Below are 55,859 nucleotides of genomic sequence, written 5' to 3' on the forward strand. Positions count from 1 at the left end.
TTCACCAGCGCGTGCTCGGGGTTCACCTCCAGCACCGGCTTGGTTTCGGGGGCCTGCTGGCCGGCCTGCTTGAGCATGCGGACGAGCTGGGTGCTCATGCCGTCGTCCTGCACCACCAGGCAGGCGGGCGAATCCACCAGGCGCGAGGTCACGCGCACGTCCTCGGCCTTGTCCTTGAGCGCCTCTTTCAGCTTGGCCAGCACGGGCTTGAAGGCTTCGGCGGCTTCTTCTGCGGCCTTTTTCTCGGCTTCGTCCTGCAGCTTGCCCAGGTCCACCGCGCCCTTGGCCACGCTTTGCAGCGGCGTGCCGTCAAAGTCGTGCAGGTAGTTCAGCGCCCACTCGTCCACGCGGTCGGTCATCAAGAGCACCTCGATGCCCTTCTTCTTGAAGACTTCGAGCTGCGGACTGTTCTTGGCGGCCGCCAGGGTGTCGGCGGTGATGTAGTAGATGGCCTCCTGGCCTTCCTTCATGCGCGCCTTGTAGTCGGCAAAGCCCACAGTGAGGGTGTCGCTGCTGGTGCTGGCAAAGCGCAGCAGCTTGGCCAGGCGCTCGCGGTTGCCGAAGTCTTCGCCCAGGCCTTCCTTCAGCACGGCGCCAAACTCGCTGTAGAACGCGGTGTACTTGCCTTCCTTGGCCTTGTCGTCGGCATCGACCACATCGGTCACGCCATCGGCATTCTGCGTGGTGTCATGCCGGTCGTGCTTGGCCAGGTCTTCCAGCATGCTCAGCACACGCTTGGTGCTGCCCTCGCGGATGGCGCGCACGTCGCGGCTTTCCTGCAGCAGCTCGCGGCTCACGTTGAGCGGCAGGTCGGCCGAGTCGATCACGCCCTTGACGAAGCGCAGGTAGCTGGGCATCAGCGCCTCGGCGTCGTCCATGATGAACACGCGCTTCACATACAGCTTCACGCCGGCCTTCTTGTCGCGGTTCCACAAATCGAACGAGGCCTTGGCGGGGATGTAGAGCAACTGCGTGTATTCGGTGTTGCCCTCGACGCGGTTGTGCGCCCAGGTCAGCGGGGCCTCGTGGTCGTGGCTGATGGTCTTGTAGAACTCGGCGTACTGCTCGTCGGTGATGTCCTTCTTGGGGCGCGTCCACAGGGCGCTGGCCTTGTTGATGGTTTCCCACTCGCCGGTCTTGACCATGCCGCCGGGCTGGCGGCCGCCGTTTTCGTCATTGGGGTTGATGAGCTCGCCGTCTTTCCACTCTTCCTTTTCCATCAGGATGGGCAGGCTGATGTGGTCGGAGTATTTGGCGATGACCTGCTTGAGCTTCCAGGCGTTGAGGTATTCCTCGGCATCGTCGCGCAGGTGCAGGATGACGCTGGTGCCGCGCGCGGGGCGGGTGATGGTCTCGACCTCGAAATCGCCGCTGCCGCCGCTCACCCAGCGCACGCCTTCGTCGGCCTTCAGGCCCGCGCGGCGCGATTCCACGGTGATCTTGTCGGCCACGATGAAGCCCGAATAGAAGCCCACGCCGAACTGGCCGATGAGCTGGGCATCCTGCTTCTGGTCACCCGAGAGCTTGCCCATGAAGTCCTTGGTGCCGCTCTTGGCAATGGTGCCCAGGTGGTCGATGGCCTCCTGCGCGCTCATGCCGATGCCGTTGTCGGTGATGGTCAGCGTCCTGGCTGCCTTGTCGAAGGTGACCCGCACTTCGACGTTGGGGGCGTCTTCGTACAAGGCGTTGTTGTTCAGCGCTTCAAAGCGCAGCTTGTCGCAGGCATCGGAGGCGTTGGAGACCAGCTCGCGCAGGAAGATTTCCTGGTTGGAATACAGAGAATGGGTGACAAGGTGCAGCAACTGGGCCACTTCGGCCTGGAAAGACAGGGTTTGTTTGCTCATGGTGTCGGTTTCTGGTGCCATCAATGAAAAAGGGGAACGGCCCGTAGCTGGGGGCGCGGGGCAAATTATCCATAGCGCGCAAGGGCCGGCGTGCCAAGCAAGCCCACCCCCACCGGGCCGCACGGGCTCAGGATGGATGCAACGTTTGACAATTCATTGCCAAATGAGGCCATCGCTCGTCTTTTTCAACATTTAGGGTTATTGTGGTGCGGTTCTGCGCAAGCAGAGCTGGCTGCCGCCAATACCGCCACCACACTTTTCTTCCAGGGAGTATCACCATGGACAGCAACGTCAAGAAATGGTCCGCCGAATTCATCGGCACGTTCTGGCTCACCTTTGGCGGCTGCGGCAGCGCGGTGTTGGCGGCTGCGGCAGCGCGGTGTTGGCCGCTGCCTTTCCGCAACTTGGCATCGGCTTTCATGGCGTGGCGCTGGCCTTTGGCCTGACGGTGCTTACCGGGGCCTACGCGCTCGGCCCGATCTCGGGCGGGCATTTCAACCCGGCCGTTTCGCTGGGTCTGGTGGTGGGCGGGCGCTTCAAGGCGTCGGAACTGCCCGGCTATGTCATTGCCCAGGTGCTGGGCGCCATCGCGGCAGGGGCGGTGCTGTACGCGGTTGCCACCGGCAAGCCCGGCGCCGAGCTGGGCGGCTTTGCCACCAACGGCTATGGCGCACATTCGCCCGGCGGGTACGGGCTGGTGTCGGCGCTGGTGATCGAGGTGGTGCTGACGGCCATCTTCCTCATCGTAATCCTGGGCGCCACGGCGCGGCGGGCCGCGAGCGGCTTCGCCGGCCTGGCCATCGGCCTGTGCCTGACCTTGATTCACCTGATTTCCATTCCCGTGACCAACACCTCCGTCAACCCCGCACGCTCCACCGGCGTGGCCGTGTTCGGCCCCGAGATCGCCATGGGCCAGCTCTGGGTTTTCTGGGTGGCCCCCCTCCTGGGTGCGGCCATTGGCGCCCTGATCTACCGGAGCCTGCTGTCGAACGGGCAGGAAGACTGAGCCCCGCACCGACCTCCGACCACCACGCGGCCCGCGCATGGCATGGTCGACCCGCTGACCGACGCCGAAGCCCGCTTTGGCGCACTGCAGAGCTACCAGGTCACGCTGCGCTCCACCCATGGCGCGGGCGTGCAGGAGGTGATCCGCTACTTCTACCGCAAGCCGGGGTGGGTGCGCATGGAATTCGAGCAGCCGCACCGGGGTGCCATGCTGGTCTATGCCCCGGACACCCGGCGCGTGCGGCTGTGGCCCTTCGGCCTGGGCCATTGGCCGGCGCTGGACCTGGCGCCGGACCATCCGCTGCTGCACAACCCGCACGGCCACCGCGTCGATCGCTCGGATGTGGGCGTGCTGCTGGGCAACATGCTGGCGCTGCGCCAGCGCGGCAGCATGTCGCCACCGGACGCGGCGGCGTGGGCCGGCCAGCCGGCGACCGCCCTGGACATCACCGGGCCGCCCGGCGGCGGCGCGGACACGGTGCAGCGCTATCGGGTATGGCTGGCCAGCGACACCCTGTTCCCGCTGCGGATGGACAGCTTCGCGGCCAACGCGGGCCTGCTGGAGAGCGTGGACATGGGCGATGCGCAAATCGACGTGCGATTTCCCGAGCATTTCTTCACCCCCTGAGCATTCGCCCCGCATGCGCGCACCTTCCGCCACCGTTTACCGCCTGACCACGCGCTGGGGCTTTGACGCACCGCTGGACGCCGTATGGAACGCCATCGTCGATGCGGAGCACTGGTCGACCTGGTGGCCGGGCATGGACTGCGTGACCCTGGAGCCCGGCGATGCCCAGGGCCTGGGCGCGCTGCGGCGCTACACCTGCCGCGGCGCCCTGCCCCTGCACCTGCGCTTCAACGCCCGGGTCACGGATATCAGCCCGCAACAGCGGATCGAGGGGCGGGCCTGTGGCGACCTCGTGGGCATGGGCCGCTGCCGCCTGGGCCATGCCCAGGGGCAGACCACCGTCTGCTTCGACTGGCAGGTGCACACCACCGGCGTCTGGCTGAACCGCCTCGCACCGCTGACCCGGCCGCTGCTGCGCTGGAACCACGACCAGCTCATGCGGGCCGGGGGCCGGGGACTGGAACGCCTCCTGGCACGCAGCGCGGCCGGCAGCACTGTCAAAAAAGAGAGCGTGTGACGCTTTTACCTGAAGGAGAAATTTCCCTCTGGAACCGCCCAACGGCACGCGCCATCAGCTCACTTTTTTGCAGCATTCAACGCATCAGAACCGCTCGCCCGGCGCCAGGTAGCGCCATTGCCCAACAGGCAGGTTGCCCAGCACCACGCGGCCCATGCGGATGCGCTTGAGTCCCACCACCTTGAGGCCGACCTGCTCGCACATGCGGCGGATCTGGCGCTTCTTGCCCTCGGTGAGCACGAAGCGCAGTTGCTCGGGGTTCTGCCACTCCACCTTGGCCGGCTTGAGCGGCTGGCCGTCCAGGCTCAGGCCGTGGCGCAGGCGCGCCAGCAGTTCGGGCGGAAACACCGCCTGCACGTTGGTGCTGACGGGGTCGCGTTCGTTGATTTCCTGCAGTGGTGCGCTGCGCTCGCCGGGGTGCCGTGGCGCGGCCTGGCCGGGCCCTTCGTAAACCACGCGCACCAGATATTCCTTGTCGATCGTGGAGTCCTCGCCAATCAGCTGGCGGGCCACGCGGCCGTCCTGTGTCAGCACCAGCAGGCCCACCGAGTCGATATCGAGCCGCCCGGCGGGCGCCAGTCCGCGCAGCTGCGGCGGCGAAAACCGGATGCGGCTGGGATCATCGCGCCAGTGCGTGCGCGGGTTGATCAGTGCCACGGCGGGCGTATGGCCGTCCTCGGCCTGGCCGCTGACATAACCCATGGGCTTGTGCAGCAGGATGGTGACGCGCTGTTCCTGAAAACCCTGGGCGACCTTGTCCACCTCGATGCGGTCGGCGGCCGTGACCTGCAGGCCCATCTCCGCCACCTCGCCGTTGACCTTGACCCAGCCCTGGGCAATCCAGTCGTCGGCCTCGCGGCGCGAGCACAGGCCCAGCTCGGCCATGCGTTTGTTCAGGCGGGACGTGACCAGCCCGTTGGCAGCGACTGCAGGGGCCGCCCGCACGGGCGCCTGGCGAACCGGTGCCACAAACGGGCCCGACGCCGTGCGGTAGTTGGGGGGCGCGGGGCCCCTGGAGGGCCGGGGCGGCGGGGCAGGCCGGACAGGCGCTGCCTTGGCCGCCACGGTGGGGCGGCGCAGCACGGCGCGCGCGGGGGCGGCTGCGGGCGCTGCAGGCACAGAAGCGGGTGGGCCGCCCGCGTCGGAGGCGGGGGCGGCAGCGGGGCCGGCAGGCGGGCGGGGGCGGGAAGAAGACATGTGCGTATTTTCGCCTGCCAAGCCAGGCTGCCCCATGGCGCTGAGCCTGGCGCGCCTGCCAGGCCAAAAAATCACCGGCCGGCAAAGGCCGCGCAATGCGACAGCTACCCGGCTTCTTTCCGCTGAAAGATGCTGGACCGCAAGGCGCACAGATCCAGTACCCGCAGCCCGCCATATTCGATGCGAATGGCCCCTTGCCGCTCCAGCGCCGCCAGGGCCTCGTTGACCCGCTGGCGCGACAGCCCCACCAGATAGGCCAGCTCCTGCTGCGTGATGCGCAACACCTCGCCCACGCCGGGATACAGCACGGGGTTGAACAGCGAGGCCAGGCTGCGCGCCACCCGCACATCGGGGTTGTTCAGCCGGTCGATCTCGCGCGCGGCAATGAACTGGGCCAGGCGCTCGTTGAGCTGGTTCATCACGAAGCGGTTGAAACCGATGGAGTGGTCCAGCAGCCAGTGGAAGGTGTCGATCGGCAGCCCCGCCACCACGCTCTTGCGCAGGGCCTGGATGTTGTAGCGGTAGGGCTCGCGCTTGAGCGCGGTGCCCTCGCCAAACCAGCCGCCGGGCGGCACGCCGGTGAAGGTCATGGTCTGGCCCTGGGCGTTGTCGCTGCTCATCTTGAGCAGGCCCTCTACCACGCCAAACCAGTAGGTCACCGGCCGTCCGAGACGGCAGACAAAGTCGCCCGCTTTCGCGTCCCCCACCCGCAGCGAGTCCACGGCGCGCTCGCGTTCTGCGGGCAGCAGCGGGGCCAGCCACGGGATATCGTCCAGTTCCGCCTCGGTGGGCGGACGGCGGCGCTGGTGCAGGGACAGATCGTGGGTCATGTGCGTGTCTTCGGGGCGGTGCAGAGTCGGTTGCTTTCGTTGGACCGGGCATCAAGGGTTCAACCCCATGAGGACTTTCCCGCAAATTGTCGTCCGAAAGACATGCCAGCGTCAAAGCCCGTCCTAGCATGGAACCCAATGCACTGCCCCAGCCTGCAGCGCGCCCGGCAGCCACCGGGCTGACACCACCCTTATTAGGAACCGGAATGAAGACCACGTTCCCGCAACTGCTGCTCCAGCATGCCGCCGAGCGCCCCACGGCCCCGGCGCTGCGCGAAAAAGAATACGGCATCTGGCAAACCTGGAGCTGGCAGGAGGCCGCCGAAACCGTGCGCCACATGGCCTGCGGCCTGGCAGCCCTCGGACTGGAGCGGGGCCAGAACCTCGCGCTGGTGGGCGACAACCGCCCCCACCTCTACATGGGCTTCATTGCCGTACAAAGCCTGGGCGGTATTCCCATTCCCCTGTACCAGGATGCCGTGGCATCCGAGATGGCCTTCGTCATGGAAGACGCCGAGGTCCGGTTTGTCTTCACCGAAAACCAGGAGCAGGTGGACAAGCTGCTGGAAGTGCGCGAGACCCTGCCCGGCATCGCGCACATCATTTACGACGATCCGCGCGGCCTGCGCGACTACGACCAGCCCGGCCTGATCAGCACCGAAAAGCTCCTGGCCCTGGGCGCCGAATGGGACCGCGCGCACCCCGGCGCCTGGGATGCCATGGTGGCCAGGAACCAGCCCGACGATGTGTCGGTGATCCTCTACACCTCGGGCACCACCGGCAAGCCCAAGGGCGTGTGCCAGACCCACGCCAGCTTCATCGCATCGGCGCAAGGCGGGGTAGAAGTCGATGGACTGAACCCCAACGACAACGTCATCTCCTACCTGCCCCCGGCCTGGGTGGGCGACCACCTGTTCTCGCTCGCGCAATGGCTGGTGGCGGGCTTCACCATCAATTGCCCCGAGTCGGCCAGCACCGTCAACATCGACCTGCGCGAAATCGGCCCCACCTACTATTTCGCGCCGCCGCGCGTGTTCGAGGGCATGCTGACCTCGGTCTCCATCCGCATGGAAGACGCCGCGCCCGCGAAACGCTGGCTCTATGCCCGGTGCATGAACCTGGCCCGCCGCGTGGGTTCCGACATCCTGGACGGCAAGCCCGTGGCGCTGTCGGACCGCATCCTCTACCGCCTGGGCGACATCGCCATCTATGGGCCGCTGCGCAATGTGCTGGGCCTGTCGCGCCTGCGCGTGGCGTACACCGCCGGCGCTGCCATCGGCCCCGACCTGTTCCGTTTCTTCCGCTCGATCGGCATCAACCTCAAGCAGCTTTACGGCCAGACCGAAACCTGCGCCTACGTGTGCATCCAGAAGAACCGCCAGGTCAAGCTCAACACCGTGGGCCAGGCCGCACCGGGCATCGAGCTCAAGATCGCCGACAACGGCGAGGTGCTGGTCAGGGGCGTGTCGGTGCTCAAGGAGTACTACAAGCGCCCGGACGCCACCGCCGAGGTGATCGACGCCGACGGCTACTTCCACACCGGCGATGCCGGCGTGCTCGATGAAGACGGACACCTGCGCATCATCGACCGCGCCAAGGACGTGGGCAAGCTCCATGGCGGCGCCATGTTCGCGCCCAACTACATCGAGAACAAGCTCAAGTTCTTCCCGCAGATCAAGGAGGTGGTGTGCTTCGGCCACCACCGCGACCAGGTCTGCGCCTTCATCAACATCGACTATGAAGCCGTGGGCAACTGGGCCGAGCGCCAGGGCCTGCCCTACGGCGGCTACGTGGACCTGGCCTCCAAGCCGCAGGTGCTGCAGCTGATTGCGGACTGCATTGCCCAGGTCAACGCCGATCTGGCCGCCGAGGCCGGCATGGCCGACACCCAGGTGGCGCGCTTTCTGGTGCTGCACAAGGAACTGGACCCCGACGACGACGAGCTCACCCGCACCCGCAAGGTGCGCCGCAATTTCATTGCCGAGAAATACGCCGTGCTGGTGGACGCGCTCTACACGGGCAAGGCCGAGCAGTTCATCGAAACCCAGGTCAAGTTCGAGGATGGCCGCACCGGCAGCGTGAGCGCCACGCTCAAGATCCTCGACGCCAAGACCCATGCGCCTGCCAAGGCCGCCGCCTGAGACACCGGAAAGCAGCCCATGAACCAGAAAAAGATTGGCGACGTCATCCTGGACGTCAAGAACATCAGCCTGCGGTTCGGCGGCGTGAAGGCGCTGACCGACATCTCGTTCAACGTGCGCGAGCACGAGATCCGCGCCATCATCGGCCCCAACGGTGCCGGCAAGAGCTCCATGCTCAACTGCATCAACGGCGTGTACACGCCGTCCGAAGGCTCCATCACCTTCCGGGGCAAGACCTTTGCCCACATGAACTCGCGCCAGGTGGCCGAGATGGGCGTGGCGCGCACGTTCCAGAACCTGGCGCTGTTCAAGGGCATGAGCGTGATCGACAACATCATGACCGGCCGCAACCTCAAGATCAAAAGCAATCTGCTGCTGCAGGCGCTGCGCATCGGCCCGGCCGAGCGCGAGGAAATCCGCCACCGCGAGTTCGTCGAGCACATCATCGACTTTCTCGAAATCCAGGCGCACCGCAAGACCCCCGTGGGCCAGCTGCCCTACGGCCTGCAAAAGCGCGTGGACCTGGGCCGGGCGCTGGCCATGGAGCCGCAGGTGCTGCTGCTCGATGAGCCCATGGCGGGCATGAACGTCGAGGAAAAGCAGGACATGTGCCGCTTCATCCTGGACGTGAGCGCCGAGTTTGGCACCACCATCGTTTTGATCGAACACGACATGGGCGTGGTGATGGACATCTCGGACCGCGTGGTCGTGCTCGACTACGGCAAGAAGATCGGGGACGGCACCCCCGATGAAGTGCGCAACAACGAAGACGTGATCAGTGCCTACCTGGGCACCAGCCACTGAAGGCCGGAGAACACACATGGCATTCTTTCTTGAAACCCTCATTGGCGGCCTCATGGCCGGCATGCTGTATTCCCTGGTGGCGCTGGGCTTCGTGCTGATCTACAAGGCCTCGGGCGTGTTCAACTTTGCACAGGGCGCGATGGTGCTGTTCGCGGCGCTGGCCATGGCGCGCTTTGCCGAATGGATTCCGAAGTGGACCGGCATCGACAATCCCATCGTGGCGAATCTCGCGGCCTTCGTGATCGCGGGCGCCATCATGTTCGTGGTGGCCTGGGTGATCGAGCGGCTGGTGCTGCGCCACCTGGTGAACCAGGAGGGCGCCACGCTGCTCATGGCCACGCTGGGCATTACCTACTTCATGGAAGGCCTGGGCCAGACGCTGTTCGGCAGCGACATCTACAAGATCGACGTGGGCATGCCCAAGGACCCGATCTTCATGCTGGAAAGCATGTTCCAGGGCGGCATCCTGGTGAACAAGGAAGACGTGATCGCCGCCGCCATCGCCGCGGCGCTGGTGGCCCTGCTGTCGGTTTTCTTCCAGAAGACCTCCACCGGCCGCGCCCTGCGCGCCGTGGCCGACGACCACCAGGCCGCCCAGTCCATCGGCATCCCGCTCAACCGCATCTGGGTGATCGTGTGGTGCGTGGCCGGTGTCGTGGCCCTGGTGGCCGGGATGATCTGGGGCAGCAAGCTCGGTGTGCAGTTCTCGCTGACCACCGTGGCGCTGCGCGCGCTGCCGGTGGTGATCCTGGGTGGCCTCACCTCGGTGCCCGGCGCCATCATCGGCGGGCTGATCATCGGCGTGGGCGAGAAGCTCTCCGAGGTGTACCTGGGCCCCTATGTGGGCGGTGGCATCGAGATCTGGTTTGCGTATGTGCTGGCGCTGGTGTTTCTTCTCTTCAGGCCTCAAGGGCTCTTTGGAGAAAAAATTATTGATCGCGTGTAAGTCATCACAAGAACAACAGGAGACACACCATGCTCTACCGCGAAAACGGCCAGTTCAAGACCAGCTACCGCGCCGACCAGCAGATCTTCCCGATCGCGCAGGACCGCCTTGCCATCGGCATCCTTCTGGCCATTGCCTTCATCGCCGTGCCCATGCTGGCCAGCGACTACATCTTCCGCGCCATCCTGATCCCCTTCGTGATCATGTCGCTGGCGGCCCTGGGGGTGAACATCCTGGTCGGCTACTGCGGCCAGATCTCGCTGGGCTCGGGTGCCTTCATGGCCGTTGGCGCCTATGGCGCCTACAACTTCTTCGTGCGCTTCCCGGGCATGCCGCTGATTCCGGCGCTGATCCTGGGCGGGCTGTGCGCCACGTTCTTCGGCATCCTGTTCGGCCTGCCCAGCCTGCGCGTGAAGGGGCTGTACCTGGCCGTGGCCACGCTGGCCGCGCAGTTCTTCAGCGACTGGATGTTCCTGCGCATCAAGTGGTTCACCAACAACTCCGACTCGGGCTCGGTGTCGGTGAGCAGCCTGCAGGTGCTGGGCCTGCCCATCGAGAGCGCCACCAGCAAATACCTGTTCTGCCTGGCCCTGCTGGTGATCGTGGCCCTGCTGGCCAAGAACCTCGTGCGCGGCGCGATCGGACGCGAATGGATGGCCATCCGCGACATGGACGTGGCCGCTGCCGTGATCGGCATCCGCCCCATGTACGCCAAGCTCAGCGCGTTTGCCGTGAGCTCCTTCATCATCGGCATGGCGGGCGCGCTGTGGGCCTTTGTGCACCTGGGTGCCTGGGAGCCGGCCGCGTTCTCGGTGGAAATTTCGTTCCGGCTGCTGTTCATGGTGATCATTGGTGGCCTGGGTTCCATCATGGGTGGCTTTTTCGGCGCGGCCTTCATCGTGGTGTTGCCCATCGTGCTCAACCAGTTCCTGCCCGCACTCCTCGGCGTTTTTGGCATCGAAATCTCCACCGCCGGTGTCTCGCACGCTGAACTGATGATTTTTGGCGCCCTCATCGTCTGGTTCCTCATCGTGGAGCCGCACGGCCTGGCCAAGCTGTGGTCCACCGCCAAGCAGAAGCTGCGCCTGTGGCCGTTCCCCCACTGAGCGTGCAGCCCTTGAGGAAACCCCTTACACGCAATTCCCGATACGGACTGCCTGCATTGCCGCGTTAACTGTCTGTCCATCTGGTTTTCCCCCGTGCTTCAACACATTCATCCAAAGGAGACATCCATGAAGCTTTCGAAACTCGTGATCGCTGCCGCAGTGGTCGCCGCAGGCGCGTCGTCCGTCACGACCAGTGCCTTCGCGCAAGCCAAGGAGCAGTTCTTCCCGCTGCTGTCCTACCGTACCGGCCCCTATGCACCCAACGGCGTGCCATGGGCCAACGGCAAGCAGGACTACATCAAGATGATCAACGCGCGCGACGGCGGCATCAACGGCGTCAAGCTCACCTTTGAAGAGTGTGAAACCGGCTATGCCACCGACCGCGGCGTGGAATGCTACGAACGCCTCAAAAGCAAGCCCGGCGTCTCGCTGTTCGACCCCCAGGCCACCGGCATCACGTTTGCACTGACCGAAAAAGCCCCCGTGGACAAGATCCCGCTGATGACGCTGGGCTACGGCCTGTCGGTGGCGCAGGACGGCCAGGCGTTCAAATGGAATTTCCCCTACATGGGCAGTTACTGGACGGGTGCCGACATCCTGATCCAGCACCTGGGCAAGGCCAACGGCGGGCTGGACAAGCTCAAGGGCAAGAAGATCGCCCTCGTGTACCACGACAGCCCGTTCGGCAAAGAACCGATCCCGCTGCTGCAGGAACGCGCCAAGATGCATGGCTTCGAGCTGCAGATGCTGCCCGTGACCGCACCCGGCGTGGAACAGAAAGCCACCTGGCTGCAGGTGCGCCAGAGCCGTCCCGACTACGTGCTGCTGTGGGGCTGGGGCGTCATGAACTCCACCGCACTGAAGGAAGCCCAGGCCACGGGCTACCCGCGCGACAAGATGTACGGCGTGTGGTGGGCCGGTGCCGAACCCGACGTGCGCGATGTGGGCGAAGGCGCCAAGGGCTACAACGCGCTGGCGCTCAACGGCTATGGCACGCAGTCCAAGGTCATCCAGGACATCCTCAAGAACGTGCACGACAAGGGCCAGGGCACGGGACCCAAGGATGAAGTGGGCTCGGTGCTGTACACCCGCGGCGTGATCATCCAGATGCTGGCCGTCGAGGCCGTGCGCCGCGCGCAGGAGCGCTTCGGCAAGGGCAAGGTCATGACCGGCGAACAAGTGCGCTGGGGCATGGAGAACCTGTCCCTCGACCAGAAGAAGCTGGATGCGCTGGGCTTCAAGGACCTGATGCGTCCGCTGTCCACCAGCTGCGCCGACCACATGGGTTCCACCTGGGCACGGGTGCACACCTGGGATGGCAAGAAGTTCAACTTCTCGTCCGACTGGTACCAGGCCGACGAGCAGATCCTGAAGCCCATGGTCAAGGCGGGTGCCGACAAGTACCTGGCGGACAAGAAGATGACGCGCCGGGATGCGGGGGATTGCCAATCTTGAGGACATCCCCCTGAGGCGCTGACGCGCCTTCCCCCTTCTCTCTTAGCGCTTCGCGCTGCGGGAAGGGGGACAACGCCAGCGCGGCGGGGCGGCCCTTGCGCGGCGTTCCTGGCCTGGGCAGCGACAGTTTTTACGGCCAGTGATCAGCGGTTGCTCCTGCGGGCAGCCGCCAATCGAAAGGGTTGCAAGCACAGCCCTCCCGATTGGCACAGCGAAGGCAACACCATGGACTCTCAAAAAATCGTTCTCAACGTCAACGGCATCGAGGTCATCTACAACCACGTGATCCTGGTACTCAAGGGCGTCTCGCTGCAGGTGCCCGAGGGCGCCATTGTGGCGATTCTGGGGGGCAACGGCGCCGGCAAGACCACCACGCTGCGCGCCATCTCCAACCTGCTCAAGGGCGAGCGCGGCGAGGTCACCAAGGGCACGATCGAGCTGCGCGGTGAGCGCATTGAAAACCTCTCGCCCGCGGATCTGGTCAAACGCGGTGTGGTGCAGGTCATGGAAGGCCGCCACTGTTTCGCCCACCTGACCATCGAAGAGAACCTGATGACGGGCTCGTACACCCGCACCAGCAAGGCCGAGGTCGCGGCCAACCTGGAGAAGGTCTACAACTACTTTCCGCGCCTGAAGACGCGCCGCACCTCGCAGGCCGCCTACACCTCGGGCGGCGAGCAGCAGATGTGCGCCATCGGCCGCGCGCTCATGGCCAACCCCAGCGTGGTGCTGCTCGACGAACCCTCGATGGGGCTGGCGCCGCAGATCGTGGAGGAGGTGTTCAACATCGTGAAAGACCTCAATGCCAAGGAGAAGGTGACCTTCCTGCTGGCCGAGCAGAACACCAACATGGCACTCCAATATGCCGACTACGGCTACATCATGGAAAGCGGCCGCGTGGTGATGGACGGCGCTGCCACCGATCTGGCCAACAACGAGGACGTCAAGGAGTTCTACCTGGGCGTGGGCGGCGGCGAGCGCAAGAGCTTCAAGGACGTCAAGAGCTACAAGCGCCGCAAGCGCTGGCTGGCTTGAGAAGCCCCCTGTGGCGCTGCGCGCCTTCCCCCTCAGGGGGACGCCACCCCTGGACTGGCAAAGCCAGATCCACGGTGGCGCTGGTATCAGGCAGCGCCAGTTTCGATCGCACCGCATTGAATCATCACAAAAAATGCTCTTAATTTCATAGTTAACAGCTATTTATTGATAAGCACTAGATGCCAGTTTCACCCCTAATCACCGCACTGGAACCATTCGCATGAGCACGTTCTACGACGCCCTGGAAACCCGCGACCCGGCACAACGCGAAGCCCAACTGATGGCGGCCCTGCCTGCGCAGATCGCCCATGCGCAGCGCCATTCGGCCGCCTTGGGGCAGATCCTGCAAGGCGTGGATGCGGCCAGCGTCACCAGCCGCGAGGCCCTTGCGCGCCTGCCGGTCACGCGCAAGCACGAGCTTCAGGAGCGCCAGCAGGCCGGGCGCGCCGACAACGTTTTTGGCGGATTTGCCACCATTGGTTTCGGCGCTGCCATGCCGCGCGTTTTCTCCAGCCCCGGCCCGCTCTACGAGCCCGAGAGCACTCGCCGCGACTACTGGCGCATGGCGCGCGCGCTGTACGCCGCCGGTTTTCGCGCCGGCGAGCTGGCCCACAACTGCTTCAGCTACCACTTCGTGCCAGCCGGCTCGATGATGGAAAACGGCGCCCATGCACTGGGCTGCACGGTGTTTCCGGGCGGTACCGGCCAGACCGAGCAGCAGGTGCAGGCCATGGCCGAGCTGCGCCCGGCGGGCTACATCGGCACACCGAGCTTTCTCAAGCTGATCCTTGAAAAAGCCGCCGAACTCCAGCAGCCCCTGCCCAGCGTGACCAAGGCCCTGCTGTCGGCAGAAGCCTTTCCGCCGTCGCTGCGCGACTGGTTCGCCGAACGCGGCATCGCTGGTTACCAGTGCTACGGCACGGCCGACCTGGGCCTGATTGCCTACGAAACCGCGGCGCGCGAAGGCCTGGTGCTGGACGAAGGCGTGATCGTCGAGATCGTGCGCCCCGGCACGGGAGACCCGGTGCCCGAGGGCGAGGTGGGCGAAATCGTGGTGACCACCCTGAACCCCGACTATCCGCTGGTCCGTTTTGGCACCGGCGATCTCTCCGCCGTGTTGCCCGGCTTTTGCCCCACCGGCCGCACCAGCACCCGCATCAAGGGCTGGATGGGGCGCGCCGATCAGACCACCAAGGTGCGCGGCATGTTCGTGCACCCAGCGCAGGTCGCCGCCATCGCGCGCCGGTTTCCGCAGGTGCTGCGGGCCCGGCTGGTGGTGAGCGGCGAGATGGCCAGCGACCAGATGGTGCTGCAGGTCGAAACGCACGAAACCGCCGAGGGCTTTGCACGCCAGCTCGCCGACGTTGTACGCGAGGTGACCAAGCTGCGCAGCGAGGTGCAGATGGTGGCCCCGGGCTCCCTGCCCAACGATGGCCGCGTCATTGAAGACGCGCGCAGCTATCGCTGAAAAACATGCCCGCGCCCCCCCCCCCCGAATGCGGGTTGCGCAGGCGAGCGCAGGACACAGAACGCATCAGCGTTTACCCTTATAAAGCTATCAATTACATAGCTATAAAACTCCATACATATTAGTTTTCGAGGTTTATTAATTTAATTCATATCCGACAAGCTTTAAGTGATTTCCTCAATACCCCTTTGAGGCGGCCTCGTTATCATGGCGCGTCAAATTACCGGAGCGTTCCATGAAAACGATGCTGAAACTCGCACTGCTCGCCACCGCAGCAGCCGCCACACTGGGCGCACAAGCCCAGGATTATCCCGCCAAGGACAAGACCGTCACCCTGGTGGTGCCCTTTACCGCGGGCGGCCCCACAGACCGCGTAGCCCGTGACCTCGCAGAAGCCCTGCGCAAGCCGCTGGGCGCCAACGTGGTCGTGGACAACACGGCAGGCGCCGGCAGCTCGATCGGCGCAGCCCGCGTGGCCCGCGCAACCCCCGATGGCTACACGCTGCTGCTCAACCACATTGGCATGTCCACCATGCCTGCGCTGTACCGCAAGCTGTCGTTCAGCGTGCCCAACGATTTCGAGTACCTGGGCATGGTCAATGATGTGCCCATGACGCTGATCGCCCGGCCCAACATCCCGGCGAACAACATGAAGGAACTCACTGCCTGGATTGACCAGAACAAGGGCAAGATCAATCTGGGCAACGCGGGTCTGGGCGCGGCCTCTCACCTGTGCGGCCTGATGTTCCAGAACGCCATGCATGTCGAAATGACCACGGTGCCCTACAAGGGCACGGCGCCGGCCATCACCGACCTGATCGGTGGCCAGATCGACCTGCTGTGCGACCAGACCACCAACACCACGTCGCAGATCGAAGGCAAGAAGGTCAAGGCCTTTGCCGTGACAACCGCCAAACGCCTGAAGACACCGGCACTCAAGGACCTGCCCACGCTGGCTGAGTCGGGGCTGAAGAATTTTGAAGTGACCATCTGGCACGGCCTGTACGCGCCCAAGGGCACGCCAGCCGCCGTTGTGACCAAAATCAACGACGCCCTGAAGGTGGCCTTGAAGGACCCCGACTTCATCAAGAAGCAGGAAGGCCTGGGCGCCGTGGTGGTGACCGACAAGCGCGTCGAACCCGCTGAGCACAAGAAATTCGTGCAGGCCGAGATCGACAAGTGGGGCGCCGTCATCAAGGCCGCCGGTACCTACGCCGACTGAGCCCGTCCCGCTTTCAGCTTGGACACAGCCAGCCGCCTGCCCCTTGGGGCCAGGCGGCTTTTTTCTGGCGCGGACCCACGCGTACACGGCTGCACGCGCCGCATGGTTGGGGTTATCCACCTGCACGGCTGCGCCCGGGACGCGTAGAACCCAGGGGTCTCCCACTGAAAGGAAGTTCATGGCCTTGTTCATCCACCCGCCCCGCCGTCAAAGCCTTGCAGCCATGGTGGCGCTCTCCCTGGGTTGCGCCCTCGCTGCGCTGCCGGCCGCCCATGCCCAGGGCACCTGGCCCACCAAGCCGGTGCGCATCGTCGTACCCTTCGCACCGGGCGGCACCACGGACATCCTGGCGCGCGCGCTGGTACCGGACCTGAGCCGTGCGTTCGGCCAGCAGTTCATCGTGGACAACCGGGCAGGCGCGGGCGGCAACGTCGGCGCGGAAATCGTGGCCAAGTCCCCGGCAGACGGCTACACGCTGCTGATGGGCACCGTCGGTACGCACGGCATCAACCGCGCGCTCTACGCCAAGCTGCCTTACGATCCCATCAAGGATTTTGTGCCGGTGACGCTGGTGGCCGCCGTGCCCAACGTGATGGTGATGAACACCGACAAGGCCAAGGCCCTGGGGGTGAACAATGTGCAGGATTTCATCCGGGCGGCCAAGGCCAGCCCGGGAAAGATGAACATGGCATCGAGCGGCAACGGCACCTCCATCCATCTGGCTGGCGAGCTCTTCAAGAGCATGACGGGCACCTACATGCTGCATCTGCCGTACCGCGGCTCGGGGCCGGCACTGATGGACATGGTGGCCGGCAATGCCGATGTCATGTTTGACAACCTGCCCTCGTCGATGGCGCAGATCAAGGCCGGCAAGCTGGTTGCGCTGGCGGTGACCAGCAGCCAGCGCTCTGCGGCCCTTCCCGATGTGCCCACGGTGGAGCAGGCCGGCGGCCCGGCGCTCAAGGGCTATGAAGCCAGTTCGTGGTTTGGGCTGCTGGCGCCGGCAGGCACGCCGCCCGACATCGTCAACCGTGTCCAGCAGGAAGTCGCCAAGGCCCTGGCATCACCGGGCATGAAAGAGCGCTTGATGGCACAGGGGGCCATTCCCGGCGGCAACACGCCCACCGAGTTTGCCCGGCATATCGACAATGAGCACCGCAAATGGGCGGGCGTGGTGAAAGCCTCTGGCGCAAAGGTCGACTGACTTGCACGCGGCAGGGGTCCCTGCGTGCACCGCGTCAGGCGCCCCACACCACGTCGCGCTCCTCGGCGACCGAGCGGCGCAGCATTTCGAGAAACGGCGCCGCACGCTGGCGAAGGCGCACGGTGTCCGGGCGCTCCGCGCCATCCTCGTCGGCCTGTTCCTGGGCAACGGCGGCAAGGGCCTCGTCGGCTGCAACGGCAGCTTCCAGCGCAGCCATGGCACCAGGGATCTGTGCGGCCGTGATGATGCCGCTGGTGCCTGGGGTCTTGCCAATGATCTGAAGGATCTGGCGCCCTTGGGGTTCGAGCATGATCAGATCGGGGGCTGATCGGGACTTGAATTTATAGAGCATACAGCGGAGTCCTTGGTGTACATGTAATCGCGCGTGAACGGATACGCCGATTGTGCGCCGGTCATGGTGCCAGAGCGCATGTCGCCATCGGGGCGCACTGCCAGTATCTGGTGCAATGCCATCCAGCCGCGCTCAAACCCCAGCGCACTACCCGCCAGATACAGGCGATAGGCGCGCAGCGTCTTGTCCGCTTGCTCGGCTGTGGCCTGCTGCTGCAACACCTCGCGGGCGGGCTCCAGCACGGCTTCCAGCGCATCGGACCAGGCCCACAGCGTGCGGGCGTAATGGGGCCGCAGATTCTCGGTGTCCACCATCTCCAGCCCGGCCTGCGCCAGGTCGTGCAGCACGGCGCTGGCATGGAGCAGCTCGCCGCCCGGGAAAATGTACTGCTCGATGAAATCGCCCATGCCGGCGCCCAGCTGGACGTTGTCCACGCCACCGGCGGTGATGCCGTGGTTGAGCAGCAAGCCGCCCGGGCGCAGGAGCTTGCGCACGGCGACAAAGTAGGCGTGCATCTTCGCCCGCCCCACATGCTCAAACATGCCGACAGAGGCCACCTTGTCAAAGGGCTGCCCGGCCTGCAGTTCACGGTAGTCGCACAACTGCACGCGCACGCGCCCCTGGAGCCCGCGCGCCGTGATGAGTTGCTGCACATGCACATGCTGGTTGCGCGACAGGGTGATGCCGGTCGCGTCCACGCCATAGTGCTCTGCCGCCCACAGCAGCAGCGCCCCCCAGCCAGCGCCAATGTCCAGAAAGCGCTCACCCGGCTGCAGGCGCAGCTTGCGGCAGATCAGGTCCAGCTTGGCCTCCTGCGCGCGCGCCAGCGTCATGCCGGGGTGGCAAAAATAGGCACACGAATACACCCTGCGTGGATCCAGCCACAGGGCATAGAAATCATCCGACAGGTCATAGTGGAACCGCACATGGCGGGCATCGTGCTGGAGCGTGTGCACCGCCATCGATCTGGCGCGCGCCAGCACACGGTGCCACCAATGCTGGTGCGGGTCCTGCACCGGGCTGGTTGCCAGCAACCCGGCGGCAGCTGCCATCAATTCGCGCATGCTGCCTTCCAGCGCCACCTTGCCCTCGACAATCGCTGCGCCGACGTTCCCGATCTCACCCGTGGCCAGCGCCACCAGCGCCATGCGGTCCCGAAACCAGAGCGTGACGGCCGCGTTGCGCGCCCCCAGCCGCTGCCCTGCCGGCAACTGAACCGCCATGCGGACCGGCAGCGCCTCCAGCCGCCCCTCCAGGATGCGCAGCAAGTGTTTCATGGTTGTGCATTCTTGAAGCTGGCGGCCGGCACGTCAACACCTTGCCTGGCCGGCGGCGCTCGCCGGCCGCCGACACGGGCCGATCACGCGCCAGGGCAGCAGCATGGGTTCGATGCTTTTACCTTGGCTTGCTTCCACGCCAGGCCCCTCCAAGATGCCGATGCGCGCGTCGGGCCTTCGCCGTTGGGATACGGCAGGCCCCGATGCATGGCCCATGGTGGGCCGACGCCATCGGCCCACGCCGCGCGAAGCTCGCTGCCGCCCGGAGCAGCGGGTTCGTCAGGCAGATACGGCGCCAGGCACCTGACTGGCCAGCGCATGCCGCGCGGTGACCGTTGCCATCACACCCATGAAATGCCCGAACGCGGGCGTCGCGCGGCCGGGCACCTTGGCGGCATCGTCGTAGCGGCGCAGCCGGATGGCTTCGCTGGCGAATGGCTGGGAGGCAAATTGCACCGCCTCCTCTACCGAGTACGCACCCCCTTGCAACTCCAGGCTTTGCCGGGAAGCAGGCGACAGTGCTTCCCAGTACCCTTGTTCCATGGTGCAGAGGTAGCGCTTGGCATCGACATGCAGCCGCACGGGCTCCAGCACGGCACGTGGCAGCAGGGCCCGCAGGAAAGGCAGCGCCACATACTGGTGCAGATCATCGTGGCCCGCACGGTCTGCCGCCCCACCGTCTGGCGCCAACAGGTGTCCAATGTCATGCAGCAGCGCCGCGGCCACGGTTTCCGGCGTTTCACCGGCCAGTTCGGCCAGGTGGGCGCACTGCAACGCGTGCTCGAGCTGGCTGACGGCTTCGCGGCCATACTGCTCCTTGCCGCGGGTCACCAGCACATGCGAAATATCGATCAGGGTCAACGCCATGGGGGCTCCAGTGGCGGCGTTACACCAGGGCCTTTCGAACGCGTGCAGACACCAGGTCGATGGCACTCACGGTCACCACGATGATGAGCATCACCGCACAGGTTTCGGCATATTGAAAGCCACGGATGATTTCCCACAGCACCACGCCGATCCCCCCGGCACCCACCATGCCCACCACCGACGCGGAACGCACGTTGGCCTCGAAACGGTAGAGCGTGAATGAAATCCACAGCGGCATCACCTGCGGAATCACGCCATAGATGATTTCATGCAAGGCACTCGCCCCGGTCGAGCGGATGCCTTCCACGGGCTGGGGATCGATGGCCTCCACCGCCTCGGAAAACAGCTTGGCCAGCGTGCCCGAGGTATGGATCCACAGCGCCAGCACGCCCGCGAAAGGCCCCAGGCCCACGGCCACCACGAACAGCATGGCAAAGACCATTTCGTTGATGGCACGGAAGGTATCGAGCACGCGGCGCATCGGCTGGTACACCCACCACGGCACGATGTTGGACGAGGCCAGCAACGCCAGAGGCACGGCGGTCAGCACTGCCAGGGCCGTGCCCCACAGCGCGATCTGCAAGGTGACGAGCATCTCCTGCACATACAGCTGCCACTGCGCAAAATTGGGAGGAAAGAACTCTGCCGCATACCGTGCCATGTTGCCCGAGTCCTGCAGCAGGTCCAGAGGGCGCATGTCGGCACCCTTCCATGAAGCGGCCAGCAGCACCAGCAGAATGCCCCAGGACAGGTACCAGCCCAGGCTGCGCTTGGGTGCGGTGGCCTGGGCCAGGTGGGTGAGCGAAGGGGTCAGGGCAGAAGACATGGATATACCTGCAATCACCGGGGCGGCGGGCAGCAACTGCTGTTGTCAGCCCACCGCCGGCACAAGAGTGGAACGCTTTACTTCAGGGACGCCAGCTGCTGATCGATCTCGGCCAGGCGGGTCTTCTTCTCGGTCTCGGCCAGTGTGCTGTCGGCTTCGATCTTGTTGCGCTTGCCGAACAGGTCGAGCTGGCGGATCGGGGTGAGCTGCGCATTGCTCGACGGCTTGAAGCCCGACAGCTTGGAGATCTTCATCACGATCTCCTTCTCGCGGGGATCGGTCTTGGCGTAGTTGTAGAAGAAATTCTTGATCTTCGTCTTGGTGGCCTCGGGCAGCTCCTTGTGCATCACCAGCGGGTCGAGCGCGATGAGGGGCGAGGTCCAGACGATCTTGATGTCCTTGAACTTCTCGGGCTGCCGTTCCTGGATCTTGCCGAGGTTTTCGCTGTTGTTGGTGGCCACATCGACCTGCTTGTTGGCCACTGCCAGGGCATTGGTCTCATGGTTGGCGCTGCGCACGATCTTGAAATGCGTCTTCACGTCGACCTTGTTCTGTGCAAAGGCGTAGTAGCCAGGCACCAGGAAACCCGAGGTGGAGTTGGGGTCACCGTTGCCGAAGCTCAGCGACTTGCTGTTCTTGAGCACGTCATCCAGCGTGGCCAGGGGGCTGTCCTTGTGCACGATGAGGTGCGAGTAATAGCCCTGCGTGCCATCGGCGTTGACCATTTGGGCAAACACTTCGCCGTTGGCGCGGTCCACGGCTTCCATGGCCGATTTGTTGCCCAGCCAGGCCACCTGCACCTTGTTGAAACGCATGCCTTCGATGATGCCGGCGTAGTCGGGCGCAAAGAACGCCTTGATCTTGAAGCCGGTCTGCTGGGCCATGTCGTCGAGCAGAGGCTGCCAGTCGGCCTTGAGGTTCTGCGTGGCCTCGGTGGAGATGATGCCGAAGTTGATGTCCTGGGCAAAGGCCCCCGTCATGCCCAGGCCCAGGGCCATGGCTGCGCACAGTTTCTTGATCATGAAAACTCCCGTGAATGGAAAGAGCGAAAGAAAGGAATCAGGCCGCCTGGGCCAGGGGCGGCATCCAGCCGGCCACCGGCGAAACCGCAGGCGCGGCAGCCGAAGGCAAAGGATTCGCACCCGTCAGGATCTCGTCGGCCTGCACGCCATAGAGCTCACGCAGCAGCCCGGGGGTGAGTGCAGCGGATGGGCCGTCGTACACCACGCGGCCCTGGTGCAGTGCCACCACGCGGGGGCAGTATTTGATGGCCACATCCACCTGGTGCAGCGACACGATGACCGTGCTGCCGTCTTCGCGGTTGATGCGCGCCAGGATGTCCATGACCTTGCGCGAAGACTCGGGGTCGAGCGAGGCGATGGGCTCGTCGGCCAGCACCACCTTGGCGCCCTGCACCAGGGTGCGGGCAATGGCGGCCCGCTGCTGCTGCCCGCCCGACAGGGTGGAGGCGCGCTGGGCGTGGCAGTCGGCAATGCCGACACGGGCCAGCGCCTCCAGCGCCAACGCGCGTTCGTGCGGCCTGAACAGCCGCAGCCAGCCGCGCCAGCGCGGCGTGCGGTGCAACAGGCCCACCAGCACATTCATCAGTACCGGCAAACGGTCCACCAGGTTGAACTGCTGGAACACGAAACCCACCTGCGCCCGCACCTGGCGAATGTCACGGTGGATGCGACCACCCTGCTGCACGCAGCGGCCGTCCACCTCGATCAGCGAATCGCTGGCGCCGTCGGCCACCACCAGCCCGGCCACGTGGCGCAGCAGGGTCGATTTGCCAGAACCGGATGCACCGATCAAGGCCACCATCTCGCCACGCTGCACGGTCAGGTTGATGTCGCGCAAGGCGTGCTTGCCATTGGCAAAATGCTTGTTCAGTTGCTGTATGCGAAGTGCTGTAGACATCACATGGCCCTCAAGTCGTCTAGACAACCCAGTGTGCGGCTGCCTCATGACATGGTTTTGACAGTTGCAAGAAATTTGGGTGTCAGAAAAGGGCCTCAGAGCACCCGCATGCCCTCGCGCCACACCCCGCGCACCACGGCCTGCAGCGATCCATCCGACAGTTCGGCCATGTGCACCTGGACCAGGTCCGCGCGCAGCCCCGGCGCCAGTTCGCCCCGGTCGGTCATGCCGGCCGAGCGGGCGGGGTTGCGCGTGACGGTGGCCACCGCCTGCGGCAGGGTGAGGATGCCGTCATGCACCAGGCGCATCACCGCACTCAGCAGGCTGCCGGGCACGTAGTCGGACGAAAGAATGTCCAGCAGCCCCTGGCGCGCCAGGTCGGCCGCTGCCACATTGCCCGAGTGCGAGCCACCGCGCACCACGTTGGGGCCGCCCATCACGGTGAGCAGGCCACGCTCATGCGCAGCGCGTGCAGCGGCCAGCGTGGTCGGGAACTCCGACATCGCAGCCCCCTCGGCATGGGCCTGCGCCACATGCGCCACCGTGGTGTCGTCGTGGCTTGCCAGCGAGATGCCGTGCGTGCGGCAGTAATCCACGAAGTAGGCGCGGTGCGGCTCGGCATATTGCGCCTGCAGCGTAGCGGCATGCTCTACCTGGCGCTCGAACTTCTCGGCGCTCCAGCCCTTCTTGCCGGTGTAGTAGGTGCGCGCCTGTTCGATGTCTTCCCACTGGCGCTGGCCTGGCGTATGGTCCATCAGCGAGATCAGCGACAGGCGCGGGTGCCCGTGGAAGGGCTCGAACAGCTCGATGGTGTTGGGTGCGGGCAGTTCGCAGCGCACATGCAGGTGGTGGTCGGCGCGCAGCAGGTTGCGCTCGGTGCAGGTGGCTATGGTGTCGAGCACGCGGTTCCAGGCACTGCCGCGCAGGCTGTCCGCATCCGCCTCGCCCACGCCCAGGGCATCCAGCACCGTGGTGATGCCGGCGGCGGCGATCTCGGCATCGTGGGCGAGCAGCGCGGGCATCTCGGCCCATTGCACCTTGGGCCGGGGCATGAGGTGGCGCTCGAAGTTGTCGGTGTGCACCTCCACCAGGCCCGGCATCAGGTAGTCGCCACCCAGGTCAAGGCCTTCCAATGCCGAGCTTGCTCCGGCGTCCATCGACGCGATGCGCCCCGCGTCTGCCCGCAAGGCGCCGTGCACCACCTCGCCCGGCAGCACCAGGCGGGCGTTCTTGAAGACCATGGTGCTCATGCTGCCGCCCCCCGGAAATCGCCCACATTCACGCGGCGCGTGGCCACGGCGGCACCCACATGGGCGTCGTGGAAGATGCCCACCAAGGCGGCTCCGCGCGCCACCGCCTCGCCCATCAGGGCAATCACGGTTTCGGTGTTGGCCGCGTCCAGCGATGCCGTGGGCTCATCGAGCAGCAGCAGCGGCTTGGGCTTGATCATGTTGCGCGCGATGTTGACGCGCTGCTGCTCGCCGCCCGAAAAGGTGGCGGGCGGCAGGTGCCACAGGCGCTCGGGAATGCGCAGGCGCTCCAGCCACTGGCGTGCCTGGTCGCGCGCCGCCTCCAGCGCGGCAATGTCATCGTGGGCATCCTCGGCCAGCGGCTCGGCCACCACGTCCAGCGCCGACACCCGGGGAATCACGCGCAGGAACTGGCTGACATACCCGATGGTGTCGCGGCGCAGCTGCACCAGCGCGCGGGGCGTGGCCTGCGTCACATCCACCGCCGCGCCGCCGGGCGGCTGCACCGTGATGCTGCCAGCATTGGCGCGGTAGTTCGCGTAGATCATCTTGAGCAGCGTGCTCTTGCCCATGCCCGAGGGACCGTCGAGCACCACGCACTCGCCCGGGCTGACGGCCAGGTTCACATGGTCCAGCACGGACAGTTCAATGCCGTTGCGGTGGTGCAGGGTGAAGCGCTTGGCCACCCCTTTCATCTGGAGAATGGGAGGGTTCATGGCTGCAATACCGAAGAGACGAGAAGCTGGGTATAGGGATGCTGCGGGTCGTCGAGCACCTGGTCGGTGAGGCCCGACTCGACCACGCGGCCGCGCTGCATCACCACCATGCGATGGGCCAGCAGCCGCGCCACCGCCAGGTCGTGCGTGACGATGATGGCGGCCAGCTGCATCTGCCGTGTGAGCTGGCGCAACATGTCCAGCAGGCGCGCCTGCACCGACACATCCAGGCCCGAGGTGGGCTCGTCCATGAACACCAGGCGGGGCTGCGTGACCAGGTTGCGGGCAATCTGCAGGCGCTGGCGCATGCCACCCGAGAAGGTGCGCGGCGCGTCGTCGATGCGCGCCGGATCAATCTCCACGCGCTGCAGCCAGTCGGCAGCGGTGCTGCGCAGGCGGCCATAGTGGCGCTCGCCCAGGCCCATCAGGCGTTCGCCCACGTTGGCCCCGGCCGATACATCCATGCGCAGGCCGTCCGCTGCGTTCTGGTGCACGAAGCCCCAGTCGGTGCGGGCCAGCAGGCGCTGCTGGGCTTCGGTCATGGCATAGATGTCCTGCAGCTCGCCACTGCGCTGGCGGAACTGCACCGTGCCTTCGTCCGGGGCGCTGCGTGCCGCAATGGCGTTGAGCAGCGTGGACTTGCCGGATCCGGACTCGCCCACCACGGCGAGCACCTCGCCAGGCCACAGGTCAAAGGACGCGCCCTGCAGCGCCACACGGTCGCCATAGCGCTTGCTGACGTTGCGCACGCTCAGCAGCGGCGCAGCAGGTTCGGGGTGGTTCATGGGAGGGTCTCGACAACAAAGCTCAGGCCATGCTGCGCAAAGCCCAGGGATTCATAAAAGGCATGGGCGCCCGCGCGGCGGGCGTTGGACGAGAGCGCGAGCTTGTAGCAGCCCGCATCGCGCGCCCGCTGCATGGCGTGGGCCATCATCTGGCGGCCAATGCCACGGCCCTGCTGGTCCTGTGCCACCACCACGTCTTCGACGATGGCCGAGGGTGCCCCCCGGTGCGCCAGGTTGTGCATGACGAGCAGCGCATACGTGCCCACCACCGCGCCGTGCGCCGCCGTATCGCAAGCCACCCACAGGCGATAGCTGGGGTAGCGGGCAAACTGGGCCCATACGGCCTGGGCTTCTTCCAGGGTCAGCACGTCAGCGGGGCTGTCTTCGATGGCGGCATACAGGGCCAGCACGCTCTCCAGGTCTGCACGCTGGGCTTCGCGAAGGTGCACGCTGCTCATGCTGCACCGCCCTGCGCCTGCGCGGAATCGGTCGGCTGTGCCTGGCGCTCCTGGCAGTAGTCGGAGTCCGAGCACACATGCATGCGGGTGCCCCGATCGTCGGTGATGACCTCGTCCAGAAAGCTGTCGGTCGCACCGCACAGCGCGCAGGCCGCATCCCAGCGCTGCACCTCGAAGGGGTGGTCGTCGAAGCCCAGGCTTTCCACCGGCGTGTAGGGCGGCACGGCGTAGATGCGCTTTTCGCGGCCGGCCCCGAACAGCTGCAGGGCCGGGCTCATGTGCAGCTTGGGGTTGTCGAACTTCGGGATCGGCGAGGGCGACATCACGTAGCGGCCGTTCACCAGCACCGGGTAGTCGTAGGTGGTCGCGATGTGGCCGTGGCGCGCGATGTCCTCGTAGAGCTTCACGTGCATCAGGCCGTACTCGGCCAGGCCATGCAGGGTACGGGTTTCGGTTTCGCGCGGTTCCAGCCGCTGCATGGGCTCGGGCACGGGCACCTGGTAGACGAGTACCTGGCCTTGGGTCAGCGGAGTCTCCGGAATGCGGTGGCGCGTCTGGATCAGCGTGGCCTCGACGGTGCGCGTGGTGGTGGCCACCCCCGTGGTGCGCTCGAAGAACCGACGGATGTTCACGGCGTTCACCGTGTCATCCGAGCCCTGGTCGATGACCTTGAGGCGGTCCTGCGGCCCGATGATGGCCGCCGTCACCTGGATGCCGCCCGTGCCCCAGCCATAGGGCAGCGGCATCTCGCGCGAGCCGAAGGGCACCTGGTAGCCGGGGATGGCCACGGCCTTGAGGATGGCGCGGCGGATCATGCGCTTGGTGCGTTCGTCCAGATAGGCGAAGTTGAAATGTCCGTCGGCCTGGGCCGCCTCGGCGGGCAGTCCCATCACGGCGGGCATACAGTCGGGGTGATGGGGTGCATTCATGCATCGTCTCCTTGCAAGGGATCGGCAGTGGCCGCGCTGGCGGCGGCGCGCATCTTGCGCACCAGCTCCAGCTCTGCCTGGAAATCCACGTAGTGCGGCAGCTTCAGGTGCTGCACGAAGCCCGAGGCCTCCAGGCTGTCGCTGTGCGAGAGCACGAACTCCTGCATCTGCGCGGGCGAATTGATGGCCTCGCCCAGCTCGTCGGCCCGCAGCGCGCGGTCCACCAGGCTCATGGCCATGGCCTTGCGTTCGCTGTGGCCAAACGCCAGCCCGTAGCCCCGCGTGAACTGCGGCGGACTGGTCTTGCTGCCTGCGAACTGGTTCACCATTTCGCACTCGGTGATTTCGATATCGCCCAGGGAGATCGCAAAGCCCAGTTCCTCGGGTTCGACCTCCACCGCCACCGTGCCCAGGCGCACCTCGCCCACGAAGGGATGCGAGTGCGCATAGCCGCGCTGTGTGGAATACGCCATGGCCAGCAAAAAGCCTTCGTCGCCGCGCGCCAGATTCTGCAGCCGCGTGGCACGGTCGGCCGGAAAACGCAGGGGCTCGCGCGTCAGGTCGCTGGGCATCGGGTCACCCGGCGGGGCGGGCCGGGTTTCCATGAGCCCCTCCTGGTTCAGCAAGTCCACCACGCGCGGGCTGGCCACAGGCTCTGGCACCACCGGCGCGCTGCTGGCCGGCCCATCCATCGCCGCGCCCTGTGCCAGCAGCGTGAAGTCCAGCAGCCGCTGGGTGTAGTCATAGGTCGGACCCAGCACCTGCCCGCCTGGCAGGTCCTTGAAGGTGGCGGAAATGCGGCGGTCGAGCGCCATGGCGGCGGTGTCCAGCGGACAGGTGGTGCCCAGGCGCGGCAACGTGGCGCGGTAGGCCCGCAGCAGGAAGATGGCCTCGACCAGATCGCCCGACGCCTGCTTGATGGCCAGTGCCGCCAGCTCGGGGTCGTAAACCGATCCCTCGGTCATCACGCGGTCCACGGCCAGCTTGAGTTGCTGGTGGATCTGGGCCACCGACAGTTCAGGCTGTGCGGGGTCGCCCCGGCGCTGTTCGGCCAGGAGGCGATAGCTGTTGAGGATGGCGGCTTCTCCGCCCTTGACGGCTACGTACATGCTCAGGCCTCCACGGCGGACGCGATGCGGGTGGTGCGGGGCAGGCCCGCAAGCTGGTGCGCCGTGGCCAGCAGCACATCCACACCGCGCGGAAAGGCGGCATGGTTGTCGGCCCACTGGCGTTCAAAGTCGGCCGGCAGACCGCTCACCCGCAGCTGCTGCACGCCCCGCATGCCCGGGCCGCTCAGACACCACATGCCCTCTGCCGGTTTGCCGACGGTCATGGCCTCCACATCGATGAAGCAGGTGGCCGATTGCTCGGGGTAGGCATCGCTGCCCTGCGCAAAGGTGGACAGGGGTGGCAGGGCATCGCCCTGCGCCACCCAGGCGAAGCGGGCCAACTCTGGCCTCGCCACCAGCTGGCAGCCGGTGTGAAAGCGCAGCCACAGGCCCGCATTGCTGGCCGCCAGGCGGGGCGACAGCCACAGCGTGCAATCGCTGTCGAGCAGGGCCAGCAAGGCGGCTGCCGAAGCGCCATGGCCTGCCGCAGGCAACTCGGCATCGTGGCCCAGGTGCACCGGCTGGCCCGGTTGCGACAGCGCCTGCAAGACGGCACGGAACACGGCCTGGCTGCCCAGGGCTTCGCTGGAGAATCCCGCGCCCAGCGCGGACAACGCGTGCTCGTTCATTCCGCGTCCTCCTCGCCATCGCCTGCGCTTTCGCGGGCCACCGTGAAGAAATCAACCTTGGTGCTGGCGGCACGCGCCCTTCGGCGCGCCTGCAGCTCCACCAGATGCCTGCGCACCGGTTCGAGCAGGGCGGCGTCCAGCGCCGACTGCTGTGCGGGGTCCTGCAGCAAGGCATCGGCCAGCGCGGCCAGATGCACCTGGCGCTGCGAACGCCCCAGCACATAGGCCACGCCCACGGTGGCTTCACCAGCGCCGGCCTCCACGCGCAACGCGCAGCGGGTGACCGTGATCTCCCCCAGGTTGAAGCGCTCGCCCGTGCCACCGGCGCGGCCCTGCACCATCATCAGCCCGGTTTCTGGGGCACGCAGCCAGCGTGCGGGTCGGCCCACGTGTTCGCGCAACGCGGGCTCCAGCAGCTCGATCGGCGCGCGGGCCAGCAAGGCTATCCATTGCGCCCGCTCGGGCGGCCTGCCGGCGCCGGGGTTGTCAAAGGCTTGAAACATGAAAGTGATACCCTGAAAGTTGTATAGACAAATTGAACAACTCGCGCCAGCTTAAAGAGCGCTCATGTAGTTTTCATGACAGCCAGCACCTCCTCCACGGTTTCCTCCACCCCGGCCCCGCGCCCGGCCCGCGACAGCTTCTGGACACGCATCGCCGCCGAACTGGCCGAGGCCATCGGCAACGGCATTTACCCACCCGGCCAGCGCCTGCCCTCGGAGCACGCGCTGGCCGAACAGTTCGGCGTGAACCGCCACACCATCCGCCGCTCGCTGGCCAGCCTGTGCACCCAGGGCCTGGTGCGCATCACGCAAGGCAGCGGCACTTACGTGGAAGACTTTGCGGTGGACCTGGTGCTGGGCAAGCGCACGCGGCACCAGCAAGGCCTGGCGCAGGCCGGCCTGCGCGGCAGCCTGGAGGTGCTGCACGAACAGGTGGCGCCTGCCACCGCGGCACTGGCCAGGGCCCTGCAGGTGCCGGTGCGCAGCAAGGTGCTGGTGCTGCGCGTGACGGGCAACGCCGAAGGCCAGCCGCTGCATGTGAGCGAGCGCTACTTCCCCCTGCCCCGCTTCGACGGGCTGGCCGCCGTGGTGCGGGAGACCGGCTCCATCACGGCAGGCTTCGCCGCCCATGGCGTGGCCGACTACACCCGCCGCGAAAGCCGCATCACCGCCGAGCTGCCGGAGACGCAGGTGGCCACCGCACTGCGCCAGCCCGCCAGCCGCCCCGTGCTGCAGGTGGAGAGCCTGAACGTGGACCCCGCCGGCGTCCCCATCGAATGGGCCCGCGCCTGGTTCGCGGGCGACCGCGTCAAACTGACCATTGCACACGATGAGCACTGAAACCGCCCCCGCGCACCGCTACGCGGTGTATTTCGCCCCGGCCCCCGGCACCCTGGGCTGGCTGGCCGGCAGCCACTGGCTGGGCCGCTGCGCAGCGCAGCTGCAACCCCTGCCCCAGCTGGACATCGTGGGCGTAGCCCGGGAAGACCTGTACCGCCTGACGGCAGCGCCCCGGCGTTACGGCTGGCACGCCACGCTGAAAGCGCCCTTCATGCTGGCGCCCGGCGTGGACTGGCTGACGCTGCACCAGGCCACACAAGCCGTAGCCCGCCAACTGCAGCCCTTCACCCTGCCGCCCCTGCAGGTCGAACGCCTCGACGATTTTCTGGCGCTGGTGCCGATGGCAGCGCCCGCCACACAAGCCGCCCTCCACGAAGCCGCCGCCGCCTGCGTGACGCAGCTGCAGCCGCTGGCGGCGCCTTTGCCGCCATTCGAGCTGGCACGCCGACGGGCGGGCGGGCTGACGCCCCGGCAGGACGCGCTGCTGCTGCGCTGGGGCTATCCGTTCGTGCTGGAAGAGTTTCGCTTTCACCTGTCGCTGACCGGCCCGCTCGACACCGTGGCCGCCAGCACCCAGGCCCTGGTGCAGGATGCGGCGGAACAGTTCTTCGCCGATCTGCCCCCCCTGAGCTTCAACAGCCTGGCCCTGTTCGCCGAACCCACCCCGGGCGCCGATTTCGTGTTGCTGGACCACCTGGAGATGGGGTCATGACCGGGCGGCTGGTCTATTGCATGGGCCCCTCGGGCGCAGGCAAGGATTCGCTGTTCGACTGGCTGCGCCAGCACCTGCCCGAATCCAGCCGCGTGCGCTGGGCGCGGCGCACCATCAGCCGCGCCGCGCCCGCCGGCGGCGGCGAAACACACGAAAGCGTGGATGAAAGCACCTTCAGACAGCTGCGCGACGCCCAGGCCTTTGCCCTGCACTGGGAGGCCAACGGCCTGCACTATGGGGTGCGGCATGCAGAGCTCGCACCGCTGGCCAGGCACACATGGGTGCTGGTCAACGGCTCACGCGCCTATCTGCCCCAGGCGCTGCAGCACTACCCGCAGCTGGTTGCCGTGCACATCACCGCCAGCCCCGACGTGCTGCGCCAGCGCCTGACCGCCCGTGGCCGCGAAAGCGCAGAGCAGATCGAAGCACGGGTCCGGCGGGCTGCGGCCTTCCAGCCCACGCCCCATGCCGCCGCCGTGCAGGTGCACAACGACACCACCCTGGACCACGCAGGCAGCACCCTGCTGCACGCGCTGCGGCAACTGCCTGGCTGGCCCGCCTGAACCCTGCCCATTGCAACGGCCATGGCGTCCTGGGAACTTGTTCACGATCTGAGACACTTCCCACCCATGTCCACCGTCACCATCTATCACAACCCGAAATGCGGCACTTCCCGCAACACCCTGGCCATGATCCGCAACAGCGGTGTGGAGCCAGAGGTCATTGAATACCTCAAGACACCGCCCAGCCGCGAAACCCTGGTATCCCTGATTGCGGCCACCGGCCAGCCGGTGATCAACGCAGTGCGCTCCAAGGAGACGCTGTTCACTGAACTGAACCTGGGCGCCCCCGGCGTAACGGACGACCAGCTCATCGATGCCATGCTGGCCCACCCCATCCTCATCAACCGTCCCATCGTGGTCACGCCGCGGGGCACACGCCTGTGCCGCCCATCAGAGGCTGTGCTGGACATCCTGCCCCAGCCACAGCAGGGCGCCTTCACCAAGGAAGACGGCGAAGTGGTCATCGATGCCAAAGGCCAGCGCGCCTGACGCACCAGCCCCCGCAGCACCCGGTTTTCAGGCGCGCGGCATGCCCAGCGCCTGCCGCGCATCCAGCGCGGCGGCGCGGACGTGGCACCCCTCCAGGTGGTCGTTCACCAGCCCCATGGCCTGCATGAAGGCGTACATGGTGGTGGGGCCCACAAAGCTCCAGCCGCGTTGTTTGAGGTCTTTCGACAGGGCCACGGATGCGGGCGAGGTGACCAGGGTGCGCGCCACTTCACGGGTGATGCGCTGCGGGCGATCCGCGGCAGCCGGCTCGAAGCGCTACACATAGTGCGCCAGCGAGCCAAACTCGCGCCGCAGCGCCAGCACCCGCCGGGCATTGTGGATGGTCGATTCGATCTTGCCGCGGTGGCGCACGATGGCGGCGTCCTGCACCAGGCGTTCCACGTCCTGCGCATCGAATGCGGCAATGGCTTCGGCGTCGAACCGGGCGAACGCAGCCCGGAAGCCCTCGCGCCGGTTCAGGATGGTGAGCCAGCTCAGGCCCGCCTGGAAGCCTTCCAGGCAGAGCTTTTCGAACAGCCGCCGGTCATCCACCACCGGGAATCCCCATTCATGGTCGTGGTAGTGGCGGTACAGCGGTGTGGCCTGGCACCAGCTGCAGCGCGGGCAGCCAGCCTCGTCGGCAAACAGGCCCGCAGACATGGGCGTGGCAGGTTCCGGGGCAGCAAGGGTCATGGCGCATTCTAGAAACGGCGCGCGCCAGGCTCCTGGCAGGCCCTGCAGACCGCAAGCGGCCGGCCTTGCGCCCCTTGTGTCTACACTGCGTGCCATCCCCTGCTCTCCTTGCCGGCATGCCCTTTTCGTTTCTGCCACGCGGCGCACTGTTCAGCCTTCTGCTCCTGGCACTGCCGGGCTGCGCCAGCCAGGGCAGCACGCTGGGCTACTACTGGCAGTCGGTGCGGGGGCATCTGCAGATCATGCAGGCCGCCGAGCCCATCGACCGCTGGGTGGCACGAACCGACACGGCCCCCGCACTGCGCGAACGCCTGCAGCTGGCCCAGCGCGCCCGCGCCTTTGCGGTGACGGAACTGGCCCTGCCCGACAACGCCAGCTACCGCCGCTATGCCGACCTGAAGCGCCCCTATGCCGTGTGGAACGTGGTGGCCGCGCCGCCCTTTGCACTCACGCTGCACCGCTGGTGCTTTCCGGTCGCAGGCTGCATCGGCTACCGCGGTTATTTCACCGAAGCCGACGCCCAGGCCGAAGCCGCCCAGCTGGCGCAGCAAGGCCTGGAGGTCGAGGTGTATGGCGTGCCCGCCTACTCCACCCTGGGTTACATGAACTGGGCCGGCGGCGACCCGCTGCTCTCCACCTTCGTCGCCTGGCCCGAGGGCGAATTCGTGCGCCTGCTGTTCCACGAACTGGCGCACCAGGTGGTCTATGTGCCGGACGACACGCTGTTCAACGAATCGTTTGCCACGTCGGTGGAGCGGCTGGGCAGCGCGCAGTGGCTGGCCACGCAGGCCAGCCCGCAGGCCCGCGCGGCCTTTGCCGAAAGCAACGGGCGGCGCAGCGCCTTCCGCGCCCTGACGCGCGCCACCAGGGCGCGGCTGGCGGCCATTTATGAACAAAAAGAGGCTCTGGCGCTGGATGAGAAAGCGCTGGCAACCATGAAAACAGAAGCAATGCAGGACTTTCGCACCGGCTACGCTGCGCTGCGCACCGGCTGGCTGGCGGCCCCGCACGGACGGCCCGCCGCCCTGAATACCGCTCAGCTGGCAGGTTACGACCGCTGGGTGGCCCAGGCCAACAACGCCAGCTTTGCCGCCCAGGCCGCCTATGACGAACTGGTGCCCGCGTTCGAAGCCCTGTTCGAGCGCGAGGGCCGCCAGTGGCCCCGGTTTTATGATGCCGTCAGACAACTGGCGCAGCAGCCCCCGGCGCAACGCCACCAGAGCCTGCGCGCACTACAACCCCACCACAAGGAGACCCCCGGTGCCTGACATCCACATCCACCGCGAACACCACCTGGGCTTCGAGGAAGCCCGAAAAATCGGTTGCGCCTGGGCCGAAAAGGCGGAAGAAAAGTTTGCCATGGACTGCACCTACGAAGAAGGCGACACGCAGGACACCCTGCACTTCAGCCGTGCCGGCATCAACGGCACGCTGCTGGTGGATGCCATCCAGTTTGAAATGAAGGCCGAGCTCGGCTTCCTGTTGGGCGCCTTCAAGGCGCGCATCGAAGCCGAGATCGGCGAGCAGCTCGATGCGCTGCTCAACGCCCCCCGCCCCGGCGCAGGCAAGGCAGCGTCGGCCAAAAAGCAGGCCCCCGCCACGGCGGCGGCCCCGAAAGCCTGAGATGGCCACACCGAACACACCGCGGCCCACAGCAGCGCCTGCCGGGACAACGCCCGCCTACGAAACACTGTCCACCCTGCTGCACACCCGCTACAGCTGCCGCGCCTTCCTGCCGCAGGCGCTGGAGCGCGCCACCATCGAACGCATCCTGGCAACCGCGCAGCGCACGGCCTCGTGGTGCAACGCGCAGCCCTGGCAGCTCACCATCGCCAGCGGCGCGACCCTGGCCCGCCTGCGCAGCGCCCTGCAGGCCCATGTGGCGGCCCAGGCCCCGGCGCCCGACCTGCCCTGGCCACGCGAATACCGGGGCGTCTACCAGGAGCGCCGGCGCCAATGCGGCTGGGGTCTGTACGAGGCCCTGGGCATCGCCAAGGGTGACCGCGAGGCCTCTGCCCGGCAGGCGGCGGAAAACTTCACCATGTTTGGCGCCCCGCATGTGGCCATCGTCAGCAGCGACGAGGCCCTGGGTTTGTATGGTGCGGTGGATTGCGGCGCCTATGTGGGAAATTTTCTGCTGGCCGCCCACAGCCTGGGCGTGGCATCCATTGCGCAGGCCGCGCTGGCCGCCTACCCCGGCGTGCTGCGCGAGGTGCTGGGCATTGCCCCAGACCGCAGCATCGTCTGCGGCATCTCGTTCGGACTGGCCGATCCTGCGCATCCGGCGAACCTTTTCCGCACACAGCGCGCTGCTGTGGGCGACAGCGTGACCTGGCGCGACTGAGGCACCGCCCGCCGCCACCCTGTGGCGCCCATGAAAAAACGGCCCGAAGCCGTTTTTTCATGGGCAGACACCGCTTCAGCTCAGCGACTCAATCAGGTCGATGTACTGCTGCTTGGCGGTATCGAGACCGGTGCCCTTGAGCTTTTCCCAGGCATCCCACTTGGCGCGGGCCACCACATCGGAAAAGCCGGGCTTCTTTTCGGAGTTGTCACCCGCCGTGGCCTGCTTGTACAGCGCATAGATCTTCAGCAGCGTGACGTTGTCGGGGCGCTCACTGAGGTTCTTGGAGTTGGCCACTGCGGCCTCGAAAGTGGCGTTCAGGTCAGCCATGTCGTTTGTCCTTGAAGGAAAAGTGGGAAGAGTAAAGGGTGGGCAACGATGTGCAGGCGCGTATCTTAGGACTTGTTCAGCCCCTGCACCGCCTGGAACATCGACTGCCGCGCCTGGCTGATGACCTGGCCTTTCCAGGCGTCTGTATCGGTGTAGAACGCGGCCAGCATCTGGGCCTTGATCTGCGCGGCCTGGGCGGCGGGCGCCTCGGGGTGGAGGTGGAGCCAATGCTCGGCGCGCAGGGCCTGCAGCACGTCCTCCAGGGGCTGTGTGCCGTATTCCAGGGTCATGCCGGTGAATTCTGCCTGGGGGCATTCGTCCTCGATGGCGGTCCACATCAGGCCCGTGAGGAAGGCCGAGCTGGAGGAACCGTCATGCAGCGATGTGACAGGCGTGGCGCCACCGCCCGCCCACCACTGCCGCGCCCGCTGCACGGCGGCGGCATCGTCGGGACCGCAGTGGATGCGCTCACCCAGGCCGCTGGGCCCCAGGCCCGTGTGCAGATCGATCCAGCCCACGCGCGCGGCCCGGCTGCCATGCTGGCGCAGCACCGCGCGCAGCGTGCGGTTGCTCCAGGTCGGCGCGGTGCCGCCATAAAACAGGCCGCCGGCAAACTCATGCTGCCCACGCGTGATGGCGGCCTGCCAGGCGGCCGCGCCATGCCCGGCAATCCAGGCCTGCACGTCCCTCACGTTGTTCGCCTGGGGCGGCCACGCATCGGGCAGCAGCAGCGGCGCCACTTCGCGGTAGGCCGTATTGACCGGCAGGGGCTGGCTGAAGTCGTGGAAATTGCGGTTCAGGTCGACGTTTTCGTGCGTGGCGCGGCGGATATGCGAGAACCCATGGGGGTTGAGCGCGTGGATGTAGAGCACGGCCACGCCCTGCGCACGCGCCAGGTCGCGCCACTCCTGGTCGTGCAGCGCAAACACCTGCACGCCGCTGCCGCAATAACCCTCCACGCCGTGGCAGCCGCTGCTGACAATGAGCAGCTTGTCGGCGTCTGGCGGGCCGTCGCGCACCACATCCATCGCCAGGTCTTCGCCCTCGCGTCCCGGCAGCGGATGGCGGTGCGATTCGATGGGCAGGCTGGCCGCGGCGGCGGCCTCCAGGAACTGCGTGCGTGCACGCGCGTAGGTGGGCGCAAATGCCTGGGCGATACCGATCATGGGATGTCCTGAACAGGTGACAACAGGAAGGGTGACGGTGCGGTCGCCGGGAGAACACGCGCGCACTTTCCGCGGCAGAACCCGGGAGCACCGGCTGCCTCGCGACCATCAGCTGCGGGCCGCTGCCAGCCACTCCTCGGCCAGCCGTACCCAGTAGGTGGCGCCCAGCGGGATCAGGTCGTCATTGAAGTCGTAGCTCGGGTTGTGCAGCGTGCAGGGCCCGCCGCCATGGCCCATCTCGCGGTGCGCGCCATCGCCGTTGGCGATGAAGCAATACGCCCCGGGCTTTGCCTGCAGCATGTAGGCAAAGTCCTCGGCGCCCATGGTGGGCTCCTGGGCGACCACACGTTCTTCACCCACGATGCCAACCATGACCTTGCGGGCGAATTCGGCCTCGGCAGGCGAGTTCACGGTGGCCGGGTAGTTGCGCACAAACTCGAACTCACAGGTGGCCTCGTGCGCGGCGCAGGTGTGCTCGGCCACCTGCTGCATGCGCGCCTCGATCAGGTCCAGCACCTCGTGCCGGAAGGTGCGCACCGTGCCCTGCAGTTCGCAGTGGTCGGGCACCACATTGGTGGCCTCGCCTGCATGGATCATGGTGACCGAGATCACGCCGGCATCCACGGGCTTCTTGTTGCGGCTGATGATGGTCTGGAAGCCCTGCACCATCTGGCAGGCAATGGGCACGGGATCGATGCCGGTGTGCGGCAGCGCCGCATGGCCGCCCTTGCCACGGATGGTGATCTTGAACTCGTTGCTGGACGCCATCACCGGCCCGGAACTTACGGCCATGGTGCCGGCAGGCATGCCGGGCCAGTTGTGCATGCCGAACACGGCCTGCATGGGAAACTGCGCGAACAGGCCGTCTTCGATCATCACGCGCGCGCCGCCACCGCCCTCCTCGGCCGGCTGAAAGATCAGGTACACGGTGCCGTCAAAGTTGCGGTGCGTGGCAAAGTGCTGCGCCGCCGCCAGCAGCATGGCCGTGTGGCCATCGTGGCCGCAGGCGTGCATCTTGCCGGGGTGCTGGCTGGCATGTGCGAAGGTGTTGAACTCCTGCATGGGCAAGGCGTCCATGTCGGCGCGCAGGCCGATGGCCTGGCCGCTGGCGCCGCCATCGCGCCCCTTCACGATGCCGACCACGCCGGTCTTGCCCAGCCCGCGGTGGATGGGAATGCCCCATTCGGTGAGCTTTTGCGCCACCACATCGGCGGTGCGCACCTCTTCAAAACACAGCTCGGGATGGGCGTGGATGTCCCGGCGCACGGCGGCAATGCTGGCGGCCTGGGTGACGATGGAATCGATAACGTTCATGATGTGTATCCTTGCGATCAAGACAGTCTAGCCCCGCTCCACGGTCTTCGCCACAGGGGGTTTATCTGCACCGCCACATGACGCCATCCGCCCACGCCCTCGAACTTGCGCAGACCCTGGTGCGCATGAACACCGTCAGCCACCACTCCAACCTGGAGCTGATCCACTTCATCCGTGACCATCTGGCCCGGCTGGGCGTCACAAGCCGCCTCACCTTCAACGCCGACAAGACCAAGGCCAACCTGTTTGCCACGCTGGGCGAAGGCAAGCCTGCCGGGGTGATCCTGTCGGGCCACACCGACACCGTGCCCTGGGACGGCCAGGACTGGAGCGTGGACCCGCTGGGCGCCGTGGTGCAAGACGGCCCCGAGGGCGCCAGCCTCTACGGCCGCGGCAGTGCCGACATGAAGTCCTTCATCGGCATTGCCCTGTCGCAGGCCGAACATTTTCTGAACAGCAATGCGCCGTTTGCCATCCATCTGGCGTTCAGCTACGAGGAAGAGATCGGCTGCTTTGGCGTCAAAGAGCTGATTGCCGACCTGCGCGACGCCGGCATCCGCCCGCTGGCCTGCATCGTGGGCGAACCCACCCGCATGGTCCCCGCCATCGCCCACAAGGGCGTGTACCGCTACCGGTGCTGCGTGCGCGGCAAGGAGACGCATTCATCGCTCACGCCGCATTCGGTCAACGCCATCGAGATGGCAGCGCGCGTGGTGGGTCGCGTGCGCGACATGGCCGAGGGGTTCGAGCGCAACGAGCCCCGCTTCGAAGGCTTTGACGTGCCCTTCTCCACGGCCAGCGTGGGCCAGTTTCACGGCGGCATCGCCGACAACGTGGTACCGCGCGATGCCGAGTTCCGCTACGAGTTTCGCGACCTGCCCACCGCCAATGCCGCGCAGATGCAGGCCGAGGTGGTGGCCTATGCCAGGTCGCTGGAGCCGGCCATGAAGAAAGTGGCGCCCACGGCAGGCATCGCGTTCGAGACCATCTGCGAGATCCCCAGCTTTCTGGGCAGCCAGGACGACCCGGTGACACGCCTGGCGCAGGAACTGACCGGCGAGAAAGGCACGGCGCTCGTGGCCTTTGGCACCGAGGCCGGGCTGTTCAAGAACGCCGGCATCTCTACCGTGGTGTGCGGGCCCGGCAGCATCCAGCAGGCGCACCAGCCGGATGAATACGTGAGCCTCGCGCAACTGGCGCGCTGCGAGGCGTTCATGCAAGGCCTCGCGCGCACCAGCACGCTGGCCTAGAGACACCGCAGCCCGCAAGCGCGCACGGCGCGACGGACCGCGACGTCGTGTCAGGTCCGCACGCGCCCGTCGCCGGTCAGCATCGACATTTCCACAAAATGCGATGCCGTGTGGTCCGATGCGCTGAAGGAGACCGGAAACCCGGAAATCACCTGCGAACCCAGGGATTCGAGGCCTGCGATGAAGCTGTCCTGGCTGAGCTTGCCGCCGGCCAGTCCATGGCGCAGGCCCTCGGTGAAAATGCGGGCCGCCAGATACCCTTCAAGGCTGGAGTAGTTGGCCTGCACCTTGTCGCCGCCCTTCTTGATGGCGTCCAGAAACTCGCGCGTGATCGGACGCGAGGGCTGGTAGGGCGATGGCACGACCTGCGACACCACCACGCCCGCGCCATCCTTGCCCAGCTCATCGGCCAGCGCCTGAGTGCCCACAAACGACACGTTGTAGAAGGTGCCGCCAAAGCCCGCCTTGCGCGCAGCGCGCACAAAAGCCGCGCTGGCACCATAGGCCGAAATCTGCACCACTGCGTCGGGCATGGCGGGCACCAGTTTGTCCACCGCAGCCCTCACATCGGAGGAATTGCGCTCCACCGTGGCCGTGGCCACCGGGGCCAGCTTGAGGTCGGCCAGGGCCCGGGCCACGCCATCGAGCCCGGCCTTGCCGTAGGCGTCGTTCTGGTAGAACACCGCGATCTTCTTGAGCCCCAGGTTGGTGAGCTGGCGCACGATGAGCGCGGTTTCGTCGTAGTACGACGCGCGCACATGAAAAATCAGGCGATTGAAGGGCTGGCGCAGGGCCTCAGCGCCCGTGAAGGGGCCAAAAAACGGCACCTTGGCCTGGGTGAAAATCGGCAGCGCCGCTAGGCTGGTGGGCGTGCCGATGTAGCCAAACAGCGCGAACACATCGTCGGCAATGAGCTTTCGGGTGTTTTCGGCGCAGCGGTCGGGCTCATAGCCGTCGTCCATGGTGCGAATTTCCACCATGCGCCGGCCCACGCCGCTCTGGGCGTTGAGCCGGTCGAAAAAGAGCTTTGCGCCCAGGTTGAACTGGATACCCAGCTGTGCCGCGGGGCCCGTGAAGGCGGCCGATTGCCCCAGCACGATGCGGCCCTCGCCCTGCGCCCGGGCCAGATTGAAACCACCCAGCGCTGCTGCGCCCAGGCCCACCGAAAATTGTCTGCGCCCGATGACGGATTGGTTCATGGTGAAATCTCTTTTCTTGTGAATCGAGGGCGATCCCCCCTGCGCTGCCGGCACGCAGTCTCCCTGGATCTGGCGCAAGATATGCACGCTTCGATCACCCTCTTCTGCCAGTTTAACGACCACCCACCGTATGCCCCCGTCTTCTATCGCAAATACCCCACAGCCTGCGCCGATACAGGCGCAGGTGCGCGGGGCCTGCCCACACGACTGCCCCGATACCTGCGCCCTGATCACCACCGTGGAAAACGGCGTGGCCACCCGCGTGCAGGGCAACCCCGAGCACCCGCATACCGACGGCGTGCTGTGCGCCAAGGTGTCGAAATACACCGAGCGCAGCTACCACCCCGAGCGCATCCTCACCCCGCTCAAGCGCACCGGCCCCAAGGGCAGCGGGCAGTTTGCCCCGGTGGGCTGGGACGAGGCACTGGCCGACATCGCGCAGCGCCTGCAAAGCATTGCGGCACGCGCCCCCGAAGCCATCCTGCCCTACAGCTACGCCGGCACCATGGGCCTGGTGCAGGGCGAGAGCATGGATCGGCGCTTCTTTCACCGCCTGGGCGCCTCGCAGCTCGACCGCACCATCTGCGCCTCGGCCGGTGCCGAAGCGCTGGTGCAGACCCTGGGCGGCAAGCTGGGCATGAAGGTGGAGTTTTTCGCAGAATCCAGGCTCATCCTCATCTGGGGCAGCAACTCGATTGGCAGCAACCTGCATTTCTGGCGCTACGCCCAGCAGGCCAAGCGCAATGGCGCCCGGCTGGTGTGCATCGACCCGCGCAAGACCGAGACCGCCGACAAATGCCATGAGCACATCCAGCTCCGCCCCGGCACCGACGCCGCGCTGGCCCTGGCGCTGATGCACGAGCTGATCCAGAACGACTGGCTGGACCCCGACTACATCACCCAATACACCCTGGGCTGGGAGCAGCTGCGCGAGCGCGCCCTGCAATGGCCGCCCGAGCGCGCGGCCGAAATTTGCGGGGTGCCCGTGGAGCAGATCCGCCAGCTCGCCAAGGACTACGGCACCACCCAGCCCGCTGCCATCCGCCTGAACTACGGCATGCAGCGCGTGCGCGGCGGCGGCAACGCGGTGCGCGCCGTGGCCTGCCTGCCCGCGCTGACGGGTGCCTGGCGCCACCGTGCGGGCGGCATGCTGCTGTCGAGCTCGGGCCAGTTTCCAGTGCAGCGCGGCGTGCTGCAGCGCCCCGACCTGATGCCGGAGCGCACACCGCGCACGCTCAACATGGTGCAGATTGGCGACGATCTGCTGCGCGACACCGCGCCCGGCTTTGGCCCCCGCGTCGAGGCCCTGGTGGTCTACAACAGCAACCCCGTGGCCGTGGCGCCCGAATCCGGCAAGGTGGTGCGCGGCTTTGCCCGCGAAGACCTGTTCACCGTGGTGCTGGAGCACTTTCGCACCGACACGGCCGACTACGCGGACTACATCCTGCCCGCCACCACGCAGCTGGAGCACCGGGACGTGCATCTGGCCTACGGGCACACCGATGTGCTGCTCAACCGCCCGGCCATTGCACCCGTGGGCCAGGCGCGCAGCAACGCGCAGATCTTCCGGGACCTGGCCGCGCGCATGGGCTTCACCGAGCCCTGCTTTGCCGACAGCGACGAGGCCCTGTGCCGCCAGGCCTTTGGCGACGCCGTGGACTACGCGCTGCTCGAAACCCAGGGCTTTGCCACGCTGGCGCTGCCCGATGCGCCGTTTTCCGAAGGCGGCTTTCCCACGCCCAGCGGAAAGTGCGAATTCTTCAGCGCCCGCCTGGCCGCGCAGGGCCTGGACGGCCTACCCGACCACCTGCCCAACCACGAGCTGCAGGGCACCGACGCCCGCTACCCGCTGGCCATGATCTCGCCGCCGGCGCGCAATTTTTTGAACTCCACCTTCGTCAACGTGCAAAGCCTGCGGGCCATCGAAGGCCGCCCCGTGCTGGAAATGCACCCCGACGACGCCGCCGCACGCGGCATTGCCGATGGCGCCGTGGTGCGCGTGTTCAACGACCGCGGCAGCTACCAGTGCCACGCCACCGTCTCACGCCGCGCGCGGCCCGGCGTGGTCAATGGCCTGGGCGTGTGGTGGCGCAAGCTGGGGCTGGATGGGACGAATGTGAACGAGGTCACCAGCCAGGCCCTGACCGACCTGGGGCGGGCGCCGACGTTTTATGACTGCCTGGTGGAGGTGGAGGCCTGCGCTGTGCCGGCCTGACGGTGTGGTGGCTTTTTTGCCTTAAAATGACTCCTGTATTTATAGCTCTTGGTGCTTACATATCAAGCGCCATCGGCCATTCTTACCCCATGTCGGCAGAATTTCCTGCCCTTGGTCGGCGCCCGTCCGGGCCGCACTCGAAGGGGCTTTGGACAAAGGCCTTGCGGTCATCCACGCAAGTCCCGAAGACATATTCCGGGTACACGTAGTCCTCGCCAAAGCGCATCAGGTCCAGCGGCAGGGTGCGCGATACCGGCGTGCGCCCCTGCACCGCCTCGGCCATGTACTCGGTCCACACGGGCAGGGCCAGGGTTCCGCCAGTGTGCCGGCCCAGGCTGCGCGGCTGGTCGTAGCCCATCCACACGACAGAGGCCACGCCCGACGAATAGCCGGCGAACCACACATCGCGCGCATCGTTGGAGGTGCCGGTCTTGCCGGCCACATCGGGGCGGCCCAGCGCCTTCGCGCGCCGGCCCGTGCCATGCTGCACCACGTCGCGCAGCATGCTGTCCAGCACGAAGGCATTGCGCTCGGACACCACGGTAGCGCGGGGCGATGGCGCGTTCGCTGCGTACAGCACCGCGCCGCCGCGCTCGCTCACCTGGTGGATCAGCCGGGGCTGCACCAGGGTACCGCCGTTGGCAAACACGGCATAGGCCTGCGTCAGCTGCAGCGGCGTGATGGCGCCCGCCCCCAGGGCCAGCGGCAGCCGGGGTGGATTGCGTTCCGGCAAGAAGCCGAAGCGGGTGGCGAACTCCTGCACGTACTGAACCCCGGCCGCGTCCATCAGGTTGACGGCCACCAGGTTCTTGGAGCGCACCAGGCCGCGCCGCGCGGTGATGAAACCCTCGTAGTTGCCGCCGTAGTTGCGCGGGCTCCAGGCGGGGCGGCCGCGGGCGGCAGGGGTTACGACACGCTGCGTATCGTCGATCAAGGTGCCCGGGGCATAGCCCTTTTCCAGCGCCGCCGAAAAGATGAACGGCTTGAAGGTCGAGCCCGGCTGGCGATAGGCCTGCACGGCATGGTCGAACTGGTTGAAGGCGTAGTCGAAGCCCCCCGTGAGCGCCAGGATGTCGCCGGTTTCCGTGTCCATGGAGACCAGCGCGCCCTCCATGCCCGGCAACTGGCCTAAATTCCATCGTTCGCGGACGTCGGCCACGACGCGAATCACCGCGCCCGGCGCAATGCGCCGCCGCGCTGGCGCATCGGGCTTGAGGGCGGCACGCGCGCTGGCGCTGAGCCGGCTGCGCGGTATCCGCACCTGCGTGCCATCGCGCAGCCACGCGGCAATGCCCTCGGCCTCGGACGCCGCGTGCACCAGGGCGGCACGCAGTTCCCCGCTGTCGCGGTAGGGCGCCAGCGCGGCGCGCAGGGCTTTGGGTTCGTCGGACGGCACAGCGCCCTGGATGCGCCCCTCGGGGCCGGCATAGCCGCGGGCATCCTGCGCGCCCAGAATGCCCGCGCGCAGCGCACGCGTGGCCGCGCGCTGCGCGGGAACGCTGAGGGTGGTGACGACATCCAGGCCCAGCGCATACGCCTCTTCACCGTACTGCTCCAGCACCATCTTGCGGGCCTGTTCCACGGCAAAGGCGGCTGCCGGCTCGATGGAACGGTATTGCGTTCGCAGCGTCAGCGCCTGTGTCCGCGCCTCCTGGTAGGCGGGCGCATCCAGATAGCCCAGTTCGTGCATGCGCTGCAGAATGTACTGCTGGCGGATGATGGCGCGCTCGCGGTTCACAACGGGGTTGTAGGCCGACGGCGCCTTGGGCAGCCCGGCCAGCACGGCGGCTTCGGCCACCGTCAGCTCGCCCAGTGTCTTGTCGAAGTACACCGACGCCGCGGCAGCAAAGCCGTAGGCACGCTCGCCCAGATAGATCTGGTTCATGTACAGCTCCAGGATCTTGTCCTTGCTGTAGGTGGCTTCGAGTTTGTAGGCCAGCAAGACTTCCATGAGCTTGCGGCTGTAGGTTTTGACGCGGCTCAGAAAGAACACCCGCGCCACCTGCATCGTGATGGTGCTGGCCCCCTGGGCATGCTCCCCCGATACCACATTGCGCAGCGCAGCGCGTGCCAGCCCGGTGAAGTCCACCGCGCCATGCTCATAAAAGCGGGCATCTTCGATGGCCAGCAGCGCCTGGCGCATCTGCAGCGGGATCTGCCCTATCGGCACGAATTCCCGGCGCTCCTCGCCATATTCCGCCAGCAGCGTGCCGTCCCTGGCATAGATGCGCATCGGCAGCATGGGATCGTAGTCGGCCAGGTGGTCCACCTCCGGCAGCTGCTGCCACACCATGTGCAGCACATAGGCCCCGCCCGCACTGCCTGCCACGGCCAACCCCAGGAAAAAACCCGCGAGAAATTTCAGGACCGGGTGCTTTTTGGGCGAAGGGGCAGGCGCGGCAACAGACGACGATGGGTGCATCAGGGGGAACTCTGGCTAGGGCAGGACCCGTGCCATGACGGGCCTGCGGCGCCGCTCCCCCTGTCCTTTTACCTGAGAGTTTCGGCTGCCTGGGCAGCCTGCCCCTTCGGTGGACCCCCGCCTGCGTTGCGCAGGGCGGCGGCCTCTCTCCAGTCGGCGATGGTCTCCTGCGGTCCGGCTTGCCTGAGCGATGATGGGAGTTTGCGCCTTCGGCGGAGGCGGGTTGCGCCCCTCTCTCCCGCAGGATAGGCGCTCACTTTAAATCACCCGCCAAAACCAACCCCGTTCAAAAGGTCAATATCCCGACCCCCGGCCGGTTACAGCGCGGCTTCCAGGATGCGGCGGCTCACGGCGGGCGTGATCTCGCGCTGCTCGCCCAGCTGCACCATGCCATGCGCTTCGAGCTGGGCCACCACGGTGTCCACCACCTCCGCGCCCAGGCCATGGCCCGACAGGCGCGTGGCGATGCCCATGCTTTCAAAGAAGGCGCGCGTGCGTTCAATGGCGGCGGTGATGCGCTCGTCATCCGTGCCACTGGTGATGCCCCACACGCGCTCGCCGTACTGCAGCAGCTTGGCGCGCTTCGGGCCCCGGCGCTCATTCAGCAGCGCGGGCAGCACGATGGCCAGCGTGCGGGCGTGGTCGATGCCGTGCAGCGCGGTGAGTTCGTGCCCGATCATGTGCGTGGCCCAGTCCTGCGGCACGCCGGCGCCGATCAGGCCGTTGAGCGCCATGGTGGCGGCCCACATGAGGTTGGCGCGGTCGTCGTACACGGGCTCCTGCGCCGTCAGCAGGCGCGGGCCGATCTCGATCAGCGTCTGCAGGAGGCCTTCGGCAAAGCGGTCCTGCACCGGTGCGTTGACCGGGTAGGTCAGGTACTGCTCGACCGTGTGCACGAACGCATCGACCACGCCATTGGCCAGCTGCTGCGGCGGCAGCGTGTAGGTCTTGGTGGGGTCGAGCACCGAGAACAGCGGGAAGGTGTTCTTGCTGCTGAACGGCAGCTTGGCGCCCTTGGCGCGGTGCGTGATGACGCCGCCGTTGTTCATCTCCGAGCCCGTCGCGGGCAGCGTGAGCACGGCACCAAATGGCACGGCCTGGGCGATGTTGCGGCCGCGCTTTTCCAGGATGGACCAGGCATCACCCTCAAAGTGCACGGCAGCGGCGATGAACTTGGTGGCATCGATCACCGAACCACCCCCCACGGCCAGCAGAAAGTCGAACCCGCCGGCACGGATCTGCTCGACGGCCTTCATCGAGGTTTCAAAGCTCGGGTTGGGCTCGATGCCGCTGAAGGTGGCGTGGGTGCGCTCGCCCAGCGCGGCGCGCACCTCGGCCAGGGTGCCGGTTTTTTCAGCACTGGCACCGCCCACCAGGATCAGCACCTTGGCCGCTGCGGGCACCAGCTTGGCCAGGTCGGCGATGCGGCCCTGGCCGAAAACGATGTGGGTGGGGTTGTGGAAGTCGAAGTTCAGCATGGCAATGGAATGTTGGCTCACCGCGCCCCTTGCCGCGCCGGATGGTCTGGCAGGCGGCGGGAACGCAGGGCAATGATGGAAAAAACCGCCAGACCAGCAAGCCCGGCAGACGGACTGTTCATTGTCCGCGCGAAGCCGCCGGCACCCCTGTCACCTCGGTCAAAACCCTTACGTCAGCGGCGTCAGCACGGTTGCGCAAGACGCGGTTTTACTCCTGAAACAATAGCTATTAGCATTTGTAAAATAAGCGCTGTAGCCATTTCTTGCTGCATATTTTGCTGTTCTCAGCCGCCCACGGGCGATGCAATGGCCTGGTCGATCGCACCGAAGATGCTGGCGCCGTCCTTGCCCTTGACCTCGATGCGGATGGTGTCGCCGAACTTCATGAACTCCGTGGTGGGCTTGCCGTCCTGAATCGTCTCGATGCAGCGTTTTTCGGCGATGCAGCTGTAGCCCTTGGGCCATTCGGTGCGGCCGTTTTGCTCCACGCCCTTGTTGCTGACGGTGCCGCTACCCACGATGGAGCCCGCGCGCACATTGCGCGTCTTGGCGATGTGCGCGATGAGCTGGCCGAAGTGGAAGGTCATCTCAGGGCCGGCGTCGCACATGCCGACCTTGCGGCCATTCCAGGTGGACTGCACGGTCAGGTGCACGCGGCCGTGGTCCCAGGCGTCGCCCAGCTCGTCCAGCGTGACGGCCACGGGGCCGAACGCGGTGGCGGGCTTCGCTTGGAAGAAGCCAAAACCCTTGGCCAGCTCTGCGGGAATCAGGTTGCGCAGGCTCACGTCGTTGGCAATCATCACCAGGCGGATGCCGTCCAGCGCCTGGTCGGCGTTGGTGCCCATCTTCACGTCGCCCGTGATGACGGCGATCTCGGCCTCGAAATCGATGCCCATGGCCTCGCTGGGCACGACCACATCGTCGCAGGGTCCAATGAAATCATCGCTGCCGCCCTGGTACATCAGCGGATCGGTGTAGAAGCTCTCGGGAACCTCGGAGTTGCGGGCTCTTCGCACCAGTTCGACGTGGTTGATGTAGGCCGAGCCATCCGCCCACTGGTAGGCGCGCGGCAGTGGCGCCATGCACTGGGCGGGGTCGAAGGGGAAGGCGTGGCGCGCGCGGCCGCTGTTCAGCTGGTCGTACAGGTCCTGCAGCTGGGGCGACAGGAAGCCCCAGTCGTCCAGCACCTGCTGCAGCTTGCTGGCAATGCCGGTCGCATAATGGGCCGTGCCCAGGTCGCGGGAGACGACGACCAGCTGGCCGTCGCGCGAGCCGTCTTTGTAGGTGGCAAGTTTCATGGGGAACAGAGCCTTCGTCTCAACAGAAATGGCGGAAATGGCGCAAACCCCACAAGACTACGCTGGGTTCAATGGATTCAACCGAACAAAACTCGCAAATTTTTGGTGTGGATGGACAAAGAACGTGCAGGCACCCAGTCCGTGGAGGTCGGCTTCCTGCTGCAGGAAGATCGGATCCAGGCTTCCCGGCTGCTGTACCACCTGGGCGCGGTCTGTGCCTGACGCCTGCCGGAGCCCCGCAATGCCACGCCGGCCACTCTTTGTATTGACCGCCCTGGTGCTGGCGCTGCACTGGCTGGTGCTGCAAGGCATGCCCATGGCCTGGGACAGCAGCCCGTCCACGCCCCCCGCCGCACAGGCCTTCAGCACGCGCAGCATTGCCCCTACGCCACCGGCAGCGGTACCCCCCGCACCGCCTGCACCTCCCGCGCCTGCCCGCGCTGCGGCGGTGCGCAAGAAACCCGCGGTACCCCCGGCGAGGCAGCACGCAGCGAAGGCAGCCACCGAGCCACCACCCATGCCTTCGGCGCCGCCCGACAACCCGGGCGAAGCCCTACCGCCCGACGCGGCGGTGGACACCGCAGGCACGCCGACAGCCGAAATACCCGAGAAGCCCGATGCCGTAGCCACCGCCCCTGCGCCCGACGCCAGTGCGCCGGCCACTCCATCGCCCACGCTCCCCGACAACCCCCTGGGCGCTGGCGTGGACATCAGCCCTCCGGGCGGCGCCACAGGCCTGGCGGCCGACGCCGCCAGTTTCGCCGTGCGCCTGCCCGCGCCGGTGCGCCTGGCCTTTGATGTCAGCGGGCAGGCCAAAAAATTCAACTACAGCGCCAGCGCCGAGCTGTTGTGGCAGCACGACGGCAACCGCTACGAAGCCCGCCAGGAGATCAGCGCCTTTCTGCTCGGCACCCGCTCCCAGGGCAGCGTGGGCCTGATCACCGCGCAGGGGCTGCAGCCCGAGCGCTTTGCCGACCGTTCGCGCAGCGAACAGGCCGCCCATTTTGACCCTGCCCAGGGCCGCATCACCTTCAGCGCCAACACCCCACCGGCGGCCGTGGGGCCTGGCGCGCAAGACCGCCTGAGCGTGTTCATCCAGCTTGGCGCCATGCTGGCGGCCGAGCCGGGGCGGTTCGTGCCGGGCACCCAGGTCACCCTGACCACCGCCAGTGCCCGCAGCGCCGACCGCTGGACCTTCTCGATCGAGGGGCAGGAAACGCTGGACCTGCCCGCCGGCCCCCTGCTGGCCTGGAAGCTGCAGCGCCTGCCGCGCCGCGATTACGACCAGAAGGCCGAACTGTGGCTGGCCCCCGACCTGGGCTACATGCCCGTGCGCATCCGCCTGACCCAGGCCAACGGCGACTTTGCCGATCTGCGCCTGCGCAGCAGCGGCCCGCCCTGATCGCCCAGGTGTTGCTTGCCGGTGCCCCGGTGGCAATTCATCCCCACAAACCTGGCGCAGGCCGTTTTTCGTGAAATACTGCAAAGCATCAGGTACCGGGAGCCTTGGGACTTGAACTCTGACCGCCCGCTGTCATCTGATTCCTATATCGACTGGGGGAACGCCATGCACATGCTCTACGACTCTGACTCCTTTGTGGTGGTCCACATGCTGCCCGATGCCGTGGAGCAAAAAGAGGGGCCACTGAACGACACGGCACCGCCAAAACCCCAACTGGCCCGCCACGGCTTTGAAATTGTGGACAAGCGATCGGGCAAGGAGGTGTATCTGGACGGATCCTGGGCCGAAATGTTCCAGCAGCAGATCCTGGCCTGGCAACGCGACACCCCCACCCAGGAAGAGGTGGAAGACGCCCTGGACCGTTACGCCGGTCTGGCGCAGAACCCGGTCGTCGTGCATTAGCAGGGGTCCCCCCTGAGGTGCTTCGCCCCTGGACTTGGGGTGCGTCAGGTTTTACGCCCGGTCATCGTCGCCGACCCTCTGGCGGGTAGATCCGCCGGTACAGGGGCTCCACCAGCATCAGCACCGCGATCAGGCGGCATACCTGAAACGCCGTCACCACCGGCACGCCGAGCTGCAGCACCTTGGCCGTGATGGCCATTTCGGTGATGCCGCCGGGTGAGGTGCCCAGCAGCAGAGTCACCCAGGGCAGCCCGGTAGCCCAGGCCAGCGCCCCGGCGAACAGTGCACACACCCCCATCAGCACCAGCGTGCCCAGCACCACCGACGCCAGCCAGCGCGGCGCGGTGCGCAGAAAATCGGCCCGAAAGCGCACGCCCAGGCTCACGCCGATCACCAGCTGCGCTGCGTTGACCAGCCCCTGGGGCACGGCCGACAGCGTCAGGCCCGCCATGGCCAAACCCATCGACACCACCAGCGCGCCCATGAACCAGGGGTTGGCGCGGCCCAACCGGTCCATGGCCAGCGCGCCGGCCCCGGTGAACAGCGCCAGCAGTACCAGCCCAGGCCAGCTCACCAGGCGCACGGCGGGCGGCAGGGTGTCGAGGCCCTGCAGGCCGCTCCACTGCAGCGCAAAGGGAATGGTCACGGTGACGATCAGCAGGCGCAGGCTGTGGCTGGCGGCCACGAGGTCGGTGCGGGCGTTTTCGCGCTCGGCCAGCAGCGTCATCTCGGAAGCCGCACCAATGGCCCCCGAAAAATAGCTGGTGGCCCGCAGCATCGACGCCGGCACGCCATGCATGCGCGGCGCGTGCAGCCGGTACAGCCAGGCGCCAAACAGCCAGCCCAGCAGCAGCGCCCATGCGATGCCCAGCGCAATGGCCCACCACAGGCTGGCCACCAGCGCCACCACCTGCGGCGTGAAATAAAGCCCCAGCGCGGCGCCAATCGACCACTGCCCGGCGTTGCGCAGCGGGGCCCAGCTTTCAGTGGGCGCACCGCCCATGGACAGCAGTGAGGTGACCACAAGCGGGCCAATCATCCAGGGCAGCGGGGTGTGCAGCGCCACGCAGGCGGCGGCTGCGGCCCAGGCCAGGGCCAGGGTGGTTGCCACACGGGCGATAAAAAACAGGTGACTACGCATACAAGCCTGCCAGTATCCTGCGGCCGCAGCCCTGCCAGCTTCTGGCAGGCCCATGCCTTGGGACATGGCGGGCATCGCCGTTTGCGAGGATGCTTATAGCCAAATCAGGCGCAAGCGCTTATCCATAAAGCGCTAGCAGCTATTATTTTAGAAGCATCAATGCCCGGGTGTTGGCACCCTGCGCCGGGCCGCCATCTCGTTGCCCATGGCCTCCAGAGCCGGTGCGGCCAGCAGGGCCTGCGCCGCGGGGTAGGCCAGGGTTTCTTCATCCGCAATGTGGCGGTCGTAGCGGCCGATGAAACGGTCGAACGCAGCGCCATCGGCCTCGCTAAACCCGGCCTGCCGGCCATCGACCAGGGCCTGCAGCGCAAGGCGTGCGGCAGCCCAGTCGGCGACCATGCAGCGGTGGTCGTGCTGCAGGCGCTGCACCAGCGCCGCCACGTCGGGGCTGCCTTGGGCCAATAGCAGCGGAAACACGTGCAGATCCTCGTCTTCATGGTGCAGCGGCGCCGCGATGTCGAAGTAGCGCAGCACGTCGCGCGCGGCCTGCTGGGCGGATGTATCCGCGCCATGCTCCTGCACGTGAGCGCGCAGCCGCTGCAGCAGCGCCAGCGTGCGCTGCACGCGCTCGTGGCAGGCCTCCAGCATGGCAAAGGGCTGCTCGAACCCCACGGCAGGCGCATTGAAACCGGGCAAGGCCGACGAGGACTTCGCCATGGCCACGGCTACCCGAAGCGCACCGGCTGTCCCTGCCGGTCAAACGGAATGTAGGCGCCATGCGCGCCACCCTTGATGGCATCGACCATGCGCTGCAGGGGCGCCTCGGCATCGGCGCTGCTGGGCGCCTGGTTCAAGGTGCCCGACAGCGCCGCCGCGAACACCATCGCCCAGTCATGGCCAGGGGCCGTGAACTGGTGCGCCTCTTCCACCAGGGCGGCAAACGAGGGCAGCTCTTGCGGCGTCTTGTCCACACACATCAATGGCACCAGGGCGCCGCCCTGCCCGGCTTCAAAGCGCGCGCGCTGGGCGGGGGTGGCATCGTCGGGCAATTCGACCGCCGCAAACACAAACAACAGGCGCTGGGGTTCGGGCTGCAGGCGCGCGGCCTGCAGCAGATCGTCGAAGCTGGAAATGTCCATGAAAAATCTCGCAATGAAAGAAGTTGAGCAGCGTCAGAAGCCGGGCACCACGCCCCGGTCCGGGTCCAGTGTGCTGACGTAGGCGCTCGCCAGGGGCCGCGCGCGCGCAGTTTTGCGTGACAGCACGGTGCCGATGCTGATGAAGCACAGGGCCTGCTCGGAAGCCGCCAGCTGAAACAGCGCACGCAGGCTAGCCGCCTTGAGGGCCTTGCCGCTGGTCAGCGCCGAGCCATAGCCCTGCGCGGTAGCCGTCAGCAGCATGTTCTGCACGGCGCAGCCGGCGGACACCAGCCGCTCGGCCGCATCGATTTCGGGGTCGCCACGCTCGCCATCCACCACCACCAGCATCAATACCGGGGCCCGGTAGGCCTTTTCACGCGCCTGCGCACACTGCTCGGACGTGGCGCAGGGGTCGCGTTCCATCAGCGCCTGCGCAAACACCTCGGCCAGTGCGGCGCGCGCCGCCTCAGGGACCAGCACAAAGCGCCACGGCAGCAGTTGGCCATGGTCGGGCGCATGGGCCGCCGCATTCAGGATGGCGGCCAGCTCGGCAGACCCGGGGCCTGGCGCGCCCAGGCGCTTGGGCAGGATGGTCTGGCGGGACTGGATCAGTGCTGCCGCCATGGCCACCAGCGCGGCATCGTCCGATGCGGCGGGGAACGCAGGGTGAGAGGAAATGGCGGCCATGTGCAGATCCCTTGGTTCAGCCCGGGCGCCCGTCGGCGCGCAGACAGCCATACCAGCGGCCCAAGCGCAGCCCCCAGACGCCCATGGTGGCGGCCCACAGGCCGGCGGCCAAGGGCAGCAGCCAGGGCCAGGGCAGGCCGGCAATGCCCGGCACCGCCGCCGCGATGCGCAGCAGCACCGCCGCCTGCAAACACCAGAAGAGCGACCAGGCGATGCGGTCGGCCACCAAGGCGCGGCCACTGTGCCCGCAGGACACGCGCGTGACCATGGCCAGCATCAGCGACGCCAGGCAGCCCATGGTGAGCGCATGCAGCGCCCCCAGGCCCAGCACCCCGATACCCAGCGTGCCCACCAGCCACTGCGACAGCCCACCCAACAAAAACGCAATGCCCAGCCACAGAAAACCGATGTGCAGCATGGCCAGCAGCTTGTTCTTCAGGCTTTGCACCAGCCCCCATACCCAGGCCAGCCAGACCAGCACGCCGCCCACGGCCAGCTGCAGCGTGCCATGCACCAGCAGCCATATCGTGCCCGCCGCACCGGACGGCACGCCCGCCAGTTCCAGCCACGCCGCCAGCACCTGCAGCACCGCCGCCGCCAGCATCAGCCACAGCACCCAGAACGGGCGCCAAGCCTCCACCATGGGCATGGCACTGGAGGTGAAAAACGGAATCATGCGGTGCGCCACCGTGACGTAGACCACCACCACAAAACCCCAGAGCCCCGTGAAAATCCAGGCCCGCGCTGCGGCGTGGGCCTCAAGGACCAGGCTCAGCCACAGCCCTGCCAGGCTGGCGCAGCCCACCACGCAGGCCGTGCCGATGACACGGGCATGGAGCTGGTCCGGCGCCTGGCTGCGTCTGATGCGCCCCCAGAACTGCACGGTCATCCAGGCCAGGCCGGCGCAGGCCAGCGCCAGCCCAGCCCAGGCCAGACCGGCATGCAGGTGCGCGCCCGCCAGCCACAGCAGCCAGCCCGCCGCCTGCGACAGCAGCGGCACGCGCAGGTCCTGCGCCAACGGGGGCTCCACCCCCAGCCATTTAGGACCGGCGGTGAAGAGGAAGCCCGAAAAGAACAGCGGAATGAAGCCGAACGCCATCACGGCCGAATGCACCAGCGTGGGCGATACCGCATAGTGCAGGCCCAGCCAGGCCGTGGACCGGTCGAGCTGCACCAGCGCCCACCACAGGCCCGACGCCACCAGCACCACCATCGCCAGAAAAAACCCCAGGCGATGGGGCGCCAGCATCAGGTAACGGACGCGCCAGCGCTTGTCCATCTGCGCCAGCGCCTCGGGCGAGGGCTTGCGCGACACCGCCCGCACCGGAATGACGGGCCGGGAGATCACCCACAGGTTCCGAGGTGGCCGCACTGCGTGCAATAGTCGCAGCCGTCCTTGCGGATCACGGCATGCGCGCCGCACTCCGTGCATTTCTTGCCGGCCATGGCGGGTGGCATGCCGCTGACCTGCGGTGCAGGCTCTTCCAGCGGCAGCTGCTGCTGCACCGGATCGGTCACGCGCCGTGCCAGGATGTTCTGGATGGCATAGGCCATGGCCGCCACCTCGGAGTCATGCCACATGGGCACGCGGGTGCCGTCGTCCTTCTGGTGCGTGCCCAGGCGCACGGGGCCACGGTCCCAGGCCACCTTGCGCATGTCGGACAGGGCCCGCTCCAGAAAACCGCCACGGGCCGCCAGGGACAGCAGGCGCATGCTGGCAGTGATCCACTGCTGCGATTCGCCGCTCTGGCCCACCGGCATGAAGAACTCGATGGCACGGTCCACCGTGCTGTTGCCCACGCCCGTGGGCACGGGCAGGAACGAGACAATGAGGTAGAGCGTCTTGTGGCCTTCCTGCGTCCAGTACTCCACCTTCTCGGCCACGGCCGAGAGGCCGCCCTTGGGCCGGCTCTCGATCACCGAGCGCATGGGATCGAAGGACGGTGCCACCGGGGTGGGCGCTGCCGCCGGCTCCGGTGCCGCATGGGTTTCGAGCACCGAGCCCAGGATGGCGTTGGGCCGGTAGGTGGCCAGCCCCTTGAGACGGGCGCGCCAGGCCTGCAGGTACAGGTCCTTGAAGTCATCGTAGGGGTAGTCGGCCGGGATGTTCACGGTCTTGGAGATGGCCGTGTCCACAAAGGGTTGCACGGCTTCCATCATGGCGATATGCCCCTCGGCCGGCATGGCCAGCGCCGAGATGAAATAGTCGGGCAAGGCATCCACGTCACCGCCCAGATCGCGGTACAGCCGCCAGGCGTGGTCTTCCACCGAGTACTCGCTGGTGCTGCCGTCGGCCTCGCGCTTCTTGCGCTTGTACATCCAGGAGAACGGTGGCTCGATGCCGTTGGAGGCGTTGTCGGCAAAAGCCAGGCTCACGGTGCCCGTGGGGGCAATGGAGAGCAGGTGGCTGTTGCGGATGCCATGCGTGCGAATGGCGTCCTTGATCGGCTCGGGCAGGCGGCTGGCGAAGGTGCCGGCGGCGAGATAGGGCTCGGCCTCGAACTTGGGGAAGGCGCCCTTTTCGCGGGCCAGTTCCACCGACGCCAGGTACGCCGCATCGCGCATCGATTGCGCAATGCGCGCCGCCATGGCGCGGCCTTCCTGCATGTCGTAGCGCAGGCACAGCATGGCCAGCGTATTGCCCATGCCGGTAAAGCCCACGCCGATGCGGCGCTTGGCCATGGCCTCGTCGCGCTGCTGCGGCAGGGGCCAGAAGGTCACGTCCAGCACGTTGTCGAGCGCGCGCACCTGCAGGGCCACCACTTTTTCAAAGGCCTCGAAGTCAAACGACGGCAGGCCGTCAAAGCCGAAGGGATGGCGCACGAACCGGGTCAGGATGACGGGGCCGAGGTCGCAGCAACCATAGGAAGGCAGCGGCTGCTCGCCACAGGGGTTGGTGGCAGCGATGTCTTCGCAGTAATTGAGGTTGTTGTCCTCGTTGATGTGGTCGAGGAACAGGATGCCCGGCTCGGCAAAATCGTAGGCCGACTTCATGATGGTGTCCCACAGCGCACGGGCCTGCACGGTGGCATAGACCCACATGCCATCGGCGCGCTGGTGGGCGCCCTGGGCCATGGCGGCGGTGCCAGGGCGCGCGCGGTGCACCAGCTCCCAGGGCTGGCCTTGCTGCACTGCCTCGATGAAGGCATCCGACACCCCCACCGACACGTTGAAATTGTTCCAGCGCCCGGGCGTGCGCTTGGCGGTGATGAATTCCTGCACATCGGGGTGATCGATGCGCAGCACCCCCATCTGCGCGCCGCGCCGCGCGCCCGCGCTTTCCACGGTGGAACACGACTGGTCGAACACGTTCATGTAACTGCAGGGGCCCGACGCTACCGATGCCGTGGCCTTGACCTGGGCACCCTTGGGCCGGATGCGCGAGAAGTCATAGCCCACGCCGCCGCCGCGACGCATGGTCTCGGCGGCTTCGCGCAGGGCTTCATAGATGCCCGGAAACCCCTCATCGTCCACGCCCTGGATGCAATCGCCCACGGGTTGCACGAAACAGTTGATCAGCGTGGCCTGGATGTCGGTGCCGGCCGCGCTCATGATGCGGCCCGCGCCGATGGCGCCCGCATGCAGGTTGTCCCAAAAGAGGGCTTCGTACTTTTCGCGCAACTCGGGCGCTTCTACCGAGGCCAGGGCACGGGCCACACGGCGGTAGAGGTCTTCCGCGCTGGTTTCACCGG

At 66.7% G+C, this 55,859-nt stretch carries 54 protein-coding genes, 1 pseudogene and 2 riboswitches (2 of these 57 only partly in view); of the genes and pseudogenes, 23 read left to right on the plus strand and 32 right to left on the minus strand.

Annotated elements, in window-relative coordinates; translation table 11 throughout:
* On the minus strand, positions 1-1,844 hold the 5' portion of the coding sequence (htpG, locus tag AC1RDS_RS12175) for a molecular chaperone HtpG (protein WP_492227057.1). Its footprint begins 130 nt before the window's first position; only the first 1,844 of its 1,974 coding nucleotides appear in the window; its start codon is at positions 1,842-1,844; its stop codon lies beyond the left edge, outside the window.
* A 127-nt stretch (positions 1,845-1,971) separates the two neighbouring features.
* Positions 1,972-2,265, minus strand: coding sequence for a hypothetical protein (locus tag AC1RDS_RS12180; protein WP_492227069.1), 294 nt, complete (start codon positions 2,263-2,265; stop codon positions 1,972-1,974).
* Here AC1RDS_RS12180 and aqpZ point away from each other — a divergent pair.
* Genes aqpZ through AC1RDS_RS12195 form a run of 3 tightly spaced genes read left to right on the plus strand, consistent with a single transcriptional unit; the run spans position 2,188 to position 3,994 of the window.
* Entirely contained in the window at positions 2,188-2,850 is a 663-nt protein-coding gene (aqpZ, locus tag AC1RDS_RS12185) for an aquaporin Z (RefSeq protein WP_492227068.1), read from the plus strand. The two genes, AC1RDS_RS12180 and aqpZ, sit on opposite strands and share 78 nt — an antisense overlap.
* A 42-nt stretch (positions 2,851-2,892) precedes the next feature.
* Complete coding sequence (locus tag AC1RDS_RS12190; protein ID WP_287878616.1) at positions 2,893-3,477, plus strand: DUF1571 domain-containing protein; 585 nt, start codon at positions 2,893-2,895, stop codon at positions 3,475-3,477.
* Positions 3,478-3,490: 13 nt separating this feature from the next.
* Positions 3,491-3,994 carry an SRPBCC family protein gene (locus AC1RDS_RS12195; protein ID WP_092697499.1) on the plus strand — a complete coding sequence of 168 codons (504 nt, stop codon included), beginning with the start codon at positions 3,491-3,493 and terminating at the stop codon, positions 3,992-3,994.
* An 84-nt stretch (positions 3,995-4,078) separates the two neighbouring features.
* Here AC1RDS_RS12195 and AC1RDS_RS12200 read toward each other — a convergent pair whose 3' ends face one another.
* Together AC1RDS_RS12200 and AC1RDS_RS12205 are read right to left on the minus strand one after the other, a co-directional pair.
* A complete protein-coding gene (locus AC1RDS_RS12200; protein WP_425285648.1) occupies positions 4,079-4,879 on the minus strand; it encodes a pseudouridine synthase in 801 nt (266 codons plus the stop codon).
* A 416-nt stretch (positions 4,880-5,295) separates the two neighbouring features.
* The gene (locus AC1RDS_RS12205) at positions 5,296-6,021 is read right to left on the minus strand and encodes a Crp/Fnr family transcriptional regulator (protein WP_287878620.1); all 726 of its coding nucleotides are present in this window, start codon (positions 6,019-6,021) and stop codon (positions 5,296-5,298) included.
* Positions 6,022-6,227: 206 nt separating this feature from the next.
* Between AC1RDS_RS12205 and AC1RDS_RS12210 the strand changes: the two genes are divergently transcribed.
* From AC1RDS_RS12210 to AC1RDS_RS12250, 9 genes are all read left to right on the plus strand, one after another.
* On the plus strand, positions 6,228-8,162 hold the full coding sequence (locus AC1RDS_RS12210) for an AMP-dependent synthetase/ligase (RefSeq protein WP_092697497.1): 1,935 nt from the start codon (positions 6,228-6,230) through the stop codon (positions 8,160-8,162).
* Between the two features lie 18 nt (positions 8,163-8,180).
* Positions 8,181-8,966, plus strand: coding sequence for an ABC transporter ATP-binding protein (locus AC1RDS_RS12215; RefSeq protein WP_092697496.1), 786 nt, complete (start codon positions 8,181-8,183; stop codon positions 8,964-8,966).
* A 16-nt stretch (positions 8,967-8,982) separates the two neighbouring features.
* Positions 8,983-9,912, plus strand: a complete 930-nt coding sequence (locus AC1RDS_RS12220) for a branched-chain amino acid ABC transporter permease (protein ID WP_092697495.1) — start codon at positions 8,983-8,985, stop codon at positions 9,910-9,912.
* Positions 9,913-9,941: 29 nt separating this feature from the next.
* Complete coding sequence (locus AC1RDS_RS12225; protein ID WP_092697494.1) at positions 9,942-11,018, plus strand: branched-chain amino acid ABC transporter permease; 1,077 nt, start codon at positions 9,942-9,944, stop codon at positions 11,016-11,018.
* A gap of 126 nt (positions 11,019-11,144) precedes the next feature.
* Positions 11,145-12,473, plus strand: a complete 1,329-nt coding sequence (locus AC1RDS_RS12230; protein ID WP_026436225.1) for an ABC transporter substrate-binding protein — start codon at positions 11,145-11,147, stop codon at positions 12,471-12,473.
* A 225-nt stretch (positions 12,474-12,698) separates the two neighbouring features.
* Positions 12,699-13,508 (plus strand): ABC transporter ATP-binding protein, encoded by an 810-nt coding sequence (locus AC1RDS_RS12235; protein WP_092697551.1) that lies wholly within the window; start codon positions 12,699-12,701, stop codon positions 13,506-13,508.
* A gap of 220 nt (positions 13,509-13,728) precedes the next feature.
* The gene (locus AC1RDS_RS12240; protein WP_287878421.1) at positions 13,729-14,976 is read left to right on the plus strand and encodes a phenylacetate--CoA ligase family protein; all 1,248 of its coding nucleotides are present in this window, start codon (positions 13,729-13,731) and stop codon (positions 14,974-14,976) included.
* Positions 14,977-15,211: 235 nt separating this feature from the next.
* Positions 15,212-16,198, plus strand: coding sequence for a tripartite tricarboxylate transporter substrate-binding protein (locus AC1RDS_RS12245; RefSeq protein ID WP_092697492.1), 987 nt, complete (start codon positions 15,212-15,214; stop codon positions 16,196-16,198).
* Between the two features lie 178 nt (positions 16,199-16,376).
* A complete protein-coding gene (locus AC1RDS_RS12250; RefSeq protein ID WP_092697491.1) occupies positions 16,377-17,402 on the plus strand; it encodes a Bug family tripartite tricarboxylate transporter substrate binding protein in 1,026 nt (341 codons plus the stop codon).
* A 34-nt stretch (positions 17,403-17,436) separates the two neighbouring features.
* On the opposite strand, the gene AC1RDS_RS12255 is transcribed toward AC1RDS_RS12250, so the two are convergent.
* The 14 genes from AC1RDS_RS12255 to phnG form a co-directional block, all read right to left on the minus strand.
* Positions 17,437-17,754, minus strand: a complete 318-nt coding sequence (locus tag AC1RDS_RS12255) for a DUF1840 domain-containing protein (RefSeq protein ID WP_092697490.1) — start codon at positions 17,752-17,754, stop codon at positions 17,437-17,439.
* A complete protein-coding gene (locus AC1RDS_RS12260; RefSeq protein ID WP_092697489.1) occupies positions 17,715-19,031 on the minus strand; it encodes a class I SAM-dependent methyltransferase in 1,317 nt (438 codons plus the stop codon). The genes AC1RDS_RS12255 and AC1RDS_RS12260 overlap by 40 nt, the downstream gene beginning before the upstream one ends.
* Positions 19,032-19,310: 279 nt before the next feature.
* Positions 19,311-19,898: a phosphonate degradation HD-domain oxygenase gene (locus tag AC1RDS_RS12265; RefSeq protein ID WP_092697488.1), complete on the minus strand. Its 588-nt coding sequence runs from the start codon at positions 19,896-19,898 to the stop codon at positions 19,311-19,313.
* A 19-nt stretch (positions 19,899-19,917) separates the two neighbouring features.
* Positions 19,918-20,724: a phosphonate ABC transporter, permease protein PhnE gene (gene phnE, locus AC1RDS_RS12270; protein ID WP_092697487.1), complete on the minus strand. Its 807-nt coding sequence runs from the start codon at positions 20,722-20,724 to the stop codon at positions 19,918-19,920.
* Between the two features lie 77 nt (positions 20,725-20,801).
* On the minus strand, positions 20,802-21,746 hold the full coding sequence (gene phnD / locus AC1RDS_RS12275; RefSeq protein WP_092697486.1) for a phosphonate ABC transporter substrate-binding protein: 945 nt from the start codon (positions 21,744-21,746) through the stop codon (positions 20,802-20,804).
* A gap of 37 nt (positions 21,747-21,783) precedes the next feature.
* Entirely contained in the window at positions 21,784-22,644 is an 861-nt protein-coding gene (gene phnC / locus AC1RDS_RS12280) for a phosphonate ABC transporter ATP-binding protein (RefSeq protein ID WP_092697485.1), read from the minus strand.
* A 95-nt stretch (positions 22,645-22,739) separates the two neighbouring features.
* Positions 22,740-23,894 (minus strand): alpha-D-ribose 1-methylphosphonate 5-triphosphate diphosphatase, encoded by a 1,155-nt coding sequence (locus tag AC1RDS_RS12285; RefSeq protein WP_092697484.1) that lies wholly within the window; start codon positions 23,892-23,894, stop codon positions 22,740-22,742.
* On the minus strand, positions 23,891-24,610 hold the full coding sequence (gene phnL / locus AC1RDS_RS12290; RefSeq protein ID WP_092697483.1) for a phosphonate C-P lyase system protein PhnL: 720 nt from the start codon (positions 24,608-24,610) through the stop codon (positions 23,891-23,893). Before phnL ends, AC1RDS_RS12285 begins: the two co-directional genes overlap by 4 nt.
* A complete protein-coding gene (gene phnK / locus AC1RDS_RS12295; RefSeq protein ID WP_348684151.1) occupies positions 24,607-25,395 on the minus strand; it encodes a phosphonate C-P lyase system protein PhnK in 789 nt (262 codons plus the stop codon). Before phnK ends, phnL begins: the two co-directional genes overlap by 4 nt.
* On the minus strand, positions 25,392-25,853 hold the full coding sequence (locus AC1RDS_RS12300) for a GNAT family N-acetyltransferase (protein ID WP_348684153.1): 462 nt from the start codon (positions 25,851-25,853) through the stop codon (positions 25,392-25,394). Before AC1RDS_RS12300 ends, phnK begins: the two co-directional genes overlap by 4 nt.
* Positions 25,850-26,782, minus strand: coding sequence for an alpha-D-ribose 1-methylphosphonate 5-phosphate C-P-lyase PhnJ (locus tag AC1RDS_RS12305; protein WP_431604005.1), 933 nt, complete (start codon positions 26,780-26,782; stop codon positions 25,850-25,852). The genes AC1RDS_RS12300 and AC1RDS_RS12305 overlap by 4 nt, the downstream gene beginning before the upstream one ends.
* Complete coding sequence (locus AC1RDS_RS12310; RefSeq protein ID WP_492227058.1) at positions 26,779-27,891, minus strand: carbon-phosphorus lyase complex subunit; 1,113 nt, start codon at positions 27,889-27,891, stop codon at positions 26,779-26,781. The genes AC1RDS_RS12305 and AC1RDS_RS12310 overlap by 4 nt, the downstream gene beginning before the upstream one ends.
* Before the next feature lie 2 nt (positions 27,892-27,893).
* Complete coding sequence (phnH, locus tag AC1RDS_RS12315) at positions 27,894-28,520, minus strand: phosphonate C-P lyase system protein PhnH (protein WP_287878397.1); 627 nt, start codon at positions 28,518-28,520, stop codon at positions 27,894-27,896.
* Entirely contained in the window at positions 28,517-29,023 is a 507-nt protein-coding gene (phnG, locus tag AC1RDS_RS12320; protein ID WP_287878395.1) for a phosphonate C-P lyase system protein PhnG, read from the minus strand. Before phnG ends, phnH begins: the two co-directional genes overlap by 4 nt.
* A 75-nt stretch (positions 29,024-29,098) precedes the next feature.
* Between phnG and phnF the strand changes: the two genes are divergently transcribed.
* The 4 genes from phnF to arsC all read left to right on the plus strand — a co-directional run bounded on the left by phnF (position 29,099) and on the right by arsC (position 31,627).
* On the plus strand, positions 29,099-29,863 hold the full coding sequence (gene phnF, locus AC1RDS_RS12325) for a phosphonate metabolism transcriptional regulator PhnF (RefSeq protein WP_348684160.1): 765 nt from the start codon (positions 29,099-29,101) through the stop codon (positions 29,861-29,863).
* Entirely contained in the window at positions 29,853-30,575 is a 723-nt protein-coding gene (locus AC1RDS_RS12330; RefSeq protein WP_348684162.1) for a DUF1045 domain-containing protein, read from the plus strand. The genes phnF and AC1RDS_RS12330 overlap by 11 nt, the downstream gene beginning before the upstream one ends.
* Complete coding sequence (gene phnN, locus AC1RDS_RS12335; protein WP_348684164.1) at positions 30,572-31,138, plus strand: phosphonate metabolism protein/1,5-bisphosphokinase (PRPP-forming) PhnN; 567 nt, start codon at positions 30,572-30,574, stop codon at positions 31,136-31,138. The genes AC1RDS_RS12330 and phnN overlap by 4 nt, the downstream gene beginning before the upstream one ends.
* 66 nt (positions 31,139-31,204) lie before the next feature.
* Entirely contained in the window at positions 31,205-31,627 is a 423-nt protein-coding gene (gene arsC, locus AC1RDS_RS12340; RefSeq protein WP_092697475.1) for an arsenate reductase (glutaredoxin), read from the plus strand.
* 27 nt (positions 31,628-31,654) lie between these two features.
* On the opposite strand, the pseudogene AC1RDS_RS12345 reads toward arsC, so the two are convergent.
* Positions 31,655-32,287, minus strand: a pseudogene (locus tag AC1RDS_RS12345) (DNA-3-methyladenine glycosylase I).
* Positions 32,288-32,436: 149 nt separating this feature from the next.
* On the opposite strand from AC1RDS_RS12345, the gene AC1RDS_RS12350 reads away from it, so the two are divergent.
* The 3 genes from AC1RDS_RS12350 to AC1RDS_RS12360 are packed head-to-tail and all read left to right on the plus strand — an operon-like array spanning position 32,437 to position 34,664.
* Positions 32,437-33,588 (plus strand): aminopeptidase, encoded by a 1,152-nt coding sequence (locus tag AC1RDS_RS12350; protein ID WP_092697474.1) that lies wholly within the window; start codon positions 32,437-32,439, stop codon positions 33,586-33,588.
* Positions 33,581-33,943, plus strand: coding sequence for a polyhydroxyalkanoic acid system family protein (locus AC1RDS_RS12355; protein ID WP_092697473.1), 363 nt, complete (start codon positions 33,581-33,583; stop codon positions 33,941-33,943). Before AC1RDS_RS12350 ends, AC1RDS_RS12355 begins: the two co-directional genes overlap by 8 nt.
* A 1-nt stretch (position 33,944) precedes the next feature.
* Positions 33,945-34,664: a nitroreductase gene (locus AC1RDS_RS12360; RefSeq protein ID WP_092697472.1), complete on the plus strand. Its 720-nt coding sequence runs from the start codon at positions 33,945-33,947 to the stop codon at positions 34,662-34,664.
* Positions 34,665-34,739: 75 nt separating this feature from the next.
* On the opposite strand, the gene AC1RDS_RS12365 is transcribed toward AC1RDS_RS12360, so the two are convergent.
* The 3 genes from AC1RDS_RS12365 to AC1RDS_RS12375 all read right to left on the minus strand — a co-directional run bounded on the left by AC1RDS_RS12365 (position 34,740) and on the right by AC1RDS_RS12375 (position 37,474).
* Positions 34,740-34,994, minus strand: coding sequence for an acyl-CoA-binding protein (locus tag AC1RDS_RS12365; RefSeq protein ID WP_092697471.1), 255 nt, complete (start codon positions 34,992-34,994; stop codon positions 34,740-34,742).
* Between the two features lie 65 nt (positions 34,995-35,059).
* Positions 35,060-36,160, minus strand: coding sequence for a M14 family metallopeptidase (locus AC1RDS_RS12370; RefSeq protein WP_092697470.1), 1,101 nt, complete (start codon positions 36,158-36,160; stop codon positions 35,060-35,062).
* Positions 36,161-36,268: 108 nt separating this feature from the next.
* Complete coding sequence (locus AC1RDS_RS12375) at positions 36,269-37,474, minus strand: M20 aminoacylase family protein (protein ID WP_092697469.1); 1,206 nt, start codon at positions 37,472-37,474, stop codon at positions 36,269-36,271.
* Between the two features lie 77 nt (positions 37,475-37,551).
* Here AC1RDS_RS12375 and argE point away from each other — a divergent pair, with 77 nt between their 5' ends.
* On the plus strand, positions 37,552-38,724 hold the full coding sequence (gene argE, locus AC1RDS_RS12380; protein ID WP_492227059.1) for an acetylornithine deacetylase: 1,173 nt from the start codon (positions 37,552-37,554) through the stop codon (positions 38,722-38,724).
* Between the two features lie 50 nt (positions 38,725-38,774).
* Here argE and AC1RDS_RS12385 read toward each other — a convergent pair whose 3' ends face one another.
* Positions 38,775-39,923, minus strand: a complete 1,149-nt coding sequence (locus AC1RDS_RS12385) for an ABC transporter substrate-binding protein (RefSeq protein WP_492227060.1) — start codon at positions 39,921-39,923, stop codon at positions 38,775-38,777.
* A gap of 130 nt (positions 39,924-40,053) precedes the next feature.
* Between AC1RDS_RS12385 and AC1RDS_RS12390 the strand changes: the two genes are divergently transcribed.
* Entirely contained in the window at positions 40,054-42,138 is a 2,085-nt protein-coding gene (locus AC1RDS_RS12390; RefSeq protein WP_092697466.1) for a molybdopterin-containing oxidoreductase family protein, read from the plus strand.
* An 82-nt stretch (positions 42,139-42,220) separates the two neighbouring features.
* Here AC1RDS_RS12390 and AC1RDS_RS12395 read toward each other — a convergent pair whose 3' ends face one another.
* The 3 genes from AC1RDS_RS12395 to AC1RDS_RS12405 form a co-directional block, all read right to left on the minus strand.
* Complete coding sequence (locus tag AC1RDS_RS12395; RefSeq protein ID WP_492227061.1) at positions 42,221-44,560, minus strand: penicillin-binding protein 1A; 2,340 nt, start codon at positions 44,558-44,560, stop codon at positions 42,221-42,223.
* A 60-nt stretch (positions 44,561-44,620) separates the two neighbouring features.
* Positions 44,621-44,713, minus strand: a riboswitch (glycine riboswitch).
* Positions 44,714-44,720: 7 nt separating this feature from the next.
* A riboswitch (glycine riboswitch) is annotated at positions 44,721-44,811 on the minus strand.
* A 66-nt stretch (positions 44,812-44,877) separates the two neighbouring features.
* Positions 44,878-46,038 (minus strand): iron-containing alcohol dehydrogenase, encoded by a 1,161-nt coding sequence (locus tag AC1RDS_RS12400; RefSeq protein ID WP_287878434.1) that lies wholly within the window; start codon positions 46,036-46,038, stop codon positions 44,878-44,880.
* 284 nt (positions 46,039-46,322) lie between these two features.
* Positions 46,323-47,336: a fumarylacetoacetate hydrolase family protein gene (locus AC1RDS_RS12405; RefSeq protein ID WP_287878365.1), complete on the minus strand. Its 1,014-nt coding sequence runs from the start codon at positions 47,334-47,336 to the stop codon at positions 46,323-46,325.
* Positions 47,337-47,577: 241 nt separating this feature from the next.
* Between AC1RDS_RS12405 and AC1RDS_RS12410 the strand changes: the two genes are divergently transcribed.
* On the plus strand, positions 47,578-48,738 hold the full coding sequence (locus tag AC1RDS_RS12410) for a DUF3108 domain-containing protein (RefSeq protein WP_287878363.1): 1,161 nt from the start codon (positions 47,578-47,580) through the stop codon (positions 48,736-48,738).
* A 165-nt stretch (positions 48,739-48,903) separates the two neighbouring features.
* Complete coding sequence (locus AC1RDS_RS12415) at positions 48,904-49,200, plus strand: BTH_I0359 family protein (protein ID WP_026436262.1); 297 nt, start codon at positions 48,904-48,906, stop codon at positions 49,198-49,200.
* 61 nt (positions 49,201-49,261) lie between these two features.
* Here the strand turns inward: AC1RDS_RS12415 and AC1RDS_RS12420 are convergent, their stop codons facing one another.
* The 6 genes from AC1RDS_RS12420 to AC1RDS_RS12445 all read right to left on the minus strand — a co-directional run.
* Positions 49,262-50,341, minus strand: a complete 1,080-nt coding sequence (locus tag AC1RDS_RS12420; RefSeq protein ID WP_287878362.1) for an AbrB family transcriptional regulator — start codon at positions 50,339-50,341, stop codon at positions 49,262-49,264.
* 156 nt (positions 50,342-50,497) lie between these two features.
* Positions 50,498-51,058 (minus strand): hemerythrin domain-containing protein, encoded by a 561-nt coding sequence (locus AC1RDS_RS12425; RefSeq protein WP_287878360.1) that lies wholly within the window; start codon positions 51,056-51,058, stop codon positions 50,498-50,500.
* A gap of 8 nt (positions 51,059-51,066) precedes the next feature.
* On the minus strand, positions 51,067-51,480 hold the full coding sequence (locus tag AC1RDS_RS12430; protein ID WP_287878358.1) for a ribonucleotide reductase subunit alpha: 414 nt from the start codon (positions 51,478-51,480) through the stop codon (positions 51,067-51,069).
* Positions 51,481-51,513: 33 nt separating this feature from the next.
* Positions 51,514-52,167, minus strand: coding sequence for a nitroreductase family protein (locus tag AC1RDS_RS12435; RefSeq protein WP_431604006.1), 654 nt, complete (start codon positions 52,165-52,167; stop codon positions 51,514-51,516).
* A gap of 16 nt (positions 52,168-52,183) precedes the next feature.
* Entirely contained in the window at positions 52,184-53,515 is a 1,332-nt protein-coding gene (locus tag AC1RDS_RS12440) for an NnrS family protein (protein WP_287878357.1), read from the minus strand.
* A protein-coding gene (locus AC1RDS_RS12445; protein WP_348684175.1) for an adenosylcobalamin-dependent ribonucleoside-diphosphate reductase crosses the window boundary here: on the minus strand, positions 53,512-55,859 show its 3' portion. It continues 88 nt past the right edge of the window; only the last 2,348 of its 2,436 coding nucleotides appear in the window; the start codon falls outside the window, past its right edge — the gene reads right to left on this strand; it ends in the stop codon at positions 53,512-53,514. Before AC1RDS_RS12445 ends, AC1RDS_RS12440 begins: the two co-directional genes overlap by 4 nt.

Source organism: Acidovorax sp. GW823-FHT02H02 (assembly GCF_058797075.1).

Coding starts and splice junctions, on each gene's coding strand:
- AC1RDS_RS12425 (WP_287878360.1), bottom strand. CDS start 51,058: ATGGCGAAGTCCTCGTCGGCCTTGCCCGGTTTCAATGCGCCTGCCGTG.
- AC1RDS_RS12215 (WP_092697496.1), top strand. CDS start 8,181: ATGAACCAGAAAAAGATTGGCGACGTCATCCTGGACGTCAAGAACATC.
- AC1RDS_RS12225 (WP_092697494.1), top strand. CDS start 9,942: ATGCTCTACCGCGAAAACGGCCAGTTCAAGACCAGCTACCGCGCCGAC.
- phnF (WP_348684160.1), top strand. CDS start 29,099: ATGACAGCCAGCACCTCCTCCACGGTTTCCTCCACCCCGGCCCCGCGC.
- AC1RDS_RS12255 (WP_092697490.1), bottom strand. CDS start 17,754: ATGCTCTATAAATTCAAGTCCCGATCAGCCCCCGATCTGATCATGCTC.
- AC1RDS_RS12180 (WP_492227069.1), bottom strand. CDS start 2,265: ATGAAAGCCGATGCCAAGTTGCGGAAAGGCAGCGGCCAACACCGCGCT.
- AC1RDS_RS12350 (WP_092697474.1), top strand. CDS start 32,437: ATGCCCTTTTCGTTTCTGCCACGCGGCGCACTGTTCAGCCTTCTGCTC.
- AC1RDS_RS12245 (WP_092697492.1), top strand. CDS start 15,212: ATGAAAACGATGCTGAAACTCGCACTGCTCGCCACCGCAGCAGCCGCC.
- AC1RDS_RS12390 (WP_092697466.1), top strand. CDS start 40,054: ATGCCCCCGTCTTCTATCGCAAATACCCCACAGCCTGCGCCGATACAG.
- phnH (WP_287878397.1), bottom strand. CDS start 28,520: ATGAACGAGCACGCGTTGTCCGCGCTGGGCGCGGGATTCTCCAGCGAA.
- phnC (WP_092697485.1), bottom strand. CDS start 22,644: ATGTCTACAGCACTTCGCATACAGCAACTGAACAAGCATTTTGCCAAT.
- AC1RDS_RS12385 (WP_492227060.1), bottom strand. CDS start 39,923: ATGAACCAATCCGTCATCGGGCGCAGACAATTTTCGGTGGGCCTGGGC.
- AC1RDS_RS12285 (WP_092697484.1), bottom strand. CDS start 23,894: ATGAGCACCATGGTCTTCAAGAACGCCCGCCTGGTGCTGCCGGGCGAG.
- phnL (WP_092697483.1), bottom strand. CDS start 24,610: ATGAACCCTCCCATTCTCCAGATGAAAGGGGTGGCCAAGCGCTTCACC.
- AC1RDS_RS12405 (WP_287878365.1), bottom strand. CDS start 47,336: ATGAAACTTGCCACCTACAAAGACGGCTCGCGCGACGGCCAGCTGGTC.
- AC1RDS_RS12310 (WP_492227058.1), bottom strand. CDS start 27,891: ATGTACGTAGCCGTCAAGGGCGGAGAAGCCGCCATCCTCAACAGCTAT.
- AC1RDS_RS12200 (WP_425285648.1), bottom strand. CDS start 4,879: ATGGCCGAGCTGGGCCTGTGCTCGCGCCGCGAGGCCGACGACTGGATT.
- AC1RDS_RS12240 (WP_287878421.1), top strand. CDS start 13,729: ATGAGCACGTTCTACGACGCCCTGGAAACCCGCGACCCGGCACAACGC.
- phnK (WP_348684151.1), bottom strand. CDS start 25,395: ATGAACCACCCCGAACCTGCTGCGCCGCTGCTGAGCGTGCGCAACGTC.
- AC1RDS_RS12205 (WP_287878620.1), bottom strand. CDS start 6,021: ATGACCCACGATCTGTCCCTGCACCAGCGCCGCCGTCCGCCCACCGAG.
- AC1RDS_RS12365 (WP_092697471.1), bottom strand. CDS start 34,994: ATGGCTGACCTGAACGCCACTTTCGAGGCCGCAGTGGCCAACTCCAAG.
- AC1RDS_RS12400 (WP_287878434.1), bottom strand. CDS start 46,038: ATGCTGAACTTCGACTTCCACAACCCCACCCACATCGTTTTCGGCCAG.
- AC1RDS_RS12305 (WP_431604005.1), bottom strand. CDS start 26,782: ATGAATGCACCCCATCACCCCGACTGTATGCCCGCCGTGATGGGACTG.
- AC1RDS_RS12210 (WP_092697497.1), top strand. CDS start 6,228: ATGAAGACCACGTTCCCGCAACTGCTGCTCCAGCATGCCGCCGAGCGC.
- phnD (WP_092697486.1), bottom strand. CDS start 21,746: ATGATCAAGAAACTGTGCGCAGCCATGGCCCTGGGCCTGGGCATGACG.
- AC1RDS_RS12235 (WP_092697551.1), top strand. CDS start 12,699: ATGGACTCTCAAAAAATCGTTCTCAACGTCAACGGCATCGAGGTCATC.
- AC1RDS_RS12360 (WP_092697472.1), top strand. CDS start 33,945: ATGGCCACACCGAACACACCGCGGCCCACAGCAGCGCCTGCCGGGACA.
- AC1RDS_RS12230 (WP_026436225.1), top strand. CDS start 11,145: ATGAAGCTTTCGAAACTCGTGATCGCTGCCGCAGTGGTCGCCGCAGGC.
- arsC (WP_092697475.1), top strand. CDS start 31,205: ATGTCCACCGTCACCATCTATCACAACCCGAAATGCGGCACTTCCCGC.
- AC1RDS_RS12435 (WP_431604006.1), bottom strand. CDS start 52,167: ATGGCCGCCATTTCCTCTCACCCTGCGTTCCCCGCCGCATCGGACGAT.
- AC1RDS_RS12375 (WP_092697469.1), bottom strand. CDS start 37,474: ATGAACGTTATCGATTCCATCGTCACCCAGGCCGCCAGCATTGCCGCC.
- phnG (WP_287878395.1), bottom strand. CDS start 29,023: ATGTTTCAAGCCTTTGACAACCCCGGCGCCGGCAGGCCGCCCGAGCGG.
- AC1RDS_RS12415 (WP_026436262.1), top strand. CDS start 48,904: ATGCACATGCTCTACGACTCTGACTCCTTTGTGGTGGTCCACATGCTG.
- AC1RDS_RS12300 (WP_348684153.1), bottom strand. CDS start 25,853: ATGAGCAGCGTGCACCTTCGCGAAGCCCAGCGTGCAGACCTGGAGAGC.
- phnN (WP_348684164.1), top strand. CDS start 30,572: ATGACCGGGCGGCTGGTCTATTGCATGGGCCCCTCGGGCGCAGGCAAG.
- AC1RDS_RS12370 (WP_092697470.1), bottom strand. CDS start 36,160: ATGATCGGTATCGCCCAGGCATTTGCGCCCACCTACGCGCGTGCACGC.
- AC1RDS_RS12195 (WP_092697499.1), top strand. CDS start 3,491: ATGCGCGCACCTTCCGCCACCGTTTACCGCCTGACCACGCGCTGGGGC.
- AC1RDS_RS12395 (WP_492227061.1), bottom strand. CDS start 44,560: ATGCACCCATCGTCGTCTGTTGCCGCGCCTGCCCCTTCGCCCAAAAAG.
- phnE (WP_092697487.1), bottom strand. CDS start 20,724: ATGTCTTCTGCCCTGACCCCTTCGCTCACCCACCTGGCCCAGGCCACC.
- argE (WP_492227059.1), top strand. CDS start 37,552: ATGACGCCATCCGCCCACGCCCTCGAACTTGCGCAGACCCTGGTGCGC.
- AC1RDS_RS12330 (WP_348684162.1), top strand. CDS start 29,853: ATGAGCACTGAAACCGCCCCCGCGCACCGCTACGCGGTGTATTTCGCC.
- AC1RDS_RS12250 (WP_092697491.1), top strand. CDS start 16,377: ATGGCCTTGTTCATCCACCCGCCCCGCCGTCAAAGCCTTGCAGCCATG.
- AC1RDS_RS12430 (WP_287878358.1), bottom strand. CDS start 51,480: ATGGACATTTCCAGCTTCGACGATCTGCTGCAGGCCGCGCGCCTGCAG.
- AC1RDS_RS12420 (WP_287878362.1), bottom strand. CDS start 50,341: ATGCGTAGTCACCTGTTTTTTATCGCCCGTGTGGCAACCACCCTGGCC.
- AC1RDS_RS12265 (WP_092697488.1), bottom strand. CDS start 19,898: ATGGCGTTGACCCTGATCGATATTTCGCATGTGCTGGTGACCCGCGGC.
- AC1RDS_RS12190 (WP_287878616.1), top strand. CDS start 2,893: ATGGTCGACCCGCTGACCGACGCCGAAGCCCGCTTTGGCGCACTGCAG.
- AC1RDS_RS12410 (WP_287878363.1), top strand. CDS start 47,578: ATGCCACGCCGGCCACTCTTTGTATTGACCGCCCTGGTGCTGGCGCTG.
- AC1RDS_RS12260 (WP_092697489.1), bottom strand. CDS start 19,031: ATGAAACACTTGCTGCGCATCCTGGAGGGGCGGCTGGAGGCGCTGCCG.
- AC1RDS_RS12220 (WP_092697495.1), top strand. CDS start 8,983: ATGGCATTCTTTCTTGAAACCCTCATTGGCGGCCTCATGGCCGGCATG.